We start from the raw sequence: 47,230 nt of genomic DNA on the forward strand, positions 1-47,230 counted from the left end.
CCGCGACGCCCTGGCCGCCGCGGCGCGCGCCTTCCGCGCCTTCGTCCTGGAGCACCCCGGCCGGTACGCCGCGACGATCGGCGTCGAACCGTCCGGCCCGGACGATCCGCTGGCCGGCGAGGGGCGGCGGCTGCTCGGCGCGTTCACGGCGGTCCTGCGCGGCTACGACATCGCGGAGTCCGACGCGGACCACGCCCTGCGCACGCTCCGCAGCCTCTGCCACGGCTTCGCCACGTTGCAGGCGGCCAACGGCTTCCAGTGGAGCGCCGACGTCGACGAGAGCTTCGAGTGGCTGATCGCCTTCGCCGACCAGGGCCTGCGCGCCCACTGTCGTTGAGGAGGGCCGCCGTGGGGGAGCCGTCATGCCGGCCCTCTGGCCGTGCGCAGGAAGTCCAGGACGATGGCGGCGGTCTCGTCGGGGCGCTCGAAGTGCGGCAGGTGTCCCGCGTCGGCGAGCAGGCGAAGGTCGGCGTGGGAGAAGACGGCGCGCAGCACCTGCTCCGGCGGCATGGGGGTGATGGGGTCCTCGCGTCCCCACACGACCTGGACGGGGATGCCGCGGGTGTCCAGGAACCGGTACAGGAATTCGGCGCCGTGGAACGGGACGTTGCCGAGGGCGGAGAGCAGGCTGCGCTTGAAGCCCTGGTAGCGCAGTTCCGGCAGCAGGCGCGCCCGGACGCGGGCCACCACTTGCGGGTCGCGCGAGTAGCCGGGCAGGCGTGACCGTAGCGCCCGGTCTCCGGTCAGCCGGAAGAACGGCAGACCGATCCCCGGCAGCATGGACAGGCGCAGCCCGAGGTTGAGCGGGGTCCCGAACCCGTCGGGAGAGACCAGGCACACACCGGCGACCCGCTCGGGGTGGTGCACGGCGAACTCGGCCGCGACCGGGCCGCCGAACGCCAGTGCGACGAGTGTCACCGGACGGTCGACGCCGAGTGCCTCCAGCAGGTCGATCATCTGTTCCTCGAACAGCCGCTGGTCGTGGTCGATGTCGGGGCGGTCGCTGAAGCCGATGCCGTACCGGTCGAAACGGATGGTCCGGTACCCGGCCCGGGCCAGCCGTTCGAACAGCCCGTCCCACACCCACAGTGACAGGGTCGCTCCGGGAACGAACAGGATCGGCTCTCCCGATTCGGGTCCGTCCACCATGACGTGCGTGGTGCCGTGGCGGAGCCGGACGAAGGACCCGGGCGCGTCCTGCCTGGCGCGGGCGTCCATCGGGATCGTCTCGCCGCGACCGCGGTTCAGCAGGACCGGCAGGGCGATCGCCGCACCGGCGAGCGCGAGTCCGGAACGCAGGCTCATCGGATGTCACTCCTTCGCGGGGTACGGTAATGACCGTTGGTCAGTTGAATGACCGGTGGTCAGTCTGTCGGGGTGACCGGCGGTCGGTCAAGGTGAGGGAAGGCAATCTCATGAGCAGGGGTCTGGGCGGCACACGCAAGCGCGTGGTCAAGTCGGCCGGGGAACGCCGCGCCGAACTGCTGGACGCGGCCCTGGACGTGTTCGCCGAACGCGGTGTGACCGACGCCACCGTCAGCGACATCACCACGCGGGCGCAGGTCGCCAAGGGCACCTTCTACCTGTACTTCTCCGCCAAGGAACAGGTCGTGGCCGCGCTGTGGGAGCGGTACGTGGCCGGCTACCTCGACTTGGCCGAGGACGTCCTGAAAGACCGGACACCACCGCACGTCCAGGTGCTCACCGAACTGCTGGAGCGGCTGATCGAGCATGCCGTGGAACACGCCGACCTGCACCGCATCGTCTACGGGTCCGCCGACGCCAAGGCGCTCGCCCTCTGCGCGGAGACCAACCAGCGGGTGATCGGCGTGCTCGCCGAGGCGATCGAGCGCGGCATGACCGCCGGAGTGCTGCGGCCGGGCGCCCCGGAGGTCTTCGCCCGAATCCTCTACCACGGGGCGCATGCCGCCCTGCACGACCTGATCTCCGGCACCGCGTCCTACGGTCGGGACGACGTCGTGGCGACCGTTCGCGCCATCGTCCACCAGACCCTCGGCCCCGGCCGATGACCGAGGCTCTGGGCGCGTGCCGATCACCAGGTCCGGCAACGGCTCCGCCCTCGACCCCGAGCCGGATATGCCGCGTATCCACGAAGCGGTCGTCGATCGGTCGCCACCGGCCGTGAGCCTCCACGGCCGTCACCGCCCAGGCTCGGCGGCGGACCGGGAAACCGGCGTCAGCCCATCCACGCGCGGAGCTTGTCGGGGTTGCGGATCACCCAGACGTGCTTGATCCGGTCGTCTTCGACCTCGAAGGCGTACACCGCCACGGTGACGCCCGCTCGCTGGGCCGTCAGGCCGGGCCGGCCGTTGACCGTGCGCTCCAGAATGGTCACCTCGTCGGCCGTCCGGCCGGCGAGCTCGACGATGTACTGCGCGATCCGCTCGCCGCCTTCGATCGGGTGCGGCGTGGTGCGGACCTGGCCGCCGCCGTCCGCGGTGAAGGTGGCGCCGGGGTCGAGGAGGCCGATGAGGGTGTCGATGTCCCTGGCCTCCCATGCCTGTTTGAAGTTCCTGACCAGGTCGGCCTGGTGGGCCGCCGGGGCCGCGGGCGGCCGGGACGTACGGACGCGGCGGCGGGCCACGGAGGCCAGCTCGCGGCAGGCCGCCGGAGTGCGGCCGGTGATCTCGGCGATCTCGGCGAAGGAGTAGCCGAAGACGTCGTGCAGGATGAGCGCGACGCGTTGGGCCGGGGTCATCGACTCGAGTGCGACGAGGAAGGCCATGCTGACCGACTCGTCCAGGGTGACCCGGTCCGCCGGGTCGGCCGGGTCGGCGGTGGCGGTGCCCGGGCGTACGCTCATCCACTCGGTCCGGCCGGGCAGCGGCTCCGGGACCCATTCGCCCACGTACTGCTCGCGTCGGGCCCGTGCCGAGCCGAGCACGTCCAGGCAGATGCGGCTGGCGACCTTCGTCAGCCAGGCGCCGGGGGACGCGATGGCCTCCTGCCGCTGCCGGGACATGGCGTACCAGCGGGCGTAGGTCTCCTGGACCGCGTCCTCGGCCTCGGCCAGGGAGCCGAGCAGCCGGTAGGCGAGATTGATCAGTTGACGCCGCTCGCCGATGATCGCGCTCAGGCCCGCGTCGGACCGGTCGTGTCCTGGTCCCGAGTGGCTGGTCATGGTTCTGGAGACTCCCTGGGTCGGATCCGCCCTCACCGGTCCGACGAAATGACGCCCCGAATCGTCAGGTCGCCGCCGGTACGGCGGCCGCGGGCCTGACATCCCGAGGTGCTGTGCCGTCGTACTCGTGGGAGCCGAGATTCCACACCGATCGAAAGGGACGGGGAGCGATGCCCACGCAACGCGAGGAAGACGAAGCCGAGATCAGGCAGCAGGTCGGCAAGATCGTCGAAGGAATCGGGGCCAAGGATCTCCAGGTCCTGGAGCGACTCTACGCAACGGACGTCGTGTCCTTCGACGTCGAGCCGCCGCTGCAGCACGTGGGGGTGGAGGCGAAGCTGAAGAACTGGGCGAGGGCGTTCGTCTTCTTCCGGGATGTGAGTTATGAGTTGCGCGACCTGACACTCACCGTGGGCGATGACGTGGCGTTCGGGCACGGTTTCGGCCGGCTCAGCGGCACGCTGGAGAACGGGACCGCGACGAGCGGGATGTGGGTCCGGGCCACCTTCTGCTTCCGGAAGCTCGACGGAGATTGGCTGGTCGTGCACGACCAGGCTTCGGTGCCGTTCGACATCGCGAGCGGCAGGGGAGTGACCGACCTCGAGCCCTGACGAGTCGCGCGGACGCCGGAACGAGCCGCACCCCGGGGAACGTGAGGCCCTCGCGTTCCCCGGGGGCGTCGCATCGTGCCCCAATACGGTCACTCCGGCGACGTCACGCCTCGGGCACCCGAATCCGTTCGATATGACGTTCGATGTGACAAGGAGAAGATCGTGGCAGCACACAGTGCGGCCCCGGCGGCCGGGGATCGGAGACGGTGGCTGGTCCTCGCCGTCATCGCCGCCGCCCAGCTCATGGTCGTCCTCGACCTGACCGTGATGAACCTCGCGCTGCCGTCGGCGCAGCGCGCGCTGAAGTTCACGGCCACCGACCGGCAGTGGGTCGTGACCGCGTACGCGCTGTCGTTCGGCGGCCTGCTGCTGTTCTGCGGGCGGCTGGCCGACCTGATCGGCCGCAGGGTGACCTTCCTGACCGGGCTGGTCGGCTTCGCGGCCGCCTCCGCCGTCGGCGGTGCCTCGGTCGACTTCTCGATGCTGGTGACCGCGCGCGCCTGCCAGGGGGTCTTCGGCGCGCTGCTGGCGCCGTCCGCCCTGTCGCTGCTGGCCACGACCTTCAAGGACCCGAAGGAACGGGCCAGGGCGTTCGGCGTCTACGGCGCGGTCGCGGCCGCCGGAGGAGGCCTGGGGCTGCTGCTCGGCGGCGCGCTGACCTCGTACCTGTCCTGGCGGTGGTGCATGTACGTCAACCTGGTCTTCGCCGCAATCGCGATCACCGGAGGCGCGCTGCTGGTGGGCCGGCAGGGGAGGACGCCGGGCGGCCGGCTGGACGTCCCGGGCGTGGCGGCGGTGTCCGGCGGGATGTTCTGCCTGGTCTACGGCTTCTCCCACGCCGCGTCGCACGGCTGGCGCACGCCCTCGACCTGGAGCCTCCTCGCGGTCGGCGTCGTGCTGCTGATCGTCTTCGCCGGCTGGCAGACGCGGGCCGCGCAGCCGCTGCTGCCGCCCCGCGTCGTGCTCGACCGCAACCGCGCCGGCGCCTACCTCACCGTCTTGATCAGCGGGGCGGGCACGTTCGGCGTCTTCCTGTTCCTCGTCTACTACATGCAGGTGACCCTGGGGTACTCGGCGGTCGCCTCGGGCCTCGCCATGCTGCCGATGGTGGCGCTCAGCGGCACCATGGCCAACGTGGGCAACGTCAAGCTGATGCCGTGGCTCGGTCCCAGGCCGATGGTCATCGCCGGCATGTCGCTCAACGCGGCCGGCATGGTCTGGCTGACGAGGATCGGCGCGCACTCGGGCTACGCGTCGGCGCTGCTCGGACCACTCATGGTGACCGGCGCCGGCATGGGCCTCATCTTCGGCATGATCGCCGCCACCGGCACCTTCGGCGTGGCACCGCAGGATGCCGGGGTGGCCTCGGCGAGCATCAACACGGGGCAGCAGCTCGGCGGCTCGATCGGCACCGCACTGCTCAACACCATCGCGGCCGGTGCCACCACCGGCTACCTGGCCGACCACCCGCACGGACGGCCGACACCGGGGCTGGTCCGGCTCGCGGCGATCCACGGCTACACCACGGTGTTCTGGTGGTGCGCCGTCATCTTCGCGGTCGGCGCCGTCATCTGCGGCGCGCTGCTGCGCCCCGGACCGCTGGGCCGGCCCGGGGACGGCCCCGCCCAGGAGCCGTCGCGGCAGGCCATGGCGGCCCGATCGTGATACGTCGCCGGACCCCGGAGAGCCCCGGCGCCGGGACCGCTGAGGCACCCGCCGGCCGTGTGCGGTCGTCGCTCACCGCCTGGCGCGACCTCAGAGGAAGGCCTTGATCACCTCGGCGAAGTCCTCCGGCGTCGTGATGGGCACTCCCAGGCCGGCCGCCTTGTCCTTCTTGGACCCGGCCTTGTCCCCGGCGACGAGCAGGGACGTCCTGGCGGACACGTTCGAGGACGCCCGGCCGCCGGCGCGCTCGATGAGCTCGTTCATCTCGTTGCGGGAGAGCGCGGCGAGCGAGCCGGTCATCGAGCCGGTGACGACGACGGTCTTGCCGGCGAGCGGGAGCTCGGCCTCGGCCGTGGCCGCCGGGTCGTCGGTGCCCGTACCGACGGCGTCGGGCTCGGTCATCGACACTCCGGCGGCGACGAGCTTGTCGATGACCGGGGCCAGGCCGCGCAGCTCGGCGACGATGAGCGCGGCGCGCTCGGGCCCGACGCCCTCGACCTGCTGCAACGCTTCGGCGTCGGCGGCGCGGATCGCCTCCATCGTGGCGAAGTGCCGGGCGATCCGGCGGGACATGCTCCGGCCGGTGCCCTGGACGCCGAGAGCGCAGAACACCTTGTTGAGCGGCTTGGCCTTGGCCGCCTCGATCGCCGCCAGCAGGTTGGCCGTGCTGACCTCGCCCATCCGCTCCAGGCCGAGCACGGCCTCGGAGGAGAGGGTGAACAGGTCGGCGAAGTCGGCGATCAGCCCTTCCCGGAGCATCGCCTCGATGCGGGTGCGCCCCAGCGTCTCGATGTCGAGGGCGTCGCGGGCGACCGCGTAACTGATCGACGCCAGGGCATGGCACAACCGGCCCTGGAGGCAGCGCCACCGCTGCTGCGAGGTGTCGATCCCGCCGCCGCAGCGCGGGCAGGTCTCCGGGATCGCGATGGGAGTCTCCGCGCCGGTGCGCAGATGCACCACGGGCGCTTCGACGCGGGGGATGACGTCACCGGCCTTGTACACCGTGACGTGGTCGCCGAGCAGCAGCCCGCGGCGGGCGATGTCGGCGGCGTTGTGCAGCGTCGCGTAGGTGACCGTGGTGCCGTCGATCTCGACGGGTTCGAGCACCGCCCGGGGCGCGATCACGCCGGTGCGCCCCACGTTCCACTCGACCTCGACCAGGCGAGTGATCTTTTCGGCGGCGGGGAGCTTGTAGGCGATCGCCCAGCGCGGCGCGCGGGAGCTGAACCCGGCCTCGACCTGGTCGGCGGCTGCGTCGGCCTTGATGACGATCCCGTCGATGCCCAGCCCCAGCCCGGCCCGCAGGCCGGCGATCTCCTCCACCCGCCGTTGCACCCCCTCCAGCGTGGCTGCGGTGCTCATGCCGGCCCCGGCTCCGGCCGCGGTGGTGGTCTGCACGCCCAGCTCGGCGACATAGGCCATCACCTCGCTGTGCGCGGATTCGTCCAGACGCCGGGCGAGCCGGCCGTCACGCTCCAGACCGAGCGCGCCGTAGCCGAAGAACGTCAACTCGACCTTGTACGGGCGGTCCTTGGCCCGCAGAGTGCCGGCCGCGCCGCTGCGGGGGTTGGAGAACGGCGTCCCCTCGTGCTGGACGCGGACGAGGTTCGCGGCCTCGAACTGGGCGGCGGTCATCATCACCTCGCCGCGCACCTCGACGCTCACCGGCTCGGTGAGCCGGTCGGGAAGGCCGACGACGGACCCGATCGCGTGCGAGACGTCCTCGCCGGCGATGCCGTCACCGCGGGTGATGAGCCGGGCCAGCCGCCCGTTCCGATAGCGGGCGGCGACCGCCAGGCCGTCGAGTTTCGGCTCCACGCTCCAGGCCTGCACCGGCCGGCCGAGGCGCCGTTCCAGCCCGGCGGCCCAGGCGGTGAGCTCCGCGGCGGAGAAGACGTTGTCGAGGCTCAGCATCGGGACCGTGTGCGGGACGTCGCCGGTGACCGCTCCGCCGGCGACCTTCCCGGTCGGTGAGTCCGGCGCCACCTGGTCCGGGTGCGCGTCCTCGTACGCCGCGATCCGCCGCACCAGCCGGTCGTAGGCGTCATCGTCCAGCGCTGTGGAGCCATCGTCGTAGTAGGCCGCCGCGGCGGCGACCGCCTCGGCGACCGCCTGCCGGTATGCGGCCTCATCGCCCAGCGCGGGGAGTTCCAGAGCCTCGGTCATGCCGTCATCCGCCGTACGGCACTGACACTCCCGGCGCCCGCGAGCCCCCTTCGCAGGCCCCCCACGGAGCAGGAGACCCGCAGGTCGGCGGCGTACGCGCCGGGTCGAACGATGTTCGGCGGTCAGGTCACCGTGCGGCTCGCGTGGGTGTCGTCCGGGCCATGGAGGCGAGGAGGCGGAGTTTCTCATCGCTCTCACCACCCTGATCGGCGTAGTAGAGGACCAGGAGCAGGCCGTCCACGGGGAGCTTGTCCCGGTGCAGGCGCAGCTCACCGACGACGGGATGGTTCACGGTGGTGGTGCCGCCGTCGAGGCCGCGGACATCGTGGCGCGCCCAGAGAGCCCGGAACCGCTCGCTCGACAGGGCGAGCTCGCCCACCAGTTCCACGAAGCGCGGATCGTCGGTGTCGTCGCCGATGGACTTCCTGAAGGCGGCGATGAATCCTTCCGCGGAGCGCGTCCAGTCCTGCTGGAACGCCTGCTCCTCCGGATCGAGGAGCAGCGACCGCAGACGGTTGTACCCGGGCTGGAGGCGCGGAGAGAGCGCGACCGCGAGCCGGTTGGAGGCGAGCACGTCGAACGCGCGCCCTTCCACGAACGCGGGAACCTGCACGCTCGCCAGGAGCTGATGCAACCGTGCGGGCACGCGTTCAGGCTTCCGGCGCCGCCGCGGCCTCGGGCGCGAGGAGACCAGGCCGAGGAGGTATTCCTGTTCGAGCTCGTCAAGGCGCAGCACCCGCGCGAGCGACTCGAGGACCTGCGGTGAGGGGTTCTTGTCGCGGCCGCGCTCCAGCCGCAGGTAGTAGTCGGCGCTGATGCCCGCGAGCAGGGCGACCTCTTCGCGGCGAAGCCCGGGAACGCGGCGGTTCGCACCCGCCGGAAGCCCGGCCTGCTCCGGTGTGACCAGCGCCCGCCGGGCACGCAGATAACCGCCCAGCAGGTTGGCGCGGTCGCCGTCGCTCATGTTCAGGATCGTAGTTCAGGGTGCTCTCCGCCAAGGGGGCCCTGACAGGACCCCGGAAGACGGGGGTACTGCCTCCGGCCGGAGCACGGATCGACGCTGAAGGCGTCGCCGCGCTCGTGGACCGGACGTGAGCCGAGCCCCGGCCGGTGACCCGGACCGTCATCGGCCGCGCCCACCGGCTTGTCGCCGTCGGCGCCCTGAACAGGAGAGACCAATGGACATCACCGACCGCACCGTCTTCATCGCCGGCGCCACCTCGGGAATCGGCCTCGAGCTCGCCCGCCGCCTCGCCGCGGCCGGCAGCACCGTCATCGTCGGCGGCCGGCGAACCGACCTGCTCGGCCGGCGCGCGGCCGAGGGGTTCGCCACCGTACCCATCGACGTGACCGACCAGGACGGCATCGACCGTGCCCGCGACACGATCCTGCACGGCCATCCGGACCTCGACACCATCGTGACGATGTCCGGGGTCATGATCCCCGAGGACCTGCGCGATCCCGCACACTTCGATGCCGCGGAGAAGACGATCGACACCAACCTCCTCGGCACCATCCGCCTCATCGACGCGTTCACCCCGCACCTGATCGGACGCGGCGCCGGCACCATCATCACGGTCACCTCGGGCATCGGGTTCCTGCCGTTCCCGGTCATGCCGACCTACGCCGCCTCCAAGGCCGGCGTGCACGCCTACTCCGAGGCGTTGCGCGCGCAACTGGACGGCACCGGCGTCGAGGTCTGCGAACTCGTCCCCCCGGCCGTCGCCACCACACCGGAGGTCGCGCGGAGCAACCCCCGCGCGCTCGACCTGGCCGAGTTCGCCACCGAGGTGATGGACCTGCTCCGGACCGACCCGACTCCGCACGAGATCCTCGTCAAGGGCGTGCTGATGCACCGGTGGGCCGAGCGCGACGGCACGTACGCCGAACTGGTCGCCCAGCGGTCACAGGCCCTCGCGATGCTCCCGGGCCGTCGGTAGGCACGATTCCGGTTTCCGGCCCGTCCGGGTCGTCCGGCCGGGGCGCCGGTCCCGCCCACGCGGGCCGCGTGTACGAGGCGTCGGAACCCCTGCGTCGCGGGCGGCGCCTTGAGCCATGGCGGCGATGGCCGCCGTCCGGGTCCACCGCTGAGGCCTCGGCGGTGACGCCGAGGTCGCGCCGGTACGGCCGGGGACTCACGCCGCGGCCTGGCCGGCCGAGGCCGCCTGGGCGCCGATCGCGCGCATCAGCATGGGGAAGGACCGGTGCAGGTCCCGCTGCCAGTACTGCCAGGCGTGGTGGCCGGGTCCGTAGAAGTCGGTGGTGACGGGCACGTGCGCCCGCCGCAGCGCGTGGACGAAGTTGCGGGATTCGGCGTGGACCTCGGCCTCGGTGCCGTCGGTGGTCTGCGAGGACCCGTCGTACGGGCCGCCGGGCAGTCCGTTGCCGGAGGCGACGAACAGCCTGATCCCGTGCAGGAGGTCGGCGTGATCCGTGGGGTCGTTCGCCTTCCAGACGGCGCGCTGGGCGACGGGGTCGCCCCAGAGAGCGTCCGGGTAGAGGTGGGCGAGCACGCCGCCGGGATCGCTGAGCGGGTCCAGGACACCGCTGTAGGAGGCGGCGGCGCGGAACAGGCCCGTCTCGGCGTACTTCATCGCTCCGTACCCGCCCATGGACAGGCCGGCGACCGCCCGTCTCGGGCCGGCCCGGAATCCGCGTTCCAGGATCTGGCGCAGCTCGGTGAGATGGAACGTCTCCCAGCGGGGCGAGCCGCCGCTGCCGCCGTTCCACCAGTCGGAGTAGAAGCCGTCGGTGCCGGCCTCGGGCATGACCACGAGTACGTCCGTCCCGGCGGTCAACCGCTCCACGTCCGTGGAGCGCGTCCAGCTGACGTAGCTGTCGCAGCATCCGTGCAGGAGGTAGAGGACCGGCCAGCGCCGATGCGGATGAGCGTTCGCGTCGGGGGGCAGGAGGAGCCGCACCTGCTCGTCGGCCTCCATCGCCGGCGAATCGATGGTCAGGTCGAGCGTGCGCGCGTCGATCCATTGCCGCGCCACGACATGCGCCCCATCGTCGGCGACGGCGGTCCGCGCCGGCGCCGCCTGAGCCGCGGCGCCGGCACTGGCCGGTGTCGCCACCGCGGCCAGGCATGCCAGCACCGCGGCCAGCGCCAGTCCGGCCAGCCGTGGGACCGCGCGCCCTTCGCGGCCCTGCGTTCCGGCTTCCCGACGATCCGCGCTCATCCGAGGCCTCCTCGTGGTCCCTGCGCTGACGCATGCCCGGCACACCGTTCCCGCCGCCTCGCGCCGGCCGGTGCCGCCGTGATCGTCTGCCGCGTCGCATCGCGGGTGAAGGCTTTGACCACATCCAGCCACGCCCGGTCAGCTGCCGGGATCGCGGGAAGCGTCAGGTCGCGCGCCGGGGGGCTACCCGGCCAGGCCGATCGCCCTCATGTCCTGTTCGTCGGCGTGTTCGGCGGCGCGATCCGGGAATCCTGCCGATCACGATCGGGACGGGCGTAACCCGCGCCGCGTTCCGGCTCTTCGGCGACATGGGAAGCGGGACCTTCGCGCGACAGCCGGTCCACGTCGGCATCGGGACCACCCTCGCCCGGTGCCTCATCGCCGCGTACGCCTTCGTCGCCTACCATCGCAAAATCGCCCAGGTATCGGTCTTCTCAGGCCGATCGGTCAGCGATTCGCCCGCGAAGGAGGCCGGATGACGGCAGATCCGCCCAGCTCACCCGCGTTGCGTGCGTCCGACGCGGACCGTGACCGGGTCATCGAACTGTTGCGTGCCGCCGTCGCCGACGGCCGGCTGGACCCGGTCGAGTTCGACGAGCGGCTGGACGCGGCGCTGGCCGCCCGCACCATCGACGCGCTGGCCCCGCTCACCGCCGATCTGATCGCGGCGTCAGGCGGCGGTGCGCTCAAGCCGCCGCTCGCCGACGTGCTCACCATCAAGGAGAAGCACGGCACGGTGCGCCGCGACGGCCGGTGGACGCTGCCGCACCGGCTGGCGCTGCGCACCGCGTGGTGCGACGTGGTGCTGGACTTGACCAGCGCGGTGCGCAGCGGGCCGGAGCTGGTCATCGAGTTGCGGGTACGCGGCGGCAACGTGGAACTGGTCCTCGCGCCGGGCATGGTGGTGGACGCCAACGAGTTGTCGGCGCGGCACAGCCGGCTGGCGATCAGCCGGGACGCGGGCGAGGACACGCCGGAGACGCTGCACGTCCGCCTGACAGGCCGGATACGGCACGGCCGGATCGACGCCCGGTGGCAGGCGCCGCGCCGGTGACGCGGTATCCGGGCCTGACATCTCGCACGCCGTGGCACGGCCTGTCGAGGTGCACGATCGCGGCTGGACCAGGTGCGGCGCGAGGAACCACGGCCGTCAGATCGGGATGTTCTCGGTGGCGGAGCCGGGGAGGTTCTCCAGGTCGTTCGAGGGCGGCGCGGCGATCGAGACCGGGGTGTCGAAGGTGGAGTAGTTCACGGTCGCGTTGACCCGGTGCTTCGCCCCGCGTCTGCTGACGATGTTGATCTTGCGGACCAGCCGGTGGTCATCGATCCAGACCTCGAAGTACGGGGTGGTGCCGAACGGTCCGTAGACCGCCTGTGCCTCGGTGCGTTCGGGGGCGTCCAGCCTGGCCAGCGCGTCGCTGAGGACGAACGTGCCCTGGTAGCGGGTGGTGGGCGTGCCGCCCGTCGTCTCCCGGCCGACCAGGTGCACGTCCCGGGAGGCGGTGAACATCCTGGCGTGCAGCAGCGGGTCGGGCTGGTGGATCTGGGCCAGCAGGGCCGTGACGTGGGTGTCGGCCGGCTTCAGCCCGCCGAGCGGGATGCCGATCCAGGATTTGTGGATGACCTCGAGCAGTACCTGGTTCTTGATGTACAGCCTGTCCCCGAGGAGGATCTGGGTCGAGTCCGAGATGGCGTTCCCGTCCTTGTCGAAGAAGGGGACGTCGTACTTCAGGGCCTGGTCCTTCGACCGGCTCGTCATCTCGCCGAACAGATGTTTCCTGGTGCTGCCCACGACGGTGGAGACCGAGACCGACGCCTGGTAGCTCTGGACGGAGCGGAGCCGACTCGCCGCCTGGCCCATCGCCTCGGCGGCCGTCACGGGCGAATCCCCGGCGCGGCCGGGCCTGTTCCCGTTCGCCGAGCATCCCATCAGCGATACGACCAGCGCGAGCCCGGCGGCACCGGCCACGCATCGACCGGCCATCGTCATCACGGCGGGTTCCTCCGATTCCCGGCCACGACGTCGTGGCCACTGTCAGGACGCGCCGCGGCGCCGATCCGGTTACCTGTGCCACCAGTCGGTGGATCTGTGCCGCACCCGCCGCAGAGTTCCCGGGCCCGGTACGCAGGCCGGTAGCCGTGGACGCCTAATTGCAACCTTGATGTAGCTGCGACATCTTTGCAATAGTGGACGCATGGCTACCTACTCACTGCCGGATCTGCCCTACGACTACGCCGCCTTGGAGCCCGCGATCACCGGGGAGATCCTGGAGCTGCATCACGCCAAGCACCACGCCGCGTACGTCAAGGGCGCCAACGACACCCTGGAGCGGTTGGAGGAGGCGCGGGAGTCCGAGCAGTTCGGGGGTCTGGTCGGACTGGAGAAGACGTTCGCGTTCAACCTGTCCGGGCACGTGCTGCACACGATCTTCTGGGACAACCTGTCACCGGACGGCGGCGACCGGCCGGACGGTGAGCTGGCCGCGGCGATCGATGAGCACTTCGGGTCCTTCGACGCCTTCGCCAAGCAGTTGTCCAGCGCGACCTCCACGGTGCAGGGGTCGGGCTGGGGCGTGCTGGCCTGGGAGCCGCTGAGCCGCCGGCTGGTGGTCGAGCAGATCTATGACCACCACGGCAACGTCGGGATGAACACGACGCCGCTGCTGGTCTTCGACGCGTGGGAGCACGCGTACTACCTGCAGTACCGCAACGTGCGTCCCGACTACGTGCAGAAACTGTGGTCGCTGGTCAACTGGGACGACGTCAACGCGCGTTTCGAGGCGGCGCGGGCGAAATAAGCCGCGGCGCCCGCCGAGCCGGTGAGCGTGCTGCGAACATCGTCTCCGCCGGCCCGGTGGGCGCCGCTCACATCGCGGGAGGCGCGATGCCGATCGAGATCGATCTCCATCATGGTCCAACCGCCCTGAACGCGACACATTCCCTCATCGGGCTGTATCGGATGACGTCGGCAACGTGCTGTCCTCCATCGAGGAGTTCTCTCTTTCGCATGAGGTCCTCGACGCGCGGGCGATGGCGGGCGCGTCCGCACACCCGACCGGGACCACCGCGTACGGCAGGTGGTCCTGGCGGCGGGTCCGTGGACCGGGCGGTTCGTGCCGGACCTCGCCGGGCGGATCACGCCCCGGCGGGTGGTATCGCCTGGTACGTGGTATCGCCTGGTACAGGGCCGAGAACCCCGGCCGCGTACGCTCCGGCGCGGTTCCCCGTCTCGATCCGCGGCAGCCAGGGCATCCACATCTCCGTGTTTCCCAGCCGCGACGGCGGGACCGACCTGCCCATCACTCATGTCGCCTTCCGGCGAAGCCGGTCAGTGCGGCAGGCGGGACCGGGCGTGGATGAGGTTGACCGACAGGAGCAGGTCGCGGTCGGCGAGGATCTCGGTGGGGGTGCCTTCGGCGACGATGCGGTGCTCTTCGGAGAAGACCACGCAGCGGTCGGCGATCTGGGGGAGTACGTCCAGGTCGTGGGTGGCGTGGACGATGGTCTTGCCGGCGGCGCCGAGCTGTTCGATGAGGTCGGTCAGCCAGTACTGCGAGCGTGGGTCGAGTGCGGCGGTGGGCTCGTCGAACAGCAGGACCTCGGGGTTGGTCGCCAGCACGCCGGCGATGGCGACGCGCTTCTTCTGCCCGCCGGACAGCTGGAACGGCGCGCGGTCGGCGAGGTCGGCGATGCCCAGCATGGCGAGGGTCTCCTCCACGCGCACCTGCGCCTGCTCGGGCGTGTGGCCGAGTTGGAGCGGGCCGAAGGCGACCTCCTCGCGGACGGTGGGGGAGAACACCTGGGCGTCGGAGTTCTGGAACACGAACCCGACGCGGGAACGGAACGCCTCGGAGAACTGCTCGTCTTCAAGGGTGTCCTCGGTGACCGGATGGTCGAAGGCGGTGAACTCCCCGGAGGTGGGGAAGATCAGGCCGTCGAGGAGCTTGAGCAGTGTGGACTTGCCGCATCCGTTCGCGCCGAGCAGCGCGACCCGCTCACCGGCCCGTACGCTCAGCGAGATCTCATCCAGTGCCGGGAACCGGTCGAGGTAGGAGTAGGACACCTCGTGGCAGGCGAGCTGGATCTCCCGTTCGGCGGCCGGGGCCGGCGCGGTGCCGGTGGCGGGTTCAGTGGCCAAGGAAGTGGTCTCCGGTCAGGACGGCCGCGGCGAGTGCGAGGCAGCAGACCGCGGCCAGGACGTCGAAGCGGGTGAGGGCGAAGCGTTCGAGGGTCTTGGCGTCACCGCGGTAGCCGCGGGCGGTCATCGCCTGGTGCACCTCTTCGGACAGCTGGTGGGCCTTGCCGAACAGGGCTCCGCCGGTCGCGCCCACGAACGCGCGTGCGCCCCGGTCGTGGGCGGTCGCACCGATCGTACGGGCCTTACGGGCCTCGTACATGTCGGTGACCGCGCCCAGCAGCAGGAAGATGTACCGGTAGGCCATTCCGATGATCAAGATGAAGATGCGCGGGACGCCGACGGCGCGCAGCGCGGCCAGCAGCCGCACCCAGGGCGTGGTGAGGGTGAGCAGCACCACCAGGGAGATGGAGACCGCGACACGGCTGACGACCAGCCCGGCCGAGGTGAGGCCCTGGCCGGTGAACCCCTCGGCGTGGCCGTGCCAGTGCCACAGGGTCAGCACGACGTGCCCATGCGTGACGACCGAGAGCGTGGCGGGCAGGACGACGATGCCGGTGAAGATCGGCACGAACAGCCAGACGCGTTTGACGAAGAAGCCGATCGGCAGCCTCGACGCCGCCGCGAGGGCGAGCGTGACCGCGTACATCGCCAGCAGCGTCGGGATGTTGCGCGCCAGCCCGCCGGCGACCAGCAGCACGATCAGCGAGACGAACTTCACCCGCGGGTCCAGACGTTGCAGCAGACCGCCCTGGGCGGAGACGTCGTCGCTGAACATCACCTGCCGCAGCAGCCCGGCCCCGCCGCTCAGGGTCTTCTCGACGTAGCTGCCCTTCTTGCGCTTGCCGACGCACCCGCACGGGCACATCGCCAGCTCGCCCTGCAGCAGCCATTCGGGAACGCGCAGGGACTCCTCGGCGGCCTGGGTCATGACTGCTGCGCCGGCTCCTGGTGGGAGGCGCGCCGGCCGGTGAACCACCGGACGGCGGCGCCGATGAGGAAGATGACCGCGCCGATCACCGCGATGCCGACGATGGCGGAGATGACGTAGCCGACGGTCGGGTGGGAGTCGGAGCTGAAGTCATAGCCGTTGAAAATCGCGTGGTGCCAGAAGCCGTTGTACTTGTTCAGTCCGCTGGGCACCGCGTTCAGGTGGTACTTGTGCAGGTCCAGGTCTTCGGGCGCGTCCTCGCCGAACGCGCCGCCGGGGGCGAGCAGCCCGAGCGGGGTGAGCACCACCATGACCGCCACGGCGCCGAGCGCGATGGTGATGGGGCGGACGCGGCGCGGAGTCCTCCCGGCGGCCTCGCCGGGCACCGGCACGTTCGGGTGGTTGACGCGCAGCAGCCCGATGTTGGCGCGCTGCAGGTACGTCACGACGCCCGCGGTCAGGATCGCCTCGGCGGCACCGGCGACCGTCAGGTGGGCCAGCGCCATCGCCGGGATGGTCTGGGACAGGTGATACGGCGCGTACAGCGGGACGCCCGCGGAGTTGTGGAACAGCGTCGGTTGCAGCCCGAGCTCGATCGCCGCGGCGAGTGCGGCGAGGTTGATGCCGACGTAGCCGCCGATGGCCGCCGCGACCGGCCGGCGGGGGCTGGTCAGCTCCGCGCCGCCGGACAGCAGCCGGTAGATGAGAAGGCCCGCGAACGGCGCGATGACCGCCATGTTCACGCAGTTGAACCCGTACGCCAGGACTCCGCCGTCACCGAACAACAGGGCCTGGAAGGCCAGCGCCACACTGACCGCCAGCACCGCCGCCCATGGTCCCAGCAATATCGCGATGATCGTCGCGCCGACGGCGTGCGCGGTCGTGCCGTCCGGGATCGGCACGTTGAACATCATCACCAGGAAGCTGACCGCCGACAGCACCGCGAGGGTGGGCACATGCCGGTTCTTCACCACCCGTTGCACCCGGCGGACCGCGATGGTCCACACCGGGATCGCCGCGACGAAGCCCACCGCGCACGTCTGGGGGCTGAGGTACCCGTCGGGGATGTGCATGGCGTCTGCTCCCTGCCACTCGTGTCGCATCATGATCGCAGTTGCGACCTTCTGGCAATAAGGTAGATCACCGCGGCTGCCGGAGCTAGAGGGGGGATCGGGTGCACCGGCCGCAGGTGCCCTGCAGCACCATGCCGTCGATGTGAAAGCCCGGCGGTGCGTCCCCCGGCGGCTCCAGGCGGGCGGTGTCGGCCGTCTCTCCGCACGAGCGGCACACCGCGTGCGCGTGCGGCCGATGGGTCAGCCCGAACACCGCCGCCTGCGGCGTGTTCACCGCGTGCGCGAGACCCAGCTCGACCAGCGTCGTCATGGTGCGGTGCACCGTGGCCAGGTCGACGCGCTCGCCGGCGCCGGCCAGCAGCGTGAAGACGCGCTCCGCGCTCAGGTGGCGATCGCTCCCCGCCAGGACCTTGACGATCACCCGTCGGGTACGGGTGATCCGCAATCCGGCCGAGCGCATGAGCTCGACCGCCTCGGTGGCGCGCTGCTCCGTCTCCATTTGATGACTCCATCGGCATCCGTGGTGACCGGACCCCAAGGTATTGCGGAATGTTCGCAACTGCGTTGATATTGCGATAGTGCCACGTCCTCCGGGAGGGTCAATGCCCGAAGCCGACCGACACGAATGGGCCATCGCCTCGCCCCGGCCGCCCTGGGAGCGCCTGCTGGGCGGTGACCATCGCTTCGCGGTCGTCGCCGGCACGTGACCGCCGACGAGAGCCGCCACCTGATCACGTTGATGGGATCGGGTGAGACCAGCCCGACGATGGTCCGCGTGCATCGGTGCGTGGTCGCCCTCGCCCGTCCGAGCGCGGCGGTGCTGCTGGAGAGCCCGTACGGGTTCCAGGAGAACGCCGCCGACATCTCCACCCGGGCCCAGGGGTACTTCGCGCGCAGCGTCGACCTGCGGGTGGGCGTGCCTCCCGGTCTGCGCACGGCGCAGGACCCCGCCGCCGACCGGGGTGTGGCGGCGCTGCGGTCGGCGGACTGGGTGTTCGCCGGGCCGGGCAGCCCCTCGTACGCCCTCGGGCTCTGGAGAGGCGGACCCGTCGGCGCGGCGCTGGCCGACCACGCGCGGACGGGGCGGGCCGTGCTCGTGTTCGCCTCGGCGGCCGCCTGCACCCTGGGGCTGCTGTCACTGCCGGTCTATGAGGTCTACAAGGCCGGGTATCCGCCGCACTGGCTGGCGGGGCTGGACGTGCTCGGCCGCCACGGCTTGAAGGTCGCCGTCATCCCGCACTACGACAACACCGAGGGCGGCACCCACGACACCCGGTACTGCTATCTCGGCGAACGCCGCCTCCGCCTGATCGAGAGGGAGTTGCCCGACGACGCCGCGGTGCTCGGCGTCGACGAGCGCACCGCGGTGGTCATCGACGCCGACAACGACCGGGTCGAGGTCCACGGCCGGGGAGGCCTGACCGTACGGCGCCGGGGAGGTGACATCGTCGTTCCCACGGCCGAGACGATCGCGCTGTCCGAACTGCGGTCGCTCGTACGCGGCACGGGGCGGCGACCGGCGCGCAGGCAGGCCGACGTGCCGGAGCGGCCGGCGCCCCGGGCGGCCACCCTGCGTGATGCGGTGTTGGACGGCGAAGAACGCTTCAAGGCGGCCGAGCGCGGAGGTGAGGCGGGCACGATGGTCCAGGTCGTCCTCGACATCGAGACCGCCGTCGCGGCCTGGGCGGCCGACACCGAAGAGGACGAGGGCGCCGACTGGGCCCGGAACGTCGTGCGGAGCCTCATCGTCCGCCTCGGCCAGGCCGCCGCCCGCGGCTTCCGCGATCCGCACCGGCTTCTCGAGCCCGCGATCCAGCCACTGGTCGACGTACGGAATGAACTACGCGGCACCGGTCTGTACGGCCTGGCCGACCGCATCCGTGAAGCGCTGACCGCGGCCGGCATAGAGCTCCGCGACACGCCGTACGGCAGTGACTGGCGTATCCGCACCCCGCGGCCGCCGGGGACGCCGCCCGCGGCCGATGGCTCTCCGGCGGACGCGTCATCCTGATCAACTGCATCTGACATGCTACTGCGATGAGTTCGCAGCAAGCGTCCGGTGCGGTCCTGCCCGGCACGGCCGCCTCCACGGTCGTGGTGGAGGTCCTGGTCTTTCGTGTCCTGCTCCCGGACGGCCTGGCCTACCGTCGGCTCTCCCGGGAACTCCACGCCGGCCGGCGCCCCGACGACGTCGCCCGCGGACTGCTCGGCCTGTCCGAACACGCCACGGCGCACCTTCTGCACTCCACCAGCTGGCGGCACGAGCCGGCGGACCGCGTCATCCTCACCTACGCCTGCTGTCCCGATCCCCGGCCCGAGCTTCCCGCCGTACCCCTGCGGACACCCGCACCGGCACGGTCGGCCGCTCCCGCCGCCCCGTCCCCGGAAGAGCTGACGACCGGCCACGTCGCCGCCCACGCGGCCCGCCACTTCGCCTTCCTCCAGCACACCGATCCGATCGCGCATCGGGTGATCGCGTCGGTGCCCGGGCTCGGCGACGCACTCGCGCGCTGGAGTCCGGCGACCGCAGGACAGCTGCCAGCGGCCGCGCGCCCCGCCGGTCGCCGGCCGTAGGCCTCCCGCCCGCCAAGCCGATCACCACGGCAGGCCTGGCGACGCCGCGTCACGTGAGTTTGGCGGCCACGGCGTCGAGGACCCAGTCCAGGCCGGTCGCGAAGGACTCCTCGGCGTCCACCTCCGCGCCGTCGTGCACCGCCTTGGCCAGCGCCGGGAAGCGGCCCGTGGCCAGCATCCTCCTCACGTGCGGGCCGGAGGCGCGCTGCCAGTCGCGCTTGGACAGGCCCGTGGCGCGCTCGGCCCGCAGGTTCGCGATCTCGCGCCTGATCGCGCCGGTGGAGTAGGCGCTGACGGTCTCCACGGCGCGCATGACGGTGTCGAGGTCGGCGAGGCCGTCGAGAGCGGCCAGCGTGGCCTCGGTCACGGCGAGAGCGTTCGGGCCCAGGGTCGGACGGCCACCGAGCAGGTCGGCCAGCCATTCGTGACGGCGGGTGGCCTGCCTGGTGCGGTGGGCGCGGACGCGCAGCGCCTCCCGCCAGTCGCCGGGCTCCTCCTCGGGGAGGATCTCGGCGTGGACCTCGTCCACCATGAGGTCGAACAGCTCCTCCTTGGTGGAGATGTATCCGTACAGCCGCATCGGGCCGACGTCCAGCCGGGCGGCGACCTTGCGCAACGACACCGCCTCCAGCCCGCCCTCGTCGGCCAGCGCGACGGCGGCGGCGACGATCCGCTCCCGGTCGAGCGGCACGGGGCGAGTCGGCGGCTCCGGCCGGTCCCAGACAGTCATGGATACATCGTACTGTTGCAATACGCTGTCTCATCAAAATACGTTGTATCGCCATGAGACATCGTATCGCCGTGATCGGGGGCGGCCCCGCCGGCCTCACCTTCGCCCGTGTCCTGCACCGCCATGATCACGCCGTCACCGTCCTCGAACGCGATCCCGCCCCCGACGCACGGCCCCCGGGCGGCACGCTGGACCTGCACGAAGGAATGGGCCAGCTCGCGCTGGACAAGGCGGGGCTGCTGGCGGAGTTCCGGGCGCTGTCCCGTCCCGAGGGGCAGGCCATGCGCATCCTGGACACCGACGGCACCGTCCTCCGCGACTGGCAGCCCCGTCCGGGCGACCGGGCCAATCCCGAGATCGACCGCGGGCAACTCCGTGACCTGCTGCTCGGCCCCCTCGACGTTCGGTGGGGACGGGGCGTGACGGAGGTGGTGCCGAGGACCCGGGACGGCGTGCTGGTCCATTTCGCGGACGGGCGGCAGGAGACGTTCGACCTCGTGATCGGCGCGGACGGTGCCTGGTCCCGGGTCCGCCCGGCCATCTCGTCCGCGACGCCGCACTACACCGGCGTCACCTTCGTCGAGACCTCCCTGGACGACATCGACACCCGCCACCCCGGCCTCGCCCGGCTGATCGGCGACGGTTCCATGGCCGTGTACGGCGTGAACCGCGCGCTCGTCGCCCAGCGCAACAGCGGTGGCCACGTCAAGGTGTACGCCCAGTTCCGCGCGCCGCTGGACTGGCACACGAACCTGGACCGGCATCTGGGCCTCAACGGGCGGGCGGGCCTGGACCTGGCCGACGCCGAGGCCGTGCGATCAAGCCTGCTGGCCCTGTTCGACGGCTGGGCCGCTCCCGTCCTCGACCTCCTTCGCCACGGCACCGCCTTCGTCCACCGGCCCCTCCACGTCCTGCCCGTGTCCCACGCCTGGGCCCACGTTCCCGGGGTGACGCTACTGGGCGACGCCGCCCACCTGATGCCCCCGTTGGGCGTGGGCGCGAACCTCGCGATGCTGGAAGGCGCCGAACTCGCCGAGTCCATCGCCGCCGCCCCCGGCCCTGAGGATCTGGACGAGGTCGTCCGCGCCTTCGAGGAACAGATGCAGGCACGGGCCGGCAGGTGGGCGAAGATGACGACGGCCGGTCTGGAACGCCTCGTGAGCCCGGACCCCGCCGAAGCCCTCGCCCTCTTCGACGACGTCCAGCCGTCCTGACCGCCGACCGTGGATCGCGACGTCCTTCGCGGTCTGAAGGCGCCGAAGGTCTGCTCTCTAACGGACCTTTTGCACGCGTGCGCTGTCGGTGTCGAGGAGGGTGCCGTCGGCGCCGGTCGGCGCGATCTCCGGCACGGGGATGCCGTGCCGGTCGACAAGGGTGGAGTGGGGCTCGCCGGGGGAGAAGGCGTGGCGTTCCCCCCACTGCCGCAGGGTGACGATCACGGGGAAGAGGTCTCGGCCGGCGTCGGTGAGCACGTATTCCCGGCGGCGGCCCGACGGCGCGGTGCGCTGGGCGAGGAGCCCGCGGGCGGTGAGCTTGCGGAGGCGCTCGGTGAGGATGTTGCGGGCGATGCCGGTGCGCCGCTGGAACTCGGTGAACGATCGCGCCCCGTCCATCGCGTCGCGGATGACCAGAAGGCTCCACCTGTCGCCGACCAGATCGACCGTGCGGGCGACCGGGCAGTCCGGATCCGTCCAGTCGAGCTCGGGCCGGTCGGAGTTCGGGACTCGCGTGGTGGTGCGCGACATGACACCTCCTCGGTAGTTGCAGATTAAAACTATCACGCCGCGGGCAAAGAGTTGCAATCTGCTACTGATTCGTGCATGCTGGCGAGCAGGGACAGGACTCCGTTCACAGCCAGTGAAGCCGGAGAGGGGGCGAAGTCCGATGATGAACCACGTTCCCGGGACGCGCCGTCCGCGGACCCGGGCGGCCGACACCGTGCGTGCGTGTGGGCATCGGCCGCCGTGTCCGCCCGCGGATGCCGCCGATCATGACGCGGCGCGTCTGGTGGCCTACCACCCCGAGCAGGGGTGGGGCCGGTTGTGCAACGGCGTGATCGTCTTCGACGACACGGGCGAACTGCTGCCCGATGGATCCAGCGTTCCGATCCACGACGACATGTTCGAACCAGCGGTCGTATCGGCCGCCCCGGTTCGGCGCTCGGCGGCACAGGGCCTCCCCGCCGGGCGTTGATCGCGGATGGGTCTTCGTCTCACCGGCCCCCCGAACGTGAGGCACATCCCCCTAGAGACCCATCCGCCCCCCGCTCGGCGCCGGGGTCGGCACCTCGGCCCCTGTGCCGACCCCGGCGCCGGGCCACAGCGAACCCGCGGACGGCGTACGGCCGTACGCCGCGCGACGGGTTCAGGTCGAACTCGTGGACACCTTGCGTACGAACGCGTCGGCGGCACTGATCGGCCGGCCTTTGGCGTTCGTGACCTGGAGCGTGACGGGAAGCTCGTGCTCGGTGTCCAGAAGCGCAGAGTGGGGCTCATCCTCCTCGAACAGGTGCGTCTCTCCCCACTTTCTGAGGGCCACGATGACGCCGAACAGCTCGCGGCCTTTCGCGGTCAGGACGTACTCGTGGTACGCGGACCCGTCGGCCGCCGGGACGACGTCCAGGATGCCCTGGGCCACGAGCGTACGGAGGCGGGCCGCCAGGATGTTCTTGGCCAGCCCCAGGTTCCGCTGCAGCTCACTGAATCGACGGATCCCGTCGAAGGCGTCACGGACGATGAGCAGGGACCAGCGGTCCCCGATCACGTCCACGGTCCTGGCGACCGGGCACTCCGCCCGTTGGTGGCTCACGCCCCGTGCTGCCATCACTACCCCTGTCCGACCGGCTGAGAACGACTCACCAAAGTGGTTGCAAGTTTAAACCGTCTGCCCTAGGGTCATCGCAATCCGGTTTCAAAAAGCAACTGGATTCTGGGTAGCGAGGCGGAGGAGAGTTCATGGCGGAACAGCAGGACACCAGCGTCAGCCCGGTTCGGGTTGCGGTAGCGCAGTTCGAGCCACGCGTGGGCGTCGAGAACCTGAAGGCCAACGCGCTGGCGGTGGAGACGCGGCTGCGGGCCGCCGCGGACTCCGGTGCCGGCCTCATCGTCCTCCCCGAACTGGCCACCACCGGCTATGTCTTCGAGACCCGGGAGGAGGCCTTCGCGCACGCCGAGGCGGTCCCGGACGGTCCCACCGTGCAGTCGTTCGTCCGATTGGCCGCCGAGCGCGACGTGTACATCGTGGGATGCGTGGTCGAGCAGGACGGTCAGAGGCTGTTCGACACCGCGGTCCTCGTCGGACCCGAGGGGTACATCGGCCGCTACCGCAAGACCCATCTCTGGAACACCGAGAAGCTGTGGTTCACGCCGGGCGATGAGGGGTTCTCGGTGTTCGACACCCGCATCGGGCGGATCGGGTTGCTGGTGTGCTGGGACATCTGGTTCCCCGAGACGGCTCGGATCGTGGCCCAGATGGGTGCGGACATCATCTGTATCCCCACCGGCTGGGTCTGGACGCCGCCACCGCTGTACGACGCGAGCGGCGTGTGCATGGCCGCCTACCTGACGATGACGGCGGCGCACGCGAACAACGTGTTCATCGCCACCGCGGACAGGATCGGCCAGGAGCGCGGCGCGGGATTCATGGGGAACTCCCTCATCGCGGGGACGAACGGATGGCCCATCGGCCGTATCGCCGGTCCGGAGGAGGACACCATCCTCTACGCCGACGTCGATCTCACCGCGGCACGGACGGCCCCGATCTGGAACCAGCTCAACGACCTGCACCGCGATCGTCGTACCGACTTGTACGACCAGATGCTCGGCTACCGCGGCGGCTCGCCCCTGCCCCGCTGACGTCATGGTGGCCCCCCGCGACAACGGGAGCGTTCCCGTACTGCGCATCGCCACGCGTCTCGCCACGGCGGCCGGCTGCGTCGCTCTCGTGGCGTTCGCAGCCTTGACGGTTGCCGCAAGTGTCCACCCAGTCGCAGGTCAGGCATGGTACGGCGCCTATACCGACGCACGGGGCCTGGCCTCCTGGCTGATCGCCTCAATGACCGAGCCGCAGTTCTACGCGGTGGCCACGGCCAGCCTGGGCCTGCTCCTGGGCGGTCTGTTCGGTCATCTGGCACAGCGAGGCGCGCGACGATGGGCGGGCTTCGTCCAGGCCTGCGGCACCGGAATCTGGCCCGCGGTGGTGGGCAGTGCGCTTGCGAGCCTGGTCCTGGGCGTCCTGGCCTGGGGGTGGACGCTACAGCCGCGAGTGTGGCAGCCCCTCTTCGTGCCACTCGTCGCCACGGCGCCCGCCATGGTCGTTCTTTACGGACCCCGGCTTCGGGTCTGCGTGACCGCCGCCGTCTCGGGAGCCCTGCTGACGCCTCCCGCGTCGATCCTCGTGGTCGACTACGTCTGCGGGCCCAGCCACCTTCCCCCGGTCGTCGGCGCCACGACAGGCATGTGGCTCGGGGCTTTCGCGGCGTTCGGGACATGCCGGTACCTGCCGTGGATGCCGGTGCCCGGCGCCTGGCGGGCCGCTCGCGAGGTCGAGAACCTCACACGAAACGACGCGCCGGCGATGTCGCTCCTGTGGGTTCTCCGCCGGGCGCTGGCCGATTTCAGCGAGGCGCAGTTCTTCGGCAACGAATGGGCGAGCGGGGCGATGCTCGCCGGCGCGGTCATCGCCTACCTGATCAGCCCCTCGGCGCTCGCCTACGGAAGCGGTCTGTTCCTGGCCGTGCTCGCGAGCCAGGCCGTCACGGCGCTCGTCGGCGTCCTGATCTGGCGGCGCAGGTGGCAGCTGCTGGGCTTCTACCCGACCTTCGTCCCCGTGGTGTCGGTCGCGCCGGCAACCGTGCTGGCCTTCGGCGGCACCCCCCAATCCGTCATCGCCGGAGCTCTCATCGGCGCACTCGTCGGTCCCCCTCTCGCGGCCGCGATCTCGCGCCGTCTGCCGGCGGACTTCCACCCGTTCGTCGGGAACGTGGCCTCGATGAGCATCTCCACCGCATTGATCGTGCCTCTGCTCAACCTCGTACCGGGAATCGCCTCATGACTCAGCCCCTTGGCCTTGGCCCCCAGCCCACGATCACCGACCTCGGACGCGCCTTGCGCCGCCGGGAGGTCTCGGCCGCCCAACTGGCCGCGGACGCGTTGCGGAGAATCAACGATCGCGACGCGACCGTGAACGCGTTCGCCCTGGTGGACGAGGCCGGGGCGTACGAGGCGGCACGTCGAGCAGATCGGGAACTGGCCACCGGCGTCGACCGAGGCCCGCTCCACGGCATACCCGTTGCCGTCAAGGACCTCATCGACATGGCGGGCCTGCCCACCACGTGCGGCTCGGCGACATCGTTCGGGGCCGTGGCCACGCGCGACGCCGAAGTCATCACACGGCTGCGCGACCAAGGCGCGGTCATCGTCGGAAAGACCACCCTGCACGAGTTCGCGTACGGCGCGACCGGCGACCGCTCGCTGCACGGCCCCTCACGAAACCCCCACGATCCCGGCCGAATCTCGGGCGGCAGCAGCGGAGGGAGCGCGGTGGCCGTGGCCTCGGGAATGGTCCCCCTGTCGCTGGGAACCGACACCGCCGGCTCGGTCCGGGTACCGGCCGCCCTGTGCGGAGTCGTCGGATTCAAGCCCACGTACGACGCCGTCCCGAGTACGGGTGTGTACCCGCTGGCACCCACACTCGATCATGTCGGCGTGTTCGCCGACTCGGTCGAAGACGCCCTTATCGGCTACCAGGCTCTCACCGACCGGCCCTTGAGCCGGCCGTCCCACGACTCGCGGTCGATCACGGTCGGCTGGATCAAGAGCGGCGACATCGCGACGTGCGACCCGCGTATCGAGGAAATGGCCCGCGACCTTCTGGCCCGCGTCGGCTTCGCACCGGAAACGGTGCGCGGATTCCCGGGATGGGACCGCCGCCAGACCCTGTTCGACCTGTTCACCACCCTCCAGAGCAGAGAAGCATATGAGGTGCATCGGCATCACCTGAACGAAGATCGAGACCTGATCGACGCCGAAGTCCTCGCGCGACTCGAGAACGGCGGGAAGGTCTCGGCATCGGACTACGAACAGGCCGAAAAGGCGCGTGGGGAACTGCGTACGATCGTGCGGGAATTGCTGCGGGCCCATGACCTGCTTGCTCTTCCCACGGTCCCGTTCGTGGCGCCCCCTCTCGACACGCGCAGCGTGCACGTCGACGGCACCGAACTCGAGGTGCGCTCGGCCCTGCTCTCCCTGACCAGCCCGTGGAATCTGACCGGCATACCGGCGATCAGCGTCCCGGCGGGCCGGTGCGACGGACTGCCGGCCGCCGTACAACTCGTCACCGCCCCGGGCAACGAGCACCTCCTGTTCGGCGCCGCACAGGCACTGGAGGCGGCCGTACGGCGTGAGTCCTCGAAAGATCTGTCGCGACAGCGGCGCTAGCGAAAGGGAACCCCGATGCCATCCATCCAAATCGACCTGCCGCTGACCACCACGGCTGCGACCAAGCAGGACCTCGCGCAGCGCGTCGGCGAGATCTATGCGGAGATCATGCAGGTCGGCATGGACCTGCTCACCGTGTCCGTGCACGACCTCGGCGAGGGCGGCGTGTGGCGATGCCACGAGAACGCGCCCCCGACCCCTTCGGCCCTCATCATGTGCGACATCCGGAGCGGACGGCCTGTGCGGACCCGGGCCCGCCTGGCCCGGTCCCTGATCGACGCGTGCACGGAGATGTTCGGACTGGACGCGCTGTGGGTGAAGGTCGAATTCACCCAGCACTCGGGTGACGAGATGTACCACCCGCACCTGGCCGGCTTCAACACCGACTGGACCGGGGACGAAAGAGTCACCGACGGCTCCGCCACGACGGGGTGACGCAGCGTCTGATGGTCGACGCACGCTGCGGATCGGCCGGCGCCGACCGCAGGCTCCGGCGCGGCGTCAGAGGTTGGCGTAGCCGGGGATGCCGGCCTTGATGCGCTCGAGTTCGCGTTCGTCGGAGATGCCCTGGAAGTCGTGGCGGGGGGTGTAGGGGGCCTCCAGGCGGCGGGCCTCCTCGTCGGTGATGTCGAGATCGAGGGAGGCGACGGCGTCGTCGATCTGCTGGATCGTGCGGGCGCCGACGATGGGGGCCGCGACGACGGGGTTGCGGCGTAGCCAGGCGAGGGCGACCTGGGCGCGGGTGACACCGCGAGCGTCGGCGACGGCGCCGACCTCGTCGAGGATCTGCCGGTCGTCGTCGGTGTACAGCATGTCGGCGTAGGCGCCGTCGGTCGCGGCGCGCTCGGTGGCGTGCGCCTGGTCCGCGGGGCGGGCGAGGCGGCCGCGGGCCAGGGGGCTCCACACCATGGTGGCGACGCCCTCGTCGGCGCAGAGCGGGAGCATTTCGCGTTCTTCCTCGCGGGCGAGCAGGTTGTAGTGGTCCTGCATGGTGACGAACCGGGCCCAGCCGTGGCGCTCCTGAAGATGGAGGACTTTGGCGAACTGCCAGGCGTGCATGGAGGACGCGCCGAGGTAGCGGGCCTTGCCGGACTTCACCACATCGTGCAGGGCCTCCAGGGTCTCCTCCAGCGGCGTCGCGTTGTCGAGGCGGTGGATCATATAGACGTCGACGTGGTCGGTGCCGAGGCGGCGCAGGCTGTCCTCGATCTCGGTCATGACCGCCTTGCGGGAAAGGCCCTTGCCGTTGGGGCCGGGACGCATGGTGTGGCGCACCTTGGTGGTGATGACGACCTCGTCGCGGCGCGCGTAGTCCTTGAGGGCGCGGCCGAGGATCTCCTCGCTGGAGCCGTAGGAGTACATGTTGGCGGTGTCGAAGAAGTTGATGCCGGCCTCCAGGGCATGCCGGATCAGAGGGCGGCCGGCCTCCTCGTCGAGCGACCAGACGGGGTGACCGCGGCCGGGCTCGCCGTAGGTCATGGCGCCGATGGCCACGGGGGAGACGTCGAGGCCGGTGCGGCCGAGCTTGATGTAGCGCACGGAGGACTCCTAAAGTGGGAGACGAGAGTAAGCGGAGAACTCTCCGCCTAGCTCCGGCGACATTAACGGAGAACTCTCCGGATCGCAATCGGGCGACCGCCCGCACACCAGGAGGACCCGTGCCCGACGCCGCGCCGCAGCGCTCCGACGCGCTGAAGAACCGGGAGGCGATCCTCCAGGTCGCCCACGACGCGCTGGCCGAGTCCGCGGACGCCTCGCTCAACTCGATCGCCAAGCGTGCCGGCGTCGGCGCCGGCACCCTCTACCGGCACTTCCCGACCCGCGAGGCGCTGATCCTGGAGGTCCACCGGAACGACATGGGCCGCCTCGTCGACTCGGTGTCGGACGTCCTCGCCGACCACACCCCGCTGGACGCGCTGCGTCAGTGGTTCACCACCCTCGCCGCCTACGTGCGCATCAAGCACGGCCTCGGCGAAGCACTGCACTCCGCCGCTGCGCAGGAGGTCGTCAGCGCCTCGTGGCCCCCGGTAACGGCCGCCGTCGCCCAACTCCTCGACGCGTGCGAACGCGCCGGCGAGATACGCCCCGGCATCGATCCGGTCGACGTCATCATGCTCATGAGCTGCCTGTGGCGCACCCCCGACGACCCCGCCGGCGCCGCCCAAGCCGACCGCCTGCTGGAACTGGCAATCGACGGCTTCCGACCGTGAGGCGGTGTACGCGTTCTTCCTGCGTTGGTTCCGGCGTGCCGCGCCGCAAAGCTGGTTCGCGCCGGTCGTTCGTATCAAGTTGACCGGCTGATATGTCTTCCTTTTAGCTTGAGGGCAGGATGGGCATGGCCGGTGGAGTGGCTTGTCCGCACCAGCCGACGGGAAGACGGCGACGCTTGGATGTAGGCCGGGAGCTGGAGAAGTTCGGCGTGCAGGAATGATGTAGCCGGTCGCCAGTTGTGAAACGGCCGAGGTGAATCGATCGGGAGCGAAAAGCGTGCGTCGAGGGTGCGCATGTCCTGGTGGCGGTCACCTCGTTGTGACAACCGCTCAAACCATGATCGAAACAAATATCGGCCGAAATCGAGGGTGGCGGCGAACACGCAGGTCGGAGTGGTCGCGCGATGGGTCTGTACAGACTATCCGGGTTCTGATCCTGGACCCGCCATCATCTGATCAAAGAGTCTCTCTGTAAGGTTGTCGCGCCTTTATCGACGAACGCCAAGCGCGGCTCTCTGGCTTCTGATTAAAACACCGTCCCGGCTCGGACATCAATTCAACAGTTCAGTCACTCACCATGTCAGTTATGCTCGCTCAAGGCGCATAAATCCCGTGTCCGAGATCAAGGTTGAGGCTGGTCTCCAACTCCGCCGGGCGGTCGACCAGAGACCGAGCTGCGAGGATTCCCCGTAACGAGGGAAGGCCCGACGGCGTGCCACTATGCCTGCATGTCTTATGTACCTGGCCTTACCTTGCGTCGTTTGCGGGCGGATGACATCGGAAGAGATAACGGATAGCGGTCGACCGGCCGGCACCCGGAGGGGCGGACCCTCCGGCTCCAGCGTGAAGACCCGCACGGCGGTCCGGCGTTCAGGTGAAACAGCCCTGGTGATCCGAGTTCACGAAGGCGGTTGCGGCCTCGCCCGCAACCCAACTGGTAGGAGAGGTATGACACTCATTACTACGCCGTTCGCCGCACGTGCCACCGCGGCGGAAGTGCTGGCGGGCGTTGACCTGACCGGGCGTCGCATGATCGTGACGGGAGGGACGTCGGGCTTGGGGGCTGAAACCGCCCGCGCTCTGGCCACCGCGGGGGCGCGGGTCACGATCACCGGGCGTGACCTCGCCGGCGCCAAGCCGATCGTCGATGAGTTCCCGCAGACCGAGGTCGCCGCTCTCGAGCTGTCGGATCTGGAGTCGGTACGTGCCTTCTGCGCCGCCTGGGACGGCCCGGTCGATGCCATCGTCGCCAACGCGGGCGTCATGGCACTTCCGACACGACAGGTCAACGCGCAGGGCTGGGAAATGCACCTTGCCATCAACTACCTGGGGCATTTCGCCCTGCTGACGGGCTTGCGGCCGGCCCTTCAGGCGGCGGAGCGGGCGCGCGTGGTGGTGGTCAGCTCTGGCGCACAGCTGGTCGCGGATTTCGACTTCGACGATCCGCAGTTCGAGCGACGGCCGTACAACCCCATCTTTGCCTACGCGCAGTCCAAGACCGCCGAAACGCTCCTTGCCGTCGGAATCAGCCGCCGGTGGGCGCAGGACGGCATCACCGCCAACGCCTGTGCTCCGGGCCAGGCACGCACCAACCTTCACCGCTACATGGATGAGGCCACCCTGCGGGCGCTCGGCCGGTTGGACGCGGACGGCAATTTGATCGTGCCGGAAGAGTTCAAGACGCTTGAGCAGGGTGTCGCGACCGCCGTATTGCTGGCGGCGTCACCGCTCCTCGAAGGTGTGACCGGACGTTACTTTGAGGACAACCAGGAAGTCGAGGTCGTCGATGGCGGTCCCGAACGCATGGCGGGCGGCCCCGCCTCATTGGCCAACGCGGTGGCGAAGTGGGCGGTCGACCCTGCTGCCGCAGACCGCCTCTGGGAGTACGCGGCCTCGGCAGTAGGCAGTGCCGAGTAACGAACGTTTCAGAGTTCACCCCGAGGTCCTCGGCGGCCGACTTGCCGACCTGAACGCCTGCGCGTCTTCTCGGGTACCGGGCGAGAAACAGTGGTCGGCCAGGCCGCTACACGGCCCAACCGGCCTCATGAAAGATTGAGGCCTACGAAGGGGAAAGACCGGCCGTAAGGTCTCCAAACCTCGATAGGTAAGGCCGGAAAGAAAGAGCGAAGGTGCCGATACCACCGGCCAAAAGAGCAACGAATATGGCTGACCTGGGTGGACTCGTGGCCGGAGGGTGACCGCCGACCTCGACGGCTACGGCTACAACCACGAATGCGCGCAACCTTCGCTAGCCTCTGAGGCTCGTTGATGAAACTTCAACCACTTACCCGCTAACAATGGTCAGGAGCCATTTCATGGGAACCACTGAGAACGCTCCCGCGTCGCCGTTGGAGATTCCTCCGTCGCTTCAGATGCTGCAGTTGCTGACGGGGTTCCAGATCTCGCAGGCGCTGTATGTGGTGGCCAAGCTCGACGTCGCGACGATTTTGAGCAACGGCCCACGGACGATCGACCAACTCGCGGCGGAGACGAGCGCCAGCGCGGACGCGCTCGGCCGGATCATCCGTTTCCTCGCCACGCTCGGCGTCTTCCGTACGGACGGGGACCAGATTGAGGTCACGGAGCTCGGCGCGACGCTCGGAGAAGACCACCCCGACTCGTTCAAGTACGGCGCCCTCTACTGGATGGAGACGCATTACGGGCCGTTCGGCGACTTCCTGACGACGGCGCGTACGGGAGAGTCCGCGGCCACTCGGCACTTCGGGCAGCCGTTCTTCGACTGGATCTCCTCGGACCCCGAGAGGGCCGAACTGCAGAACCGCGCCTTCGCCAATGCCGCCACCGGCCTGCGGTCCGGCCTCTTCCGCGAATACAATTTGCCGGATGGCGCCGTGGTCGCCGACATCGGCGGCGCCGACGGTTCGATGCTCTCCCAGTTGCTGATGGACGCTCCGGATCGCCGGGGCATCGTGTTCGACCGCCCGGAGATCGTGGCGGGGGCGCAGAAGACCCTGGCCGAGCACGGGCTTACCGACCGCGTCCAGGGTGTCGGGGGCGACTTCTTCGAGTCCGTTCCGACCGCGGACGTGTACACCCTGTCCTACATCCTCCACGACTGGGACGACGAGTCGTGCCGGCGCATCCTGCGTTCCATCGCGGACGCGGCCGAGCCCGGGGCCCGGGTCGTGCTCATCGAGGCCGTGATCCCGCCCGGAGACGAGCCACACCCCGCGAAGGTAATCGACCTGACAATGCTGGCGATCACGACCGGACGCGAGCGCACCACGGAGGAGTTCCAGGCACTGCTGGACTCCGCCGGATTCACCCTCGACCGTATCGTTCCGAGCCCGACGCCGGTCGTTTCCTTCATCGAGGCGACACTGCGCTGACACGGCTGGATGGTCCGGGAATAGGGAGGACCTCCTGGCGAGGTGTGTGCCACCACAACATGCACATCTCGTCCGGGAGATCCGGGGCCTTCGGTTCGCTACGTTTTCTGCGACCTCTGAGCACCATCTAAAGGAGGATTCCGGCAATGCGCTTCGACGGTAAGGTCGCCATCGTCACTGGTGGTGCCCGCGGTATGGGGGCATCTCACGTGCGCAAGTTGGCCGCGGAAGGCGCCCAGGTCGTCATCGGCGATCTGCTCGAGGAGGAGGGAAAGGGCCTGGCCGAGGAACTTCCCGCAGCCCGGTTCCACCACCTCGACGTCACGAGCGAACACTCATGGTCATCCATCGTCCGTGAAACCGAAGACGTCTTCGGTGCCGTGGATATTCTGATCAACAACGCCGGGATCGTCCACTTCGGCGGTGTCGAGGCACTGTCGCCTGAGCATTTCCGTCGGATGATCGACGTCAACCTCATGGGCGCCTTTCTCGGCATGCACGTCGTCCTCCCCGGTATGCGCAGCCGTGGCCGCGGATCCGTCGTCAACATCTCGTCGGCAGCGGGTCTCACGGGTTTCTCCGGCGGTATCGGCTATGTGGCGAGCAAGTGGGGAGTGCGTGGCATGACGAAGGCCGCGGCGCTGGACATGTCGGGTACCGGAGTGCGCGTCAACTCCGTACACCCGGGCGTGATCCGAACTCCCATGGGAAGCAGCGCGTCCCCCGAGTTGTTCGCGCGCCAGCCGATCCCGCGGATCGGAGAGCCGGAAGAGGTCAGCCGGATGGTGCTCTTCCTCGCCAGCGACGACGCCTCGTACACCACCGGCGGCGAATTCCTCATCGACGGCGGCCAGACCGTCGGAATCGACAGCCACACTTCACCGAACGACGACTGACCGAAACGCCCGGCCAGAGGCCGATCTTGATTTGAAGGATCGGAACATGCAACGTATCGAGGCCGATCAGCTGATACCCGGACACGGCGAGCCGGGCATCATGGCGGCGCTCGAAGCCGGCGTGCTGACCATCGAACACGGCAGCTACATCGACGATGAGGCATGCACGGCGATGAAGGATGCCGGCGCGATCCTCGTGCCCACCTTCACGGTCGTCCGGGAGATCCTCGAGAGCGAAGACGTAGGAGCGTACGCGGCCCGGAAAGCGGCGACGGTCGCGGAGATCCACCGGGAGAACATCACCCGCGCCTACGAGGCAGGCGTGGCGATCGCGATGGGCTCCGACCTCGGCGGCACCGGCGACGGTACAGCCGCCTGGGGACGCAGCCGGCACGCGAGTCAAAGGATGAGCGATGCATCGCGCTTTCCACGCAGGCTGTGGGCGATCTGATCGTTCATGTGTGGAAGTGGGAGGCGCGTTGCGGCTCCGAGGCCGAACCACCTGTGCCGATCACGACACCGAGCCCGCCCTCGTGATCGAACCGTCGCTTCGGACCGTACGGCGGCAGGATCGCGTCGTCGCGGCCGCTGATGGGGCCTGCCACCTTGAGGAATAGCCGGGCGTCAGCGTCGGATCGGCCGGCGGAGTGTCCGTGCGCTCGTGGAGCAGAGCAGTTTTCACCGGGTTCCCGCCGGGTTGGATTGGCTGACACAATGGGTCGCCACGAAGGCCCTGAGCGTGTGGAGGTAGGTCGTTGAGCGCGGCTGACTGGTGGCGTGATCCGCTCGCGCCAGGGCAACGGCACACGGAGTTCGATCTCACCAAGCCGAGCCCGGCGCGAATGTATGACTATTACCTGGGCGGCAAGGACAATTTCGAGGTCGATCGGACGGCGGTCGAGGAGATGCACCGGGTGATTCCGGAGCTGTTCCAGACCGCGCGGGAGAACCGGGCGTTCCTCGGCCGTGCCGTACGGTACGTCGCGGGCCAGGGGGTGCGGCAGTTCATCGACCTGGGAGCCGGGCTGCCGACACAGGGCAACGTGCACGAGATCGCCCGGCAGGTCTCCCGTGAGGCGCGGGTCGTCTACGTCGACAACGACCCGGTGGTCGCCGCGCACGGCCGTGCCCTGCTGGCCGAGGACGGCTCCACCACGATCATCGAACGCGACGTCCGCAAGCCCGACGAGATCCTCGACGACCCGGCGCTGACGAGGCTGATCGACCTGCGCGAGCCCGTCGCGGTGCTGTTCGTGGCGGTGTTGCACTTCATCTCCGACGCCGAGTACGCCGCGCGGATCATCCAGCGGTTCCGGGCGGCGATGGCACCGGGCAGCTACCTGGTGATCGCGCACGGCACGCGCGCTGCGGGCGCCGTGGCCGTGTCGACGATGACCAAGACCTATGAGACGGCGACGGAGAAGGTGTCGCTGCGCGACCCGGAGGAGATCGTGCGCTTCTTCGACGGGTTCGATCTGGTCGAACCGGGCGCGGTCCACCTGCCCTGGTGGCATCCCGAGATCGAGCCGCACCCCGAGCCCCGCCCTACGAAGTGGCACTTCGGCGGTGTCGCCCGGCGTCCGGCTGACGGAGACCGTGGTCGGGAATAGGCCGATTTTTCCCGCCCTACGCGCTGATTTGTGACACCTTTGACCCCACATTTTGACTGTGAGCCTGAAGGAAGGGCGGGAACGTGGGATTCGGTGTCGTGTTCACCCAGGGGGTTGCCTCGGGCGATCCGCATCAGGTGACGGGCGAGATCCTGGAGCAGGCCGAGGCGGCCGACCGGCTCGGATACTCCGCCGCGCTGACGACGGAGCACAAGTATTCCGAGGAGTACTTCGGTTCGCCGCTGCACCTGGCGTACGCGATCGCCGCTCGTACGGAGCGGGTCAAGGTCGGCACCAGCATCGCGATCGCGCCGCTGTACAACCCGGTGGAGCTCGCCCAGGACGCCGCCATGCTCGACCAACTGTCCGGTGGGCGACTGTTCCTCGGGCTCGGCGCGGGCTACCTGCCGGAGGATTACCAGACGGTGGGAGTGCCCTGGAAGGACCGGATCCAGCGATTCGACGAGACGGTGCGGATCATCCGTCAGGCATGGACCAGTGACCGGTTCTCCTTCACCGACCGCATCTACGACGTCCAGGACGTCTCGGTGATCCCCCGCCCCGTACAGTCCCCGACGCCGCCGATCCACCTGGCCGCCTGGTCGCCAGGAGGACTGGCCCGCGCCGGACGGCTCGGCGACGGCTGGATCAGCAACGCGCTGATGTCGGTGGACACCATGCGTCAGATGGGCGATGCGTACCGGGAGGCGGCCAGAGAGTCCGGCCGGCGCCCGCGCGTCACGGCGATCCGGTTCTGCTGGACCGCGGAGAGCCGCGAGGACGCCGTCCGCGACTTCGGCGCCACCGCCGTCGACATGGTGCGCACCCTGTGGACGTACGGCGCGATCACCGACATGCCAGGCGTCACCGCCGCGGACCAGATCACCCTCGACGACCTGATGGGCGACCGGATGATCTTCGGTACGCCGGAGGAATGCCGGGCCGCGATCGCCGGCTACCGCGCCACGGCCGGGGTGGACGACTTCCTGCTGATCTTCCGGCACCCGTCCGGGCCCGCCCAGGACCGCGTCCTCGCCGCGATGGAACTGTTCGCCGCCGAGGTCATGGGCAAGGACGGAGGGCCGGACCTGCCATGACCGGCCGCCCCCTGCGGGTCGGTGTGATCGGCGCGAGTTACGCGGCGGCCAGCCATCTGCCGGTGTACGCGCGGCTCCCGGAGATCGACGTGACCGCGATCGCCACCGCGCACCGCGACACCGCCGAGGCGGCGGCCCGGCGGTTCGGCATCCCCGCCGCCTACGACGACTATCGGCGGCTGTGCGAATCCGACCAGGTGGACGTGGTCGACGTGGTGACCCGGCCCAGCCTGCACCCGCCGATGGCGATCGCCGCCCTGCGGGCCGGCAAGCACGTCCTGTGCGAGGCACCCCTGGCCGCGGACACCGCCGGCGGCACCGACATGGTCGACGCCGCCCACGCCGCGGGTACGCATGCGGTCGTCGACCTGCAGTCGCGCTTTTCTCCCGGCCTGTGGCACCTGCGCCGGCTCGTACGGGACGGCTGGCTCGGGCGAGTGGACAACGTCCACGCCACCGCCTTCTACCCCACCTTCACCCGCCCCGATCGGGCCGCCACCTCGCTGTGGTGCGCCGACGCCACCGCCGGCGCCGGTTCCCTGCGGGTGCACGGCCTGCACACCGCCGACCTGATCACGTGGATCTTCGGCCCCCTCACCGACGTGACGGGCCACACCGCCACCCGCGAACCCACCTGGTCCGGCCCGGACGGGCCGATCGGCGTGACCAGCACCGACAGCTCCGCCCTGACCGCCCGTACCGGCGACGGTGCTCTCTGCTCCATCCACACGTCATGGATCGCCTGGCACGGCAGCGGCTGGCGCCTCGATGCCTACGGCAGCCACGGACACCTGCGCGCCGAGGCCGCCGGTCACACCGGCCATCACCCCGTCACCCTCTACGGCGCCCGCCATGACGAACCCACGCCGACCCGGCTCACCCCGCCGCCCGAGGACGATCCGATCACCGACCCGCCGCCGCACGCCTCCGGCCACGCCTTCGCCCACCTGGCCCGGCGCCTCGCCCGTACCGTCGACGGCGACCTCGACCCCGACCTCCCCACCTTCGACGACGCCCTCGGGCTCCTGCGCATCGCGGACCTCGCCGAGACGCACGCCTGACCGTCCCCGGGCGACTTCACCGCCGCCGCCGCTGTGGGCGCGCCCGGCGACGACGTTCCCGGTCACGACGGCCCGGCTCCTTCGGGGAGGTCGGCCGGCGCCGTACCCGATGGGGATCTGCCGGGTACGGCGCGTGGCTCCATGCCCGCGGCAACGGGGACGCGGCCATCGGTGGCGGCCGAGCGAGGTGCTCGGCTCCTCGATCTGCCGCGTCACCTTCCGGGGAGACGCCGTCCACGCCCTGTCGCCCGCCGCGGCCGGGGCGCCAACACCGCATTGGCGGACGCGGCCGCGCCGGTCAGGGCGCTCGGCCCTGCATCGCGGGGTCGGCTCCTACGAACCAGGGCTCCGGGCCCGCGGCGACGCCAGGAGTATGAGGCCGGAGGGGGCCCGGCCCGGGAAATCAGCAACGCGAGCGGCCGACTGCCGGGCGGTTCCGTACGGGACGCCGTGCTCTCCGGCGCCCTGCAGGGCGCCGTGGTGCGCGACGCCGGAAATGGCCTCGACCAGCAGCCCGGCCCGACATCACGGCGCCCGGGCGGCGGTGTCGAGGGCAGGTCCTAACGCTGCTTGCGTGTTGCGTGTCGCAGGAGGAAGGGGATCGTCTTGTGATGGATCGGGGCCACCATCGCCCATATCGCCTTTGCCGCCCAGTGCTCGTACCGTACGAAGGTTGAGAACAGAATCCTCGAATCCTTGATCTCTAGCACGTTGTGGCCCGTGATCAGCGGGGAATCCAGGGCGAGGACGGTTGCATCGGAAGTCGTGGCGATGATGCGCCACCCGAGTACGTGGTCAGCGGAGGGTCTTGGTCCGAGCCGAAGGCCCAGTGCCGTTCGCCAGCCGAACACCAGGAACAGCCGCAACGCCCGGGGGGCTTCCTCGAAGAGGGCCCGTGCCCACTGCTCGGGTGAGCGAGCGTCGGCCTGCGGGGTCGAGATTTCGAAGGATGACGCATAGTCGGGTTCGGCGAGGGTGTCGACGGCTCGGGTCGACGCCTCGACCGCCACCTGTCGTGCGCGCATCGGCCCGAACTCCATGGGGATATCTTCCACCAATCATGATTTTTCCGGCGATGCGATGCGGTGCGTCGTGTTGACGCGACTTGTCACGCCGACATGCGCCGATGTCCACGGTGAGCCCGACCGGCAGCGCCACGCAGCGGACACCCGGATCGACCAGCCTCGCTCCCGCCACGCGCGACGCAACGCTCGGCGCGCTTTCCACCGGCTGACGGAGGCAGCGCCGCGATGATCGAGAACGGGGGACGATCCGGTCCAGGCGGGGGCCGCCGTCGGGCGAGTCCAGGTGAACCCTGTCACCTGCGCGAAAGCTCCGGTGCGTTGCGACCAGTCGCCGGGAGGGCGCGGCGCCTCAGCGTGGGTCCGCCGTCGGCGTGTAATCGGGAGGAGAGCGAAGTTTCACTGCGGACACGAGTACGTCGGACACGTGGAGTATCGATTCGATTATGCGGCGATGGATTCCCTTAGCGTGCTCCCGGACGCGGGGATGCGGATGGCGTCGTGGTCCGGCAACCGGGCCTTCACGAATCGCGACGTAAGAGGAATCAGTGCTCAAGAAGCTCACCGCAACGGGGATCGTGGCGGCCGCAGGGCCCATACCGCTCGGCGGTACCGCGAACGCGGACCGCCTCTCCGCCGACCAGGCGAGCCATCGCGTACCACCTGGGCGGCCACCACGACGGCTGGTCCCGCTGGCACCACCGGGACCCGTGGCACCACCACGACCGGTACCGGCATCGGTTCCACTTCCACCGCCAGACCGGCGTATTCGGAATCTGCGACAGTCGCCCCCACCGTCTGCGCTTTTCCCCGAAGTCGTGTGCTAAAGACCGTCGCCGGGGTCAGGCCTCTGTTCGGGCGTGACCGGTCACCAGGACGGTTCCCGCGTTGTCCTCGCCCTCGGGGACCAGTTCGGCGGTGAATCCACATTCATCGAGAACGGCCTGGAGTGCGGGGTGCATGACGGCCGAGATCCGGTCGTCGAATTCGATCGGCCTGTCATTGGTGACCGACCAGGTCACCAGCACTCCATCGTCGCGTACGTGCCAACAGATCCCGAACCCTCCGCCCTTCCCGTCGGGATCGTGCTGTCGGAAACCCGCGAGCTCCAGGGCCTGGTCGAGTTCCACCACTAAATCGGCCCATTTCACCCGGAGTGCCTCGAATTCGTCAATATAGGACTGGGGAACTCCGGCTTCGCGTGCCCTGCCGTAAATCGACGGCTCGGGGTGCCGTGGCGCGGTGATGGCGTCGTCACCGGAGGAACGCAGGAAAGGGTCGCTCATGCTCGCATGATACGTCTGCGTACCGATGGGTGTAGAGTTTTCCGCTCATCGAATCGACCAGACCGCTCTCGCGATCGGAAATTACTCAAATGGCCATGGATCGCCGCAATACGCTCGAATGGCCGGTCGCCTTTCAGTGCGTCGGCGAGCGTCCTGCCGGGCCGGCGGCGTGATGGCGACCATCGAGCCCGGCGGCGCGGCGGACGTGGAACTCCAGATCGACCAGGTCCGCCGCCGTGACGACGCCGCGGCGACCGCCGTGGTGCGCTGCGTCCGGGGACCGGTCCGGCTCGGCGCCCGATTCCGCCGCATCCAGGGCGTGGAGGCGCCGGTCGACCTGGAACTGACACGGATCCTCGTTCTCGGACGCCCCGTCGACGTACTCGACTCCGGACGCACGGCGCTCGTCACCCTCCAGGGAACCGGCACGTACCGCCTCAGAACGGGCGACCCGACACTCGGCTGGCAGATCGTCCAGGGCGGCGATCCATCGTCATGAGCCATGCCGCCCAGGGCGGACGCCATGAGCAGGGAGTAGGAGGGGCATGGCTCGTTGTCGCGGACGAGGGCGTCTTCGGCGGCGAGTAGTGCGCGGGCGGCGTCTGCCTTGTCGCCGAGAGCAGCGCGGGCGCGGGTGATGTGCAGGGGCACCTGCGTCGCGGGGCAGGCGTGGCCGTCGGCGCGTTTCAGGGCGGCTTGGACGAGGTCACGGCTGTGGTTCGGTTGCTTGAGGCTGAGGGCCTGGTGGGCGACGGCGCGCATCATCCACGCGGCGTGTGCGTGGGGGCCTGCTTCGACGGCGAGTTGGAAGCCGACCAGGTACCTCATGCCCGAGGTCGTGGTGCTTCCAGCCAAGCGGCCACGCCAGTTCCGCGGCGGCTCCGAATGCCTCTCTTCGGGTCGTGTCGCTGGTGAAGCGACCGGACAGCATGGGGGCGGCGGTGCCGGTGAGGTACGCGGCGACTGCGGACAGGCCGTGACCTCCGCCGAGAACCTCGTCAGCGGCGGTGAACGCTCTGGTGATCTGCCGGACCGGGCACGCCTGAACCGAGCAACTCGCGGCGATGACCCGGTGGCGGGGATCGGACGGCTGCTCGTCGACGCGGGCGACAGCGACGTCGACCTCGCGGCGCTTCAGGCGGAGTTCTGGCTGTACGCGATGCGCGACCCGGAGAGGACAGGCGCTGCTGGAACAAAAGCTCCGCGCCGGGGTGGAGCGGCGATGGGGGGGACGCGCTGGAGCGAGTGCGCGACGACCTCTCCGCCGTGGCCTCAGGGCCTGCTCCGGCGCCGGAGCGCGGTTCGGGCAGGCACGATGGCCGCCGGGATCGCGGCAGGCGGCTTCGGCTCGGCGGGCGACGAGCGGCGATGACCGCTCGGCCGGTCACGTGTGTGAGCGCGCCGACGTCTGCTTCGGCTCTCGAAGGGGCGTGATGTCGCTGCCCTCTTCGTCGTGGAGGACGCCGAGCACGGTGTCGCCCGCGACGGTCTCGTGTTCGACGAGCAGTTCGCTGAGCCGGTCGAGGGCACGGCGGTGGTCGCGGAGCAGGGCGGTGGCGCGTTCCTCGGCATGGCGGAGCAGACGTGCGGTCTCCTCGTCGATGATCCGTTGTGTCTGCTCGGAGTACGGACGCAGGACGGCGTCCTCGGGGGGAGCCCCCAGGTACCGCGGGTCGCCCGTCGCATATCCCACCGGGCCGAGTGCGGAGGACAGGCCGAACTCGCGGACCATGCGCGCGGCGATCTGGGTGGCTCCGGCCAGGTCGTCGGCGGCTCCGGTCGATCCCTCACCGAACACGACCAGTTCCGCTGCCCGTCCGCCGAGCCGTACGGTGAGCAGGTCGGTGAGGTACCCCTGGCTGTACAGGTGGCGTTCGGCCTCGGGAAGCTGCTCGGTGACGCCGAGGGTGAGGCCGGCGGGCAGGATGGTGACCTTGGCGACCGGGTCGGCGTGCTCGCAGAGTGCCGCGAGCAGGGCGTGGCCGGATTCGTGCACGGCCACCGCGCGCCGCTCTTCGGGCAGCAGCGCGTTGGAGGTCTCCCGGCGGCCCAGCAGCACTCGGTCGCGTGCGGCGTCCAGGTCGGCGGCGCTGATGACGGTACGCCCGGCGCGTACGGCGTTGATGGCGCCTTCGTTGACGAGGTTGGCCAGGTCGGCGCCGGAGAAGCCCGGCGTGCCTCGGGCGATGCGGTCGAGGTCGACGTCGTCGGCGAGGTGGGTGCTCTTGGCGTGCACCGCGAGGATCGCGGCGCGTTCGGCCTGGTTCGGCAGCGGGATGACGACCTGCCGGTCGAAGCGGCCCGGACGCAGGAGGGCGGGGTCGAGGGTCTCGGGCCGGTTGGTGGCCGCCAGCAGGACGATTCCGCTGGACTGGTCGAACCCGTCCATCTCGGCGAGGAGCTGGTTCAGCGTCTGTTCCCGTTCGTCGTGGCCTCCGGTGACGAGGCGGGCGCCCCGTTTGCCGCCGATCGCGTCGATCTCGTCGATGAAGATGATCGACGGAGCGCGTTTGCGCGCGTTGTCGAACAGGTCCCGTACGCGCGAGGCGCCGACGCCGACGAACATCTCCACGAACGCGGAGCCGGTCACCGAGAGGAAGGGCACCTCCGCCTCTCCGGCGACCGCCCGCGCGATGAGGGTCTTTCCGGTTCCGGGCGGGCCGACCATGATCACGCCACGAGGTGGCTTGGCGCCCGCGGCGGCGTACCGGTCGGGGTGGCGCAGGAAGTCGACGATCTCGCCGATCTCGCGCTTGACGCTCTCGTAGCCGGCCACGTCGGCGAAGCGGGTCGTGGGCCGCTCCGCCTCGATGATCTTCGCCTTGGACCGGCCGAAACCGCCGACGCCACCGGCCATGGAGCGCTGCGCCACACGTCCGCTCCACAGGAACAGGCCGATGATGACCAGCAGCGGGAGGAACATCACGAGGAAGGCCGTGGCGGAGCCGCCGCTGCGCGTCGCGGTGACCTTCACGCCTTCCGCGCGCAGCCGGCCTTCGAGCTGAGTGTCATTCAGCGCGGTCGGGATCCGGCTGACGAACCCTTTGCCGTCCTTGAGGGTTCCACGGACGTCGCCGGTCTCATCCACCCGTATGGCGGCGACCTTTCCCGCGTTCACGTCGGCGACGAAGTCGCTGTAGGGCAGCGAGGCGGCGGGCGGCCCGGCGGACATCCCCCGTACGGTCAGCAGGAGCAGCGTGATGGCGATGCCGATCGGCAGGAGCCAGCGCCGCCAGGACGGCGGCGAGGGCGGCGCGGGCTTGGGCGGCTCGTTCGGAGGTCCGGGCTTGGCCGACCGCGTCTCGTGCCCGCCCCAGAACGACTCTCGTACCCGAGTGATCATCGATGGCTCACCGGCGCGACCGGCCGCTCGGTCATGAGCATCGCCACGCCTCCGGCCGGTCGGACGTCATGTCATCTCTGTCGTAGGAGAGCTCGTCGACGACGTCGACGACACCGTCGATGCTCCGGGTCAGCGCGACGGTGAGCGGGATGAGGCTCTTGGACGCGAGCCGACCGCTGAGGGTGACCACCCCGTTGCGGACCTGCACCCGGATCCGTTCCGGGTTCTCCCAGAGGCATCGTTCGACGACGTCGGCGACGACCTGCCGGCGGAGTTCGTCATCCGGTGCGAGAAAGACCCCCACCACGTCGGCACGGCTGATGATCCCGACCAGAGCGCCGTCGTCCCCGACCACGGGGAGCCGTTTGAAGCCGTGCACGGCCATGAGACGCGCCGCCCTGGCGATGGGCGCTTCCGCGTCCACCGTGATGGCGGGGGCGCTCATGAGGTCGGTCGCGGTGTCCCCGGCCGCCTTCGTCTGCGCCACACGCGTGCTGCTGCGGCTCGCGAAGTATCGCCGGGGCTCCTCCGCGACCGGCGTGAACGCCTCCTTGTGCAACAGGTCGGCCTCGGTGACGACGCCCATGACGCGACCGGTCTCCTCGACGACCGGGGCACCGCTGACGCCCCGGTCGGCCAGGGCCCGGACGATCTCCTTGAAGGCGTCGCCGGGCCGCAGTATCACGACATCCGTCGTCATGTAGTCCCGAACGAGAGTAGGGCTCATGACCCGATCATCGGTAGATCCGCCACCCGGCCGGTAGGGCCGTACGACGGCGGACCGGTGTGCAAAGGTCCTGACCGCCGGGAGACGAGGGCGGGGTTTCGTCCCCGTCCGTCGTTCATTCCCGGCCGTTGCGTCCCTGGGCCTCGGCGTGGCTCCGCCGGAGCAGCCATCGCCGCAGCTCGTCGGCCCCCCAGGTGATGAACGGGAACACCGCCAGCAGGCCGAGGACATCGAGCGGCAGAGGAGCCGTGACGAAGATGTGCTGGGCGGGCGGGGTGTACACGAGCAGGGCGGTGAACGTCAGTTCGAAGGCGATCGCCCACAGCAGCAGCCGATTGCCGAACACGCCGGCGCGGCGCAGGGAGGTGCGCTCGGTCCGTACGGCGAACGCCGTCCCGACCTGGCACATGACGATGCCGGCGAAGGTCGCCGTGCTCGCCTGGAGGTAGGCGTGGTGCAGCGGACTGTGCACGCCGGTTCGCTCGCCGGGGCGCCAGCCCGCCCGGAGGAGCACGTAGAAGAACACTCCCATCACGAGCACCGCCGACAGCGGGCCGAGGAACGCCCACGCCCGCGCCAGCATGGCGCCCGTGATCACACCTTCGCCCTTGCGATGGGGCGGACGGGCCATGATGCCCGGTTCGGCCGGCTCCCGGCCCAGCGCGAGTGCGGGCAGGGTGTCGGTGCCCAGGTCGATGGCGAGGATCTGCAGGACGCCGATCGCCAGCGGGACGGTACCGCCGCTGAGCGCGAACACGACGAACGGCGTGATCTCCGGGATCGCGTGAGTGAAGATGTAGACGATGAACTTGCGGACGTTGTCATAGACCTGACGTCCCGATTCGATGGCCGCGACGATGGTGGCGAAGTCGTCGTCGGTCAGGACCATCGTCGCCGCCTCCCGGGCGACGTCCGTGCCCGAGAGGCCCATCGCGACGCCGATGTCGGCGCGGTGCAGCGCGGGGGCGTCGTTGACGCCGTCGCCGGTCATGGCGACGACCTGGCCGTGCGCGCGCAGGGCATCGGCGATGCGCAGCTTGGTCTCCGGTGAGGCGCGGGCGAAGACGATCTCCTGGTTCCGGGTGAGCAGTTCGTCGAGTTCGTGGTCGCGGACGCCTTCGGACTGGGCGACGACGTGCATCCGCGGGCTGCCGATGCCGACCGCGCGAGCGACCTGCGCGGCGGTCACGCCGTTGTCGCCGGTGACGATGTGCACCCGCAGGCCCGCCGCGTGGCAGCGCCGTACGGCCTCGGCCACCTGCGGCCGCGGCGGGTCGTACAGGCCGACCAGTCCGAGCAGCCGCAGGTCGCGTTCGGCCTCCTCGCGCCGGGCCGGTACGCCGTCCACCGGCCGGGTGGCCACGGCGAGGACCCGCAGGCCGCGCTCGGCCATCGCGGCGACGGCGGCCAGTACGCGGTCCCGGTCACAGCCGGGGGCGCGGGGAAGCACCGCTTCGGGGGCGCCCTTGAGGTACACGGCGGTGTCGGTCACGACCGACATCAGCCGCAGCGACGGATCGAAGCGGAACAGCGCGCGGCGCCGCTCGTCCCGGGCGGCCAGGTCGGCCGGCCGGTCCAGCCACGCGGCGCCCTCGACCAGGGCGACCTCGGTCGGGTCACCGGTGAAGCCGGTCGCGTCACGGGTGACGGTGGTGCACTCGGCCATCGCGTCCGCGAGTTCCTCGAACCCGGACGGGTGCTCGGCCGACCGGTCGGCCGAGCCGGCGGGCGTCCAGACGGCCTGCAGCCGCATCCGGTTCTGTGTCAGCGTTCCCGTCTTGTCGGTACAGATCACCGTCGTGGCGCCGAGTGTCTCCACCGCGCTCAACCGCTTCACGACCGCACCGCGGCGCGCCAGGGACCGGACCCCCGCGGCGAGTGCGAGGGTGATCGTGGGCAGCAGCCCCTCCGGCACGTTGGCGACCAGCAGCCCGATGGCGAACGTCAGCGCCGCGGCCACCGGCATGCCCGCCCCCACGCCCACGAGCAGGAACACCGACCCGACGCACACCGCGATCGCCGCGATGAGCCAGGCGACCCGCTTGACCTGCAGCTCCAGCGGGCTCCGTTCGCGTACCGCGTGGTGGCTGAGCGCCGCGATCCGGCCCAGCTCGGTGTGGTCGCCGGTGGCGAAGACGACCGCCCTGGCCTGCCCGCCGACGCAGGTGGTCCCGCTGAAGACCAGGTTGTGCTCCCGCAGGACGGGCGTGTCGGCGCGCGAGGGGCCGGCCGCCCGGTCGACGGGCACGGACTCGCCGGTGAGCATCGACATGTCCATCTCGACCGCGCCCTCGACGAGGCGGGCGTCGGCGGGCACCTTGTCGCCCTCGTCGAGCACCACGAGGTCGCCGGGGACGATGAGGCGCGCCTCGACCGTACGCTCCCGGCCGTCGCGGATCAGCCGGGTCTGCTCGGGCAGGTAGCGGGAGAGGGCCTCGACGGCCCGCTCGGCCTGGCGCTCCTGCAACAGCGCGAACACCGCGTTCACCACGATCACCGCGGCGATCGCGACGGCCAGCGCCGGGGTTCCGGCCACGTACGCCAGCACGGCCGCCGCCCACAGCAGTAGCGCGAGCGGATGCACGAGCTGACCCGCCAGATCGTCGATCAGCGTGTGGCCCTGACGGCGCCGTACCTCATTGGGCCCGTACACGGTCAGGCGCCTGCCCGCCTCGCGCGAGGACAGCCCGCGCGTCCCGGCGCCGAGATCTCGCCGCAGCGCGGGCAGCGGCTCACGTGGATCCGGAGCCGAGGACGGATCCGTCATGACTCCCAACCTCCAGCGCCGGTCGCCCCGCGTCATCGGCCCGACGACCCCCACGGACGGGCCGAAGGCCCCGTGTCGGGGTGACCTCGGCCCGCGGACCCGGCCGGGGTGGCGGGCGGATGAGGCCGGGGTCCCGGCCGATGCGGGACCTTCGGCACTGTCCGCCCGGTCTCCCCGAGCGGAACAGTGAGCGCAAGACCACCGGGTACGGCGAAGGCGAGAAGGAATTCCTCATGACGGAGAACAGCACCGCAAGAACGGTCGTCGCGGGTGTGGACGGTTCGACCCCGGCCCTCCAGGCGGCGCGCTGGGCGGCCGAGGAGGCCGTACGCCGGAAGGTACCGCTGCGGCTGGTCCAGGTCGTCGACATCACGTCGGTCGCCGCCGAGTTCCCGGTGCCCCGTGACTTCTTCACGGCGATGGAGGAAGAGGGCCGGCGGCAGCTGGCCGAGACCGAGGCCACGATCCGTCAAGATCACCCCGAGCTGGACATCGACGCCGTTCTGCGGGTCGACAACCTCGTACGGGCGCTGATCGGCATGTCCCACGACGCCGACCTGATGGTCCTGGGCGCCCGGGGCTCGGGCGGGTTCCGCGGTCTCCTCACCGGCTCCACCGCCGTCGCCCTCGTCGCCCACGGTCACTGCCCCGTGGCCGTGATCCGCGGCGCCGGCGCCGACGGAGCGCCGCCCTCACACGGACCGGTCGTGGTCGGCGTGGACGGCTCCCCGACCAGCGAGGCGGCGCTCGCGACGGCCTTCGAGGAGGCGGCGGCGCGCGACACCGACCTGACGGTGCTGCACACGTGGGTCGAGTACGCCTCCGACGTCGCGTACGCCTCCGCCCGCCAGTACTTCATCGACTGGGAGGGCCTCGAGACGAGGGAGCACGCGGTGCTCGCGGAACGGCTGGCCGGATGGCAGGAGAAGTACCCCGACGTGCCCGTACGGCGCATCGTCGCCGAAGGACGGGCGGCCAAGCGACTGCTCGAACTGGCCGCCGACGCGCAACTGCTGGTGGTGGGAAGCCGCGGCCGCGGCGGGTTCACCGGGATGTTGCTGGGCTCGACCAGCCAGGCCCTGATCCACCACGCGCCGTGTCCCCTGCTCATCGTCCGGCCGACCGCGGCGAGCTCGTGACGCGGCACCGCGCGGCCGGCGGATGGCGGGCGGCTTGACGGCGACGGCGGTCCATGCGACCGCCGGGCCGTCGCCC

The 47,230-nt window shown here is 70.3% G+C and carries 46 protein-coding genes; 26 read left to right on the top strand and 20 right to left on the bottom strand.

The genetic code is table 11. The annotated features are described in order from the left end of the window. On the top strand, positions 1-337 hold a 337-nt coding region (locus tag ACFFNX_RS03925; RefSeq protein WP_378195204.1), incomplete at its 5' end, for a TetR-like C-terminal domain-containing protein. A 23-nt stretch (positions 338-360) separates the two neighbouring features. Here ACFFNX_RS03925 and ACFFNX_RS03930 read toward each other — a convergent pair. Beyond that, positions 361-1,305, bottom strand: a complete 945-nt coding sequence (locus tag ACFFNX_RS03930) for an alpha/beta fold hydrolase (RefSeq protein WP_378195207.1) — start codon at positions 1,303-1,305, stop codon at positions 361-363. Between the two features lie 110 nt (positions 1,306-1,415). On the opposite strand from ACFFNX_RS03930, the gene ACFFNX_RS03935 reads away from it, so the two are divergent. Beyond that, entirely contained in the window at positions 1,416-2,030 is a 615-nt protein-coding gene (locus tag ACFFNX_RS03935; protein ID WP_378195209.1) for a TetR/AcrR family transcriptional regulator, read from the top strand. Positions 2,031-2,197: 167 nt separating this feature from the next. On the opposite strand, the gene sigJ is transcribed toward ACFFNX_RS03935, so the two are convergent. Further along, a complete protein-coding gene (gene sigJ, locus ACFFNX_RS03940) occupies positions 2,198-3,142 on the bottom strand; it encodes an RNA polymerase sigma factor SigJ (protein WP_378195212.1) in 945 nt (314 codons plus the stop codon). 170 nt (positions 3,143-3,312) lie between these two features. Here sigJ and ACFFNX_RS03945 point away from each other — a divergent pair, with 170 nt between their 5' ends. Together ACFFNX_RS03945 and ACFFNX_RS03950 are read left to right on the top strand one after the other, a co-directional pair. After that, positions 3,313-3,753 (top strand): YybH family protein, encoded by a 441-nt coding sequence (locus ACFFNX_RS03945; protein WP_378195215.1) that lies wholly within the window; start codon positions 3,313-3,315, stop codon positions 3,751-3,753. A gap of 162 nt (positions 3,754-3,915) precedes the next feature. Further along, positions 3,916-5,418, top strand: coding sequence for an MFS transporter (locus tag ACFFNX_RS03950; protein WP_378195219.1), 1,503 nt, complete (start codon positions 3,916-3,918; stop codon positions 5,416-5,418). 90 nt (positions 5,419-5,508) lie between these two features. Here the strand turns inward: ACFFNX_RS03950 and ligA are convergent, their stop codons facing one another. Together ligA and ACFFNX_RS03960 are read right to left on the bottom strand one after the other, a co-directional pair. Next, positions 5,509-7,584, bottom strand: coding sequence for an NAD-dependent DNA ligase LigA (gene ligA, locus ACFFNX_RS03955; protein ID WP_378195222.1), 2,076 nt, complete (start codon positions 7,582-7,584; stop codon positions 5,509-5,511). Positions 7,585-7,711: 127 nt separating this feature from the next. After that, positions 7,712-8,548 carry a helix-turn-helix domain-containing protein gene (locus ACFFNX_RS03960; protein WP_378195225.1) on the bottom strand — a complete coding sequence of 279 codons (837 nt, stop codon included), beginning with the start codon at positions 8,546-8,548 and terminating at the stop codon, positions 7,712-7,714. Between the two features lie 214 nt (positions 8,549-8,762). On the opposite strand from ACFFNX_RS03960, the gene ACFFNX_RS03965 reads away from it, so the two are divergent. Then, positions 8,763-9,524 carry an SDR family oxidoreductase gene (locus tag ACFFNX_RS03965; RefSeq protein ID WP_378195228.1) on the top strand — a complete coding sequence of 254 codons (762 nt, stop codon included), beginning with the start codon at positions 8,763-8,765 and terminating at the stop codon, positions 9,522-9,524. Between the two features lie 195 nt (positions 9,525-9,719). On the opposite strand, the gene ACFFNX_RS03970 is transcribed toward ACFFNX_RS03965, so the two are convergent. Together ACFFNX_RS03970 and ACFFNX_RS03975 are read right to left on the bottom strand one after the other, a co-directional pair. Continuing rightward, on the bottom strand, positions 9,720-10,766 hold the full coding sequence (locus ACFFNX_RS03970; RefSeq protein ID WP_378195230.1) for an alpha/beta hydrolase: 1,047 nt from the start codon (positions 10,764-10,766) through the stop codon (positions 9,720-9,722). A gap of 206 nt (positions 10,767-10,972) precedes the next feature. Further along, positions 10,973-11,173 (bottom strand): hypothetical protein, encoded by a 201-nt coding sequence (locus ACFFNX_RS03975; protein ID WP_378195233.1) that lies wholly within the window; start codon positions 11,171-11,173, stop codon positions 10,973-10,975. A 68-nt stretch (positions 11,174-11,241) separates the two neighbouring features. Between ACFFNX_RS03975 and ACFFNX_RS03980 the strand changes: the two genes are divergently transcribed. Then, entirely contained in the window at positions 11,242-11,820 is a 579-nt protein-coding gene (locus ACFFNX_RS03980; protein ID WP_378195235.1) for a DUF1707 SHOCT-like domain-containing protein, read from the top strand. A gap of 96 nt (positions 11,821-11,916) precedes the next feature. On the opposite strand, the gene ACFFNX_RS03985 is transcribed toward ACFFNX_RS03980, so the two are convergent. Further along, positions 11,917-12,756: an SCO4651 family lipoprotein gene (locus tag ACFFNX_RS03985; RefSeq protein WP_378195238.1), complete on the bottom strand. Its 840-nt coding sequence runs from the start codon at positions 12,754-12,756 to the stop codon at positions 11,917-11,919. 205 nt (positions 12,757-12,961) lie between these two features. On the opposite strand from ACFFNX_RS03985, the gene ACFFNX_RS03990 reads away from it, so the two are divergent. Beyond that, positions 12,962-13,564 (top strand): superoxide dismutase, encoded by a 603-nt coding sequence (locus ACFFNX_RS03990; protein WP_378195242.1) that lies wholly within the window; start codon positions 12,962-12,964, stop codon positions 13,562-13,564. Positions 13,565-14,094: 530 nt separating this feature from the next. Here the strand turns inward: ACFFNX_RS03990 and ACFFNX_RS03995 are convergent. The 4 genes from ACFFNX_RS03995 to ACFFNX_RS04010 all read right to left on the bottom strand — a co-directional run bounded on the left by ACFFNX_RS03995 (position 14,095) and on the right by ACFFNX_RS04010 (position 17,404). After that, the gene (locus tag ACFFNX_RS03995) at positions 14,095-14,904 is read right to left on the bottom strand and encodes an energy-coupling factor ABC transporter ATP-binding protein (RefSeq protein ID WP_378195245.1); all 810 of its coding nucleotides are present in this window, start codon (positions 14,902-14,904) and stop codon (positions 14,095-14,097) included. Beyond that, entirely contained in the window at positions 14,894-15,832 is a 939-nt protein-coding gene (cbiQ, locus tag ACFFNX_RS04000; protein ID WP_378195248.1) for a cobalt ECF transporter T component CbiQ, read from the bottom strand. Before cbiQ ends, ACFFNX_RS03995 begins: the two co-directional genes overlap by 11 nt. Then, the gene (gene cbiM, locus ACFFNX_RS04005; protein ID WP_378195251.1) at positions 15,829-16,905 is read right to left on the bottom strand and encodes a cobalt transporter CbiM; all 1,077 of its coding nucleotides are present in this window, start codon (positions 16,903-16,905) and stop codon (positions 15,829-15,831) included. Before cbiM ends, cbiQ begins: the two co-directional genes overlap by 4 nt. A gap of 85 nt (positions 16,906-16,990) precedes the next feature. After that, complete coding sequence (locus tag ACFFNX_RS04010; RefSeq protein WP_378195254.1) at positions 16,991-17,404, bottom strand: Fur family transcriptional regulator; 414 nt, start codon at positions 17,402-17,404, stop codon at positions 16,991-16,993. A gap of 204 nt (positions 17,405-17,608) precedes the next feature. Between ACFFNX_RS04010 and ACFFNX_RS04015 the strand changes: the two genes are divergently transcribed. Both ACFFNX_RS04015 and ACFFNX_RS04020 read left to right on the top strand, forming a co-directional pair. Then, positions 17,609-18,916 carry a hypothetical protein gene (locus ACFFNX_RS04015; RefSeq protein WP_378195257.1) on the top strand — a complete coding sequence of 436 codons (1,308 nt, stop codon included), beginning with the start codon at positions 17,609-17,611 and terminating at the stop codon, positions 18,914-18,916. Between the two features lie 26 nt (positions 18,917-18,942). Then, positions 18,943-19,479: a hypothetical protein gene (locus tag ACFFNX_RS04020; RefSeq protein ID WP_378195259.1), complete on the top strand. Its 537-nt coding sequence runs from the start codon at positions 18,943-18,945 to the stop codon at positions 19,477-19,479. Positions 19,480-19,528: 49 nt separating this feature from the next. Here ACFFNX_RS04020 and ACFFNX_RS04025 read toward each other — a convergent pair whose 3' ends face one another. Beyond that, positions 19,529-20,209 carry a TetR/AcrR family transcriptional regulator gene (locus ACFFNX_RS04025; RefSeq protein WP_378195262.1) on the bottom strand — a complete coding sequence of 227 codons (681 nt, stop codon included), beginning with the start codon at positions 20,207-20,209 and terminating at the stop codon, positions 19,529-19,531. Positions 20,210-20,262: 53 nt separating this feature from the next. Between ACFFNX_RS04025 and ACFFNX_RS04030 the strand changes: the two genes are divergently transcribed. After that, complete coding sequence (locus ACFFNX_RS04030) at positions 20,263-21,423, top strand: FAD-dependent oxidoreductase (protein WP_378195265.1); 1,161 nt, start codon at positions 20,263-20,265, stop codon at positions 21,421-21,423. Positions 21,424-21,480: 57 nt separating this feature from the next. Here ACFFNX_RS04030 and ACFFNX_RS04035 read toward each other — a convergent pair whose 3' ends face one another. Next, a complete protein-coding gene (locus tag ACFFNX_RS04035; RefSeq protein ID WP_378195268.1) occupies positions 21,481-21,954 on the bottom strand; it encodes a winged helix-turn-helix transcriptional regulator in 474 nt (157 codons plus the stop codon). 142 nt (positions 21,955-22,096) lie between these two features. Here ACFFNX_RS04035 and ACFFNX_RS04040 point away from each other — a divergent pair, with 142 nt between their 5' ends. Beyond that, complete coding sequence (locus tag ACFFNX_RS04040; protein ID WP_378195337.1) at positions 22,097-22,402, top strand: DUF5999 family protein; 306 nt, start codon at positions 22,097-22,099, stop codon at positions 22,400-22,402. Between the two features lie 171 nt (positions 22,403-22,573). Here ACFFNX_RS04040 and ACFFNX_RS04045 read toward each other — a convergent pair whose 3' ends face one another. Further along, complete coding sequence (locus ACFFNX_RS04045) at positions 22,574-23,032, bottom strand: winged helix-turn-helix transcriptional regulator (protein ID WP_378195271.1); 459 nt, start codon at positions 23,030-23,032, stop codon at positions 22,574-22,576. Between the two features lie 131 nt (positions 23,033-23,163). Here ACFFNX_RS04045 and ACFFNX_RS04050 point away from each other — a divergent pair, with 131 nt between their 5' ends. The 4 genes from ACFFNX_RS04050 to ACFFNX_RS04065 all read left to right on the top strand — a co-directional run bounded on the left by ACFFNX_RS04050 (position 23,164) and on the right by ACFFNX_RS04065 (position 27,081). Beyond that, positions 23,164-24,063, top strand: coding sequence for a nitrilase family protein (locus tag ACFFNX_RS04050; protein WP_378195274.1), 900 nt, complete (start codon positions 23,164-23,166; stop codon positions 24,061-24,063). Between the two features lie 199 nt (positions 24,064-24,262). Further along, positions 24,263-25,261: a hypothetical protein gene (locus tag ACFFNX_RS04055; protein WP_378195277.1), complete on the top strand. Its 999-nt coding sequence runs from the start codon at positions 24,263-24,265 to the stop codon at positions 25,259-25,261. Beyond that, positions 25,258-26,646, top strand: a complete 1,389-nt coding sequence (locus tag ACFFNX_RS04060; RefSeq protein WP_378195280.1) for an amidase — start codon at positions 25,258-25,260, stop codon at positions 26,644-26,646. Before ACFFNX_RS04055 ends, ACFFNX_RS04060 begins: the two co-directional genes overlap by 4 nt. Positions 26,647-26,661: 15 nt before the next feature. Next, positions 26,662-27,081 (top strand): hypothetical protein, encoded by a 420-nt coding sequence (locus ACFFNX_RS04065; RefSeq protein WP_378195283.1) that lies wholly within the window; start codon positions 26,662-26,664, stop codon positions 27,079-27,081. A gap of 66 nt (positions 27,082-27,147) precedes the next feature. Here ACFFNX_RS04065 and ACFFNX_RS04070 read toward each other — a convergent pair whose 3' ends face one another. After that, positions 27,148-28,185, bottom strand: a complete 1,038-nt coding sequence (locus ACFFNX_RS04070) for an aldo/keto reductase (RefSeq protein ID WP_378195286.1) — start codon at positions 28,183-28,185, stop codon at positions 27,148-27,150. A gap of 119 nt (positions 28,186-28,304) precedes the next feature. Between ACFFNX_RS04070 and ACFFNX_RS04075 the strand changes: the two genes are divergently transcribed. The 8 genes from ACFFNX_RS04075 to ACFFNX_RS04110 all read left to right on the top strand — a co-directional run bounded on the left by ACFFNX_RS04075 (position 28,305) and on the right by ACFFNX_RS04110 (position 36,870). Beyond that, positions 28,305-28,856: a TetR/AcrR family transcriptional regulator gene (locus ACFFNX_RS04075; RefSeq protein ID WP_378195289.1), complete on the top strand. Its 552-nt coding sequence runs from the start codon at positions 28,305-28,307 to the stop codon at positions 28,854-28,856. Positions 28,857-29,804: 948 nt separating this feature from the next. Then, complete coding sequence (locus ACFFNX_RS04080) at positions 29,805-30,773, top strand: SDR family NAD(P)-dependent oxidoreductase (RefSeq protein ID WP_378195292.1); 969 nt, start codon at positions 29,805-29,807, stop codon at positions 30,771-30,773. Positions 30,774-31,171: 398 nt separating this feature from the next. Then, the gene (locus ACFFNX_RS04085; RefSeq protein WP_378195295.1) at positions 31,172-32,206 is read left to right on the top strand and encodes a methyltransferase; all 1,035 of its coding nucleotides are present in this window, start codon (positions 31,172-31,174) and stop codon (positions 32,204-32,206) included. Between the two features lie 146 nt (positions 32,207-32,352). After that, positions 32,353-33,102, top strand: coding sequence for an SDR family oxidoreductase (locus tag ACFFNX_RS04090; RefSeq protein WP_378195298.1), 750 nt, complete (start codon positions 32,353-32,355; stop codon positions 33,100-33,102). Positions 33,103-33,148: 46 nt separating this feature from the next. After that, positions 33,149-33,553: an amidohydrolase family protein gene (locus ACFFNX_RS04095; RefSeq protein ID WP_378195301.1), complete on the top strand. Its 405-nt coding sequence runs from the start codon at positions 33,149-33,151 to the stop codon at positions 33,551-33,553. Positions 33,554-33,857: 304 nt separating this feature from the next. Further along, on the top strand, positions 33,858-34,712 hold the full coding sequence (locus tag ACFFNX_RS04100) for an SAM-dependent methyltransferase (RefSeq protein ID WP_378195304.1): 855 nt from the start codon (positions 33,858-33,860) through the stop codon (positions 34,710-34,712). An 83-nt stretch (positions 34,713-34,795) separates the two neighbouring features. Further along, positions 34,796-35,809 (top strand): LLM class flavin-dependent oxidoreductase, encoded by a 1,014-nt coding sequence (locus tag ACFFNX_RS04105; protein WP_378195307.1) that lies wholly within the window; start codon positions 34,796-34,798, stop codon positions 35,807-35,809. Beyond that, entirely contained in the window at positions 35,806-36,870 is a 1,065-nt protein-coding gene (locus ACFFNX_RS04110) for a Gfo/Idh/MocA family protein (RefSeq protein WP_378195310.1), read from the top strand. The genes ACFFNX_RS04105 and ACFFNX_RS04110 overlap by 4 nt, the downstream gene beginning before the upstream one ends. A 560-nt stretch (positions 36,871-37,430) precedes the next feature. Here ACFFNX_RS04110 and ACFFNX_RS04115 read toward each other — a convergent pair. Together ACFFNX_RS04115 and ACFFNX_RS04120 are read right to left on the bottom strand one after the other, a co-directional pair. Then, positions 37,431-37,910 (bottom strand): DUF2867 domain-containing protein, encoded by a 480-nt coding sequence (locus tag ACFFNX_RS04115; protein WP_378195313.1) that lies wholly within the window; start codon positions 37,908-37,910, stop codon positions 37,431-37,433. An 824-nt stretch (positions 37,911-38,734) separates the two neighbouring features. Then, positions 38,735-39,178, bottom strand: a complete 444-nt coding sequence (locus tag ACFFNX_RS04120) for a hypothetical protein (protein WP_378195316.1) — start codon at positions 39,176-39,178, stop codon at positions 38,735-38,737. 172 nt (positions 39,179-39,350) lie between these two features. On the opposite strand from ACFFNX_RS04120, the gene ACFFNX_RS04125 reads away from it, so the two are divergent. Then, positions 39,351-39,677 (top strand): hypothetical protein, encoded by a 327-nt coding sequence (locus tag ACFFNX_RS04125; RefSeq protein ID WP_378195319.1) that lies wholly within the window; start codon positions 39,351-39,353, stop codon positions 39,675-39,677. Between the two features lie 477 nt (positions 39,678-40,154). Next, positions 40,155-40,550, top strand: a complete 396-nt coding sequence (locus ACFFNX_RS04130; RefSeq protein ID WP_378195322.1) for a hypothetical protein — start codon at positions 40,155-40,157, stop codon at positions 40,548-40,550. 12 nt (positions 40,551-40,562) lie between these two features. Here the strand turns inward: ACFFNX_RS04130 and ftsH are convergent, their stop codons facing one another. From ftsH to ACFFNX_RS04145, 3 genes are all read right to left on the bottom strand, one after another. Further along, positions 40,563-42,521, bottom strand: a complete 1,959-nt coding sequence (ftsH, locus tag ACFFNX_RS04135) for an ATP-dependent zinc metalloprotease FtsH (RefSeq protein ID WP_378195325.1) — start codon at positions 42,519-42,521, stop codon at positions 40,563-40,565. Positions 42,522-42,552: 31 nt separating this feature from the next. Next, complete coding sequence (locus ACFFNX_RS04140; RefSeq protein ID WP_378195328.1) at positions 42,553-43,248, bottom strand: CBS domain-containing protein; 696 nt, start codon at positions 43,246-43,248, stop codon at positions 42,553-42,555. Between the two features lie 115 nt (positions 43,249-43,363). Continuing rightward, on the bottom strand, positions 43,364-46,015 hold the full coding sequence (locus ACFFNX_RS04145; protein WP_378195331.1) for a cation-translocating P-type ATPase: 2,652 nt from the start codon (positions 46,013-46,015) through the stop codon (positions 43,364-43,366). Positions 46,016-46,248: 233 nt separating this feature from the next. Here ACFFNX_RS04145 and ACFFNX_RS04150 point away from each other — a divergent pair, with 233 nt between their 5' ends. Then, positions 46,249-47,154, top strand: a complete 906-nt coding sequence (locus ACFFNX_RS04150) for a universal stress protein (RefSeq protein WP_378195334.1) — start codon at positions 46,249-46,251, stop codon at positions 47,152-47,154. The last annotated feature ends 76 nt before the right edge of the window (positions 47,155-47,230 follow it).

Source organism: Actinoallomurus acaciae (assembly GCF_042429965.1).
Taxonomy (GTDB): Bacteria; Actinomycetota; Actinomycetes; order Streptosporangiales; family Streptosporangiaceae; genus Actinoallomurus; species Actinoallomurus acaciae.

Coding starts and splice junctions, on each gene's coding strand:
- ACFFNX_RS03930 (WP_378195207.1), bottom strand. CDS start 1,305: ATGAGCCTGCGTTCCGGACTCGCGCTCGCCGGTGCGGCGATCGCCCTG.
- ACFFNX_RS04095 (WP_378195301.1), top strand. CDS start 33,149: ATGCAACGTATCGAGGCCGATCAGCTGATACCCGGACACGGCGAGCCG.
- cbiQ (WP_378195248.1), bottom strand. CDS start 15,832: ATGACCCAGGCCGCCGAGGAGTCCCTGCGCGTTCCCGAATGGCTGCTG.
- ligA (WP_378195222.1), bottom strand. CDS start 7,584: ATGACCGAGGCTCTGGAACTCCCCGCGCTGGGCGATGAGGCCGCATAC.
- ACFFNX_RS03960 (WP_378195225.1), bottom strand. CDS start 8,548: ATGAGCGACGGCGACCGCGCCAACCTGCTGGGCGGTTATCTGCGTGCC.
- ACFFNX_RS04110 (WP_378195310.1), top strand. CDS start 35,806: ATGACCGGCCGCCCCCTGCGGGTCGGTGTGATCGGCGCGAGTTACGCG.
- ACFFNX_RS04080 (WP_378195292.1), top strand. CDS start 29,805: ATGACACTCATTACTACGCCGTTCGCCGCACGTGCCACCGCGGCGGAA.
- ACFFNX_RS04120 (WP_378195316.1), bottom strand. CDS start 39,178: ATGAGCGACCCTTTCCTGCGTTCCTCCGGTGACGACGCCATCACCGCG.
- sigJ (WP_378195212.1), bottom strand. CDS start 3,142: ATGACCAGCCACTCGGGACCAGGACACGACCGGTCCGACGCGGGCCTG.
- ftsH (WP_378195325.1), bottom strand. CDS start 42,521: ATGATCACTCGGGTACGAGAGTCGTTCTGGGGCGGGCACGAGACGCGG.
- ACFFNX_RS04025 (WP_378195262.1), bottom strand. CDS start 20,209: ATGACTGTCTGGGACCGGCCGGAGCCGCCGACTCGCCCCGTGCCGCTC.
- ACFFNX_RS04010 (WP_378195254.1), bottom strand. CDS start 17,404: ATGGAGACGGAGCAGCGCGCCACCGAGGCGGTCGAGCTCATGCGCTCG.
- ACFFNX_RS04145 (WP_378195331.1), bottom strand. CDS start 46,015: ATGACGGATCCGTCCTCGGCTCCGGATCCACGTGAGCCGCTGCCCGCG.
- ACFFNX_RS04035 (WP_378195268.1), bottom strand. CDS start 21,954: ATGTCGCGCACCACCACGCGAGTCCCGAACTCCGACCGGCCCGAGCTC.
- ACFFNX_RS04020 (WP_378195259.1), top strand. CDS start 18,943: ATGAGTTCGCAGCAAGCGTCCGGTGCGGTCCTGCCCGGCACGGCCGCC.
- ACFFNX_RS04140 (WP_378195328.1), bottom strand. CDS start 43,248: ATGAGCCCTACTCTCGTTCGGGACTACATGACGACGGATGTCGTGATA.
- ACFFNX_RS03985 (WP_378195238.1), bottom strand. CDS start 12,756: ATGACGATGGCCGGTCGATGCGTGGCCGGTGCCGCCGGGCTCGCGCTG.
- ACFFNX_RS04055 (WP_378195277.1), top strand. CDS start 24,263: ATGACCGAGCCGCAGTTCTACGCGGTGGCCACGGCCAGCCTGGGCCTG.
- ACFFNX_RS03970 (WP_378195230.1), bottom strand. CDS start 10,766: ATGAGCGCGGATCGTCGGGAAGCCGGAACGCAGGGCCGCGAAGGGCGC.
- ACFFNX_RS04085 (WP_378195295.1), top strand. CDS start 31,172: ATGGGAACCACTGAGAACGCTCCCGCGTCGCCGTTGGAGATTCCTCCG.
- ACFFNX_RS04060 (WP_378195280.1), top strand. CDS start 25,258: ATGACTCAGCCCCTTGGCCTTGGCCCCCAGCCCACGATCACCGACCTC.
- ACFFNX_RS04125 (WP_378195319.1), top strand. CDS start 39,351: ATGGCGACCATCGAGCCCGGCGGCGCGGCGGACGTGGAACTCCAGATC.
- ACFFNX_RS04030 (WP_378195265.1), top strand. CDS start 20,263: ATGAGACATCGTATCGCCGTGATCGGGGGCGGCCCCGCCGGCCTCACC.
- ACFFNX_RS04040 (WP_378195337.1), top strand. CDS start 22,097: ATGAACCACGTTCCCGGGACGCGCCGTCCGCGGACCCGGGCGGCCGAC.
- ACFFNX_RS04115 (WP_378195313.1), bottom strand. CDS start 37,910: ATGGAGTTCGGGCCGATGCGCGCACGACAGGTGGCGGTCGAGGCGTCG.
- ACFFNX_RS03975 (WP_378195233.1), bottom strand. CDS start 11,173: ATGGTAGGCGACGAAGGCGTACGCGGCGATGAGGCACCGGGCGAGGGT.
- ACFFNX_RS04065 (WP_378195283.1), top strand. CDS start 26,662: ATGCCATCCATCCAAATCGACCTGCCGCTGACCACCACGGCTGCGACC.
- ACFFNX_RS03965 (WP_378195228.1), top strand. CDS start 8,763: ATGGACATCACCGACCGCACCGTCTTCATCGCCGGCGCCACCTCGGGA.
- ACFFNX_RS04050 (WP_378195274.1), top strand. CDS start 23,164: ATGGCGGAACAGCAGGACACCAGCGTCAGCCCGGTTCGGGTTGCGGTA.
- ACFFNX_RS03945 (WP_378195215.1), top strand. CDS start 3,313: ATGCCCACGCAACGCGAGGAAGACGAAGCCGAGATCAGGCAGCAGGTC.
- ACFFNX_RS03935 (WP_378195209.1), top strand. CDS start 1,416: ATGAGCAGGGGTCTGGGCGGCACACGCAAGCGCGTGGTCAAGTCGGCC.
- ACFFNX_RS03980 (WP_378195235.1), top strand. CDS start 11,242: ATGACGGCAGATCCGCCCAGCTCACCCGCGTTGCGTGCGTCCGACGCG.
- ACFFNX_RS03990 (WP_378195242.1), top strand. CDS start 12,962: ATGGCTACCTACTCACTGCCGGATCTGCCCTACGACTACGCCGCCTTG.
- cbiM (WP_378195251.1), bottom strand. CDS start 16,905: ATGCACATCCCCGACGGGTACCTCAGCCCCCAGACGTGCGCGGTGGGC.
- ACFFNX_RS04045 (WP_378195271.1), bottom strand. CDS start 23,032: ATGGCAGCACGGGGCGTGAGCCACCAACGGGCGGAGTGCCCGGTCGCC.
- ACFFNX_RS04150 (WP_378195334.1), top strand. CDS start 46,249: ATGACGGAGAACAGCACCGCAAGAACGGTCGTCGCGGGTGTGGACGGT.
- ACFFNX_RS04090 (WP_378195298.1), top strand. CDS start 32,353: ATGCGCTTCGACGGTAAGGTCGCCATCGTCACTGGTGGTGCCCGCGGT.